Genomic DNA, 56630 nt, shown 5'->3' on the forward strand with positions numbered 1-56630 from the left:
CGCTGCCGTGACCGTGGCAACAATTATGTTATGGCTCCTATGAACTCAGTCAGACACACCCTAGCGCGGTGGCGAAAGGCGCAGGCGGTCCCGGACGGGCAAGAACGGGTTGTCGTCGCGCGCAGTTCGACGAATATCAATCAGTCAACAGTATATTATTTGCTACAGTGCGGTGTGTTTGTTTCATAACAAGGCGCTCACGACAACGAAACACGGCGAAGGGGAATGTCATGTCTGGTTCGATGATGGTGCTGACGGCCGCCAGCGCGTTTGTGCTGACCCATTTCCTGCTGTCCCATCCCTTGCGCCGGCCATTGGTGCAGGCACTCGGAGAAAAGGGCTTCACGATCCTGTACTCCAGTGTCGCGCTGGCCACGTTTGCCGCCACCGTTCACTTCTACAAAGCCGCGCCAACGACGACGCCGCTGTGGGCGGTGGGCGACGGCCTCTGGGCTGTCGTGACGGTCGCCATGCTGTTCGCCTCCATCCTGCTGCTCGGGTCCTTCATCCGCAACCCGGCCCTGCCGGGCGCGGCGAAGAGCGCGGCGACGGCGCAGGCGACGGGCGTATATGCCGTCACGCGCCACCCGATGATGTGGTCGTTCGCGATCTGGGGCGTGAGCCACATCCTGGTGTATCCGGTCGAGAAGAACATCATCCTGGCGGGCGCCATCATCGTACTGGCCCTGGTCGGCGCGGCGCTCCAGGACCGCAAGAAAGCGATGCAAGACCCGCAGGGCTGGATTGCCTGGGAAAGCCGCACCAGCTACTGGCCGTTCGCGGCGATTGTCCAGAAGCGTGCGCGCTTCGGCGGCTTCGGCGCGCACGCCATCGGCGGCGGGATCGTACTCTGGCTGCTGGCGACCTGGGCGCACATTCCACTGGCCGGCTGGGCCGCGGGAATCTGGCGCTGGCTGGCCTGAAACCAAGGCCGGAAAGCCGGAAAGCCGGGGTCAGGTCTGACATTCAGCCGGAAAGCCGGGGTCAGGTCTGACATTCGGACAGGGAAAGCCGGAGCGGAAAGCCGGGGTCAGGTCTGACATTCGGACAGGGAAAGCCGGAGGCCGGGGTCAGGTCTCGGGAAAGCCGGGGTCGAAAGCCGGGGTCAGGTCTGACATTCGGACACGGCCTTTGCCTTAGTTCTGCAATTCGTGCGTGGCGGAACCAGTCAGGCCACCAAGGCCGCAAGGCCGGGGTCAGGTCTGGCATTCGAACACGGCCTCTGCCTCGGTCCTGCAATCCGTCCATGGCAGAACCAATCAGGCCACTGAAAAACTGAAGTATTGTTGAGGCCGTGTCCGAATGTCAGACGTGACCCCAGCTGTTTTTTTATGAGCCTTGCAGTGCTCGCCACTGCACCTTGCCGGTGGCCGATTTGGGCAAGGCGTCGCGAAATTCCACGATGCGCGGGCTTTTGTAGGCGGCCATGTTCTGGTGCGCCCAGTCGATGATCTCGGCCTCGCTGACGCGTCCGGCAAAACCGTCCTTCAGCGCGACCACCGCCTTGACGGTTTCGCCGCGGCGCGCGTCGGCGCTGGCCACCACGCACACTTCGCGGATCGCCGGATGCCGGTACATCAGCGCTTCCACTTCCGCAGGCCATACCTTGTAGCCCGAAGCGTTGATCATGCGCTTCAAACGGTCGACCATGAAGAAATAGCCATCCTCGTCGACCTTGCCGATGTCGCCGGTGCGCAAAAAACGCTTGCCGCCGATGTCGACGAAGGTGTCCGCCGTCGCCTGCGGATTGTTCCAGTAGCCCAGCATGACCTGCGGGCCGTGCACGACGATCTCGCCGACTTCGCCGATCCCCAGCGTGCGCAGCGTGTCGGCGTCGATCACGCGCGCGTCGACGTCCTGGATCGGAATGCCGAGGCATTGCTTCTTGGTGCGCTCGGGTGGATTGATGTGGGTCGGCGCGATGGTCTCGGACATGCCGTAGCCCTCGACGTAATCGATGCCGAGCAGGTCGTGCATCTTTTGCGCGATCGCGTCCGGCATCGCCGCGCCGCCGCCGGAAAGGCGGGTGATGCTCGAGAGGTCGTAGACGTCGATGCGGGGACTCGATAGCAGGTCGATCACCATGGTGGAGATGAGCTGGGTGGCGTTGATGCGGTGGCGCCGGATGCATTCGGCCGCCGTGTCGCGGTCCCAGCGCGCCATCAGGACGACCGTGCCGCCGATGAAGATCGGGCCGTTCATCCCGCCCTGCATGCCCGTCACGTGGAACAGGGGCAGCACGCTGAGCGCGACCGAATCCTGCTGCGCGCCGAACCACTGCACGCCGGCCACGGCGTTGTACATCACGCTGCGGTGGGTATGCATGCAGCCTTTCGGCAGGCCGGTGGTGCCGGAAGTGTAGGGCATGGCGCACAGGTCGTCCGGACCGGCGACGAGCGCGCCCGGATGGCAGCCGCGCGCCAGCATGTCACCCCACGGCACCAGGCCCGCGCCCTCGACGGCGCGGCGCGGCGCGGCGACAAATTCGGGGACGTCGAGGTCGGTAGGCCTGGTGAGATGGTCGGAATAGGTCGCCACCAGCACGTGGCGCAGGCCGGACCCGACCAGCGGCGCGACCTGCTTGACCAGATCCTGGGCCGCGAAGATGGTGCAGGCGCCGGTGTCGTCCACGTAGTGGCGCAGCTCCTCGGTCAGATTCATCGGGTTGACCGGCACCACGACCGCATTCGCGCGCAGGATCGCGTAGTAGGCGATGATGAACTGCGGGCTGTTCTGCATGTAGAGCAGGACGCGGTCGCCGCGTTCGACGCCGCATTCTGCCTGCAAATAGCCCGCCGCCAGCTCCACTTCGTGCTTCAGGTCGGCGTAGGTGAGCGGCGTGTCGTAGAAGATGATGGCCGGCTTGTCCGGATAGCGCGCGGCCGAGACATCCAGGTTGACGACGAGATTGGTCGCGGGGACCGTCAGGTGCCGCGGCAAACTACGCGGCCAGAAATCGACAGGGCGATCTTGCATGGTGCGGGTCTCCTGGGTGGCGATGCGGATCATCGCTCGAGCGACGAGTTTATCCCATCCTACCCAGTTCTTCAGGCCGCCAGCCAGGCACCGGCACGGCGCAGCCGCCGCCATCGCCGTTCTCCCGGGCGCGATGCCGGGCTTGACGATGCCCGGCCCGGGGCGGCAGCCGCGCCTTGCCGGCGGCGTCAATCCTCGACGAAGACGACGGCCGTGCGCGCCGGGATGCTGAAGCTGCCGCTGGCGCCGTCGAAGCGCGCCCGGGCGGCCCGCTTGTCGCCGGCGCCCGGGGCGCTGTGCACCGGATGCAGGCGCAGGCGCCTGCCGCGCGCCTGTTCGTCGGTCACGGCGTGGTCCCGCTTGTCGACGTTCAGGAAATAGCGAATGCTGCTGAAACCGGCGCCCGCATGGCCGCGCCCATCGAGGTGGGCGGCGATCACGGTCGGCTCCTGGTGCGGGCCGACGTTGAAGAAGCGCAGGCGCTGCGCCACGTCGTCGGCAGTGCGCAGCCGGAACAGCGTCGAACTGCTGCGAATGGCCAGCAGGTCGCGGAAGGCGTCGCGGGTAAAGGCGATATCGCGCGGCGCCGCACGCAGCGCGGGATTGGCCAGCAACGGCTGGAACAGCGGCCAGTCCCTGGCATTGTCCGGCCTTGGCGGCAGGCCGGTGCCGAAGTGATTGGTCCGGTAGGTCCAGTCGAGGCGGTTGAACCAGTCGCCCGAATTGAAGCTGTTGCGGTCGAGCGACTTGGAACGCAGGATTTCGGCGCCCGCATGGAAATAGGCGACGCCCTGGCTCAAGGCGGTGGTCGCCAGGCCCAGTACCTGCACGCGCGCGCGCTCGGCGCCCGGGGTGTCCAGCGGCAGCTTCAGCGCATTCGCATCGTACAGCGTCTGGTTGTCGTGGTTCTCGACATAGTTGACGGTTTCGCCCGGCGCGCTGGCGTAGCCGGCCGGCTGGCCGCCGTAGTGCATGGCTTCCAGCTTGCGCGTGACGCCGTCGTGGTTCACCAGCGGGTAGCCGCGCACGGTGCCGGCCAGGCCCACGCGGATCATGTCGGCCGCGCGCAGCAGGTCTTCGCGCGGACGCACGCCGGCTCTGGCGTTGGCGTCATACACCAGGCCATTGATATAGCCCTGCTGCTTGATCACCGCCTCGCCCGCGTCGCCGGCGCCGCCGCCGCGCGCTGCGTCGCGGGCGCGGTCGCTGAAGGTGCCGATGCCGCTGCCGCCCAGCGACAGCTGCGAGGCCTGCACGAAGCGCGCCCCATCCTGCACCTCGCCGAAATTCCAGCCTTCGCCGATCAGCTGCACGTGGCGCCCGGCCGCCTCGTTCACCGCCTGCTGCAGGCGCTCCATCGCCGCGCGCGGCTGGTGGCCCATCAGGTCGAAGCGGAAGGAATCCATGCGGTAGTGCCTGGCCCACAAGACGGTGGAATCGATCATCAGCTTGGCCATCATCGCGTTCTCGGTCGCGGTGTTGTCGCAGCAGGTCGACTGGGTCACGGCCCCGGCCGCGTCGAGCCGGTGGTAGTAGCCGGGCACGATGCGGTCGAGGACCGACTTCTCTTTCTGCCCGCTGGCGAAGGTGTGGTTGTAGACCACGTCCATGCCCACGCGCAGGCCGGCGCGGTGCAGGTTCATCACCATCTCGCGCAGTTCGACGATGCGGCGTGCGCCGTCTGCCGCGTCGCTGGCGTAGCTGCCCTCGGGCGCGTTGTAGTGGAAGGGGTCGTAGCCCCAGTTGTAGCAGTCGGCATGGGCGGTCTTTTCGACCAGCGCCTGCTGCGCCTCGCCGTCGGTGGCGCCGCGCGGCCGCGGCACCGCGCAGCCCTGCTCGGGCACGCTGGCGATGTCGTAGACGGGCAGCAGGTGGATGTCGGTCAGGCCGGCCCTGGCCAGCATCTTCAGGTGGCGCATGCCGTGCGAACCGGCTTGGCCGAAGGCGCTGTACTTGCCGCGTTTTTCCAGGGGCACGCTCGGATCGTCGCGCGAGAAGTCGCGCACGTGCAGTTCGTAGACAACCATGTCGGCCTGCGCCTTGACGGTATCGGGCGCGCGGTGCGCGTCCCAGCCCTTCGGCTTCAAGGCGGCGGCGTCGAGGTCGGCGATGTAGCTGCGCTTCGAGTCGGTGGTCAGGCTGACCGAATACGGGTCGGTGACGAAATTGCGCACCAGGCCGGCGCCGTCGGCGACCACGTCGACGGCGTACCGGTAATACCGCCCGGCGAGGTCCTGCGGCACCCGCGCGCTCCAGGCGCCGGTGCGGGTGTCGAAGGCGAGCGGGTGGACGGCGCTCGCCTTCGTCGTACCGCTGTCGTAGACGCAGACGGCGGCCTGCTGCGCGGTCGGCGCCCACAGTTTGAAGGCGGTCGCGCCGGCGCGCGGGGTGGCGCCGAGGTCCGGGATGTCCTGCGCGGCGGCGTACAGGTCGTCGAGGGCGCCGGCGCCTTGCAGGCGCGTGGCGGCCAGCACGGTGCCGGCGGCGTCCTCGCGCACCAGCACCAGCTGCTCGCGGTGCAGCCGGGCGAGGCGCGCGAGGTCGGCCTCGTCCACGGCCAGCACCGGGCCGGCGCCGACGTACTTGAAACGCTGCGCGGCGTGGGCCGGGATGTCGCCGGCATGCAGCCCCAGGTCGAGCCAGCCGGCCGCGCCTTGCACCTTCGCACCGGCCGTGGCGACGATCGCGCCGCCAGGAGAATGGTAGAGGCGGAAGCGGCCGTCGGCGGCCATGCCCGGCCACTTGGCGAGGCGGCGGTCGAGCCAGACCGCGCGTGCTTCCAGCGTGCTCGGCGCGGCCTGCATGACCGTGGCGAAGGAAGGGGTGTCGCAGTCTTGCAGGGCAATGGCGGCATGGGCCGGACCGGCGAGGACGGCCGCGGCGGCGAGCGCGAGCGGGAACATGGAGTGGCGCATGACAGTGACCCGAATAAGTGAAGTGGACGTGGTAGTTCAGCTACGGCAGCAATGGGATGCAGAGCAATCGCAGTGGGAGTCGGCGCCGTTGCCGATGTAATTCTACTAGCTGCCACTGCTTCTGGCCATGCCGCCGGCGGGTGGCGCGGGGCCGGCGGGGGCCGGCCTTCGGGCCCGGAGCGCGTCCGGGCCGCTCGCAGCAGCCGGGCATGAAAAAGCCCGCGCGGCGGCGGGCTTCTTTCACGCGGTCGGGCCGTGCGGCATCACGCCTTGGCCGCCACCGGCGCCTTCGCGCTGTCCGTGCTGCGGTAATGGTCGACCATCTTGTAGCGCTTCGCATACAGCCCGAACGCGAGCGCCGCAAGGAGCGCGAAGGCGGCGAAGAAGTACATCTGGAAGGCGATCACGCCGATCCCGGATTCCCTGATCGTGCCGAGCACCGCGTCGTTCTTGACGGCCGCGTTCACGACCAGCACCCACAGGTTGCCGACCGTGACGGCGAGACTCCACAAGGCCATGATCGCACCCTTCATCGAGGCAGGCGCCTGGCTGTAGGCGAATTCGAGGCCGGTGGCCGAGACCAGCACCTCGCCCATCGTCAGCAGCGCATACGGCAGGATCTGCCAGGCCATCGAGGTCGGGGTGCCGGCGTCCATCGACACCTGGATGGTGCCGATCACGATCCAGGACAGGGCCGAGAAGGCGATACCGGCCGTCATGCGGCGCAGCGGCGTCGGCATGAAGCCCATCTTCTCGAGCATCGGGAATAGCACCAGGTTGTTGAACGGGATGAGGATCATCACCAGCAGCGGGTTCAGGGCCTGCATCTGCGCCGGCAGCAGCGTGAATTCGTTGCCGAAGACGGAGAAGGTCGTGATCATCGAGTTGGCCTGCACTACCCAGGTCGATGCCTTCTGGTCGAACAGCGACCAGAAGGGCGTGACCAGCGAGAACACGACCAGGATGCGCAGCACGGCGCGCACGCCGTCGACCGCTTCATCGGGATGCAGGCCGCGCGCGCGTTCCAGCTGCATCGAGGTACCGAGGCCGCCAAAGGCCAGCAGCAGCACCAGCGCGGTGCAGGCCGCGATCACGAAGCCCCATTGCGGCGACATCGCCAGCGCCACCACGGCGCCCGCCACGCCGGCCATGGCAACGACGAGGCCCGGACGGCCTTGTCCCGGCGCGTGCGCCAGCAGCGCGCTTTTCGCGACGCGGGTAAACGAATGCGGCGTGGCGCCGGCCGGCGGCACGTGCACGTATTTTTTACGGCCGCTCCAGAACACGATCGTTGCGATGAACATCATGACGCCGGGGATCCCGAAGGCGACGGCCGGGCCGTAGTTCTTCAGGAACAGCGGCATCAGGAGCGAGGCGAAGAAGGAGCCGAAGTTGATGATCCAGTAGAAGGCGTCGAAGACGATCTTGGCTTTGCCCTTGTTGGTCTGGTCGAACTGGTCGCCGACGAAACTCGACACCAGCGGCTTGATGCCGCCCGAACCGAGCGCGATCAGGCCCAGGCCAAGATAAAAGCCCTTGACGCTGTCCTCGAAGATCGCCAGGCAGGCGTGGCCCGCGCAGTACACGAGGCTGAGCCAGAAGACGGTATTGTATTTGCCGAAGAAGCGGTCGGCCAGCCAGCCGCCGAGCAGCGGGAAGAAGTAGACGCCGATGACGAAGGTGTGGAACACGTGCTTGGCTTCGCCCGTGCGCTCGGACTCCGGCAGGAACAGCAGCAGGGTCGAGATCAGGAAGGGCGTGAGGATGTTGCGCATGCCATAGAAGCTGAAACGTTCGCAGCCTTCGTTGGCGATGATGTAGGGGATCTGGCGGGGCATGCGGCCGCTGGCGGCGGTCGGCGTCGGCTGGCTCATGGCGCATCCTGAAATAAATAAACACGCGATCCTATGATGCCGCCCGGGTCTTGGCAAGCCTCAGCTGTGACGCGCTGCAGCACATTCGTAGTTTTGCTACTTCGGTGATAATCAATGCAAATTTTATTTGCATATAAGCCCTTGAATGCAAAGGAAATATGCATGGTTAGCGCTTGGATTGGCGGATTGTAAAATCGAAAAAGCTGCTGTATATTGCGTAAAAATCACTAACCGGACTTTCGCCATGATCCAGACCGCCACGCCCGCCCCCCTGCACGAGAACGACTGGTGGCGCGAAGCCATCATCTATCAGGTTTACCCGCGCAGCTACCTCGACACGAATGGCGACGGCGTGGGCGACATCCCGGGCATCACCGCCAAGCTCGATTACATCGCCAGCCTGGGCGTGAACATCGTCTGGCTGTCGCCGTATTTCAAGTCGCCGATGAAGGACTTCGGCTACGACATTTCCGACTATTGCGACGTCGATCCGCTGTTCGGCACCCTGGCCGACTTCGACGCGATGGTCGCCAAGGCGCACAGCCTGGGCCTGAAGATCATGATCGACCAGGTCATGTCGCACACGGCCGAAGCGCATCCGTGGTTCGCCGAGAGCCGCAAGAGCCGCGACAATCCGAAGGCGGACTGGTATGTCTGGGCCGATCCGCTCCCCGACGGAAATCCGCCGAACAACTGGCTGTCCGTCTTCGGCGGCTCGTCCTGGCAATGGGACAGCCGCCGCAAGCAGTACTACCTGCATAACTTCCTGGCCAGCCAGCCGGACATGAACTTCCATAACCCGGAGGTGCAGCAGGCCCACCTGGACGCGCTGCGCTTCTGGCTCGAACGCGGCGTCGACGGCGTGCGCATGGATGCCTGCAACTTCCACTTCCACGACCGCTCCCTGAAGAGCAATCCGGCCGCGACCAAGCGCGACGTCGCCACCGTCACGGACGTGAACCCGTACGGCATGCAGGCCCACGTCCACGACAAGACGCAGCCGGAAAACATCGCCTTCCTGGTGCGCCTGCGCGCGCTCCTGGACGAATACGGCGCGATCTCGATCGGCGAAGTCGGCGCCGACGACGCGCTGGCCGTGATGGCCGAATATACCGCCGGCGGCGACAAGCTGCACATGGCCTACAGCTTCAATTTGCTGACCCCGCAGTTCTCGGCCGCCCACATCCGCACCCAGGTCGAGGAGTTCGAGGCGCGCGTCAAGGGCGGCTGGGCGTCCTGGTCGGTCGGTAACCACGACGCCATCCGCGTGATGACGCGCTGGGGCGGAGAAAGTGCCCCGAGCGGTTTCGCCGCGATGATCCTGGCGATGCAGCTGTCCCTGAAAGGCACGCCCTGCCTGTACCAGGGCGACGAGCTGGCGCTGATCGAGGCGGACGTGCCCTTCGAACTGCTGCAAGACCCGTACGGCATCACCTTCTGGCCCGAGTTCAAGGGCCGCGACGGCTGCCGCACGCCGATGCCGTGGACCAATGCGGCGCCGAACGCCGGCTTCACGGAAGGCAAGCCCTGGCTGCCGGTCGCCGTGCCGCACCTGGCCGCCTCCGTGTCGCAGCAGGAGCTCGACCCGGCCTCGGCACTGAACGCCGCGCGCCGCATCATCCACTGGCGCCAGGGCCTGCCGCAGCTCACGCGCGGCGACATCTCCTTCTTCGACGCGCCGGAACCGGTGCTGGCGCTGCGCCGCACGCTCGACGGTGAAGCGACCGTGCTGGCCGCCTTCAACCTGTCGAACGCGCCGGTCACGATCGACTGGCCGGAGACGGCGCAAGCCCGGGACCTGGCCGGCCACGGCCTGCCGGGCGAGGCTGCGAACGGGCGCGTCACGCTGCCGGCCTACGGCGCCTGGTTCGGCACCGTCGCCTGATGGGTAACGCGCCCGAGCTGGAAAAAATCGGCCGCACCGCGTTCGCCGACGGTCCGCGCCTGCTGGCCGACATCGGCGCGACGCATGCCCGCTTCGCATTGCAGACGGCGCCCGGCGTGTTCCGCCACATCGCCGTCCTGAAGTGCGAGGACTTCGAGGGCGTGGTGCCGCTGCTGCGCTTCTACCTCGCGCAGCACCCCGACCTGAACCTGCAGCATGCCGCCTTTGCGGTGGCCAATCCGGTCAACGGCGACCAGGTGCGCATGACCAACCGCGCCTGGGCCTTCTCGACCGAGGCGGTGCGGCGCGAGCTGGGCCTGTCGACGCTGCTGGTGGTGAACGACTTCACGGCGCTGGCGATGGCGATCCCGGTGCTCACCCCGGACGACCTGATGCAGGTCGGCGGCGGCAAGGCGGCGGCCAATGCCGTCATCGGCGTGCTGGGGCCGGGGACGGGACTGGGCGTGTCGGGCGTGATTCCGACCGCCGACGGTTTCGTCACGCTGGGAAGCGAGGGCGGGCACGTGAACTTCGCGCCCGGCGACGAGCGCGAGTTCGCGATCCTGCAGCACGCCTGGCGCGCCTGGCGGCACGTGTCGAACGAGCGCCTGATTTCGGGGCCCGGCATGGAACTGATCCACGAAGCGCTGGCGCTACGCAATGGCGTGGCCGCGCCGCCACGGTCGGCGGCCGAGATCCTGGCCTGCGCGCTCGACCAGGACGACGCCTTGTGCGGCGAGGTGCTGGAGGTCTTCTGCGGCATGCTGGGCGGCGCCGCCGCCAACCTGGCCGTGACGCTGGGCGCCTTCGGCGGCATCTTCATCGGCGGCGGCATCGTGCCGCGCATGGGCGAGTGGTTCGCGCGTTCCCCTTTTCGTGCGCGCTTCGAGGCCAAGGGGCGCTTCTCGCACTACCTGGCCGATATCCCGACCTACGTCATCACGACGCCCAATCCCGCCTTCCACGGCGTGGCGAGCATTCTCTCCGAACACCTGCGCGGGCGCAGCGGGGCCAACACGCTGATGGACCGCATCAAGCAGCTGCGCCACGAACTCACGCCGGCCGAGCAGCGCGTCGCCACCCTCGTGCTCGAGCAGCCGCGTCTGGTGCTGAACGAACCGATCGCCGACATCGCGCGCGGGGCGGAAGTATCGCAGCCGACCGTGATCCGCTTCTGCCGTTCGCTGGGTTTCCTGGGACTGGCCGATTTCAAGCTGAAGTTCGCCAGCAGCCTGACCGGCGCGATTCCGGTGCGCCACAGCCAGGTGAGGAACAGCGACAGCACCCACGACCTGTCGGCCAAGGTGATCGACAACACCGTCTCGGCCATCCTGAAATTCCGCGACGGGCTCGACGTGCACACGCTCGACCGCGCGATCGACCTGGTGAGCCGCGCGCGCCGCGTCGAGTTCTACGCGATGGGCAACGCCCGCGTGGTGGCGCTCGACGGCCAGCACAAGTTCTTCCGCTTCCGCATTCCGACCGCCCTGTATGGCGACTCGCACCTGTTCATGCTGGCGGCCGACCTGCTCGGGCCGGGCGACGTGGTGATCGCGATCTCGAATTCGGGGCGCCTGCCGGAGCTGCTGCAGGCAGTCGACATCGCCCGCTCGCGCGGGGCGGACGTGATCGTCATCGGCAACGGCCAGTCGCCGCTGGCGCGCAAGGCCAGCGTGTGCCTGGCGGTCGACCATGCCGAGGACAGCACCGTGTTCCTGTCGATGATTTCACGGATCTTGCAGCTGCTGCTCATCGACGTCATGGTGGTGGGGCTGTCGGTCGAGGCGCACAATGGGCGCGCGGGGACGCAATCCGAGGTCGAACAGCGCAGGCTGCTGATCTCGCATGTGGACAGTTGAAAACAAGCCGCCCCCGGCGTTTCAATCGGCCGCCTTCAAGTGCACGCGCCGGATCGTGCGCCGCCAGTCGTCGAGCGACAGCACGGTATCGTTCGCCGTGTCTTCGACCAGGATCTGGTCCCCGCTGCGCGCCACGAGAAAACTCTCGCGCCGCTGGATCTTGTCGGCGCGGTTCTCGACGAAACTGAGCTGCCAGTATTAACGGCCGTTGATCACGCGCGGCGCCGGATCGTCTTCGACGATGGCGCCGCGCGCCTTGCCGCGCGAGCGCTTCTCGATCTCTTGCGACCAGCTCTTCACTTCCGGCAGCGCCAGCAGCGCGGCCATCGCCTGCGCGCGCGTGACCGCCGGATCGACCTTGGGCTGCACGATCGGCTCGGCCGGCCGCGGCGGCGCGGCGGGAGGCTGCCGGTCCTTGCAGCCGGCCAGCAGGGCCGCCAGCAGGAACAGGGTCGGGGAGGCGCCGCGTGACATCATGATCAAACCTCGTAGGAAGGTGGAGCCAGAAACCTGGGCCCATACTAGCCGATGCGTGCGATGTAAAAAAGCCCGCAAGGCGCAAACCTTGCAGGCTTTTTCGTGTGCAGTACAGCGCCGGCGAACCGGCGCTGCGGCAATTACATCATGCCGTCCATGCCGCCCATGCCGCCCATGCCGCCCATGCCACCCATGCCGCCGGCTGGCTTGTCTTCCGCCAGTTCCGAGACCATGCAGTCGGTGGTCAGCATCAGGCCGGCGATCGACGCTGCGTTCTGCAGGGCCGAGCGGGTGACCTTGGCCGGGTCCAGCACGCCCATTTCGACCATGTCGCCGTAGGTGCCGTTGGCGGCGTTGTAGCCGTAGTTGCCGCTGCCGGCCAGGACCGCCGCGACGACGACCGACGGCTCTTCGCCGGCGTTCTGGACGATCATGCGCAGCGGCTCTTCCATTGCGCGCAGGACGATCTTGATGCCGGCTTCCTGGTCGGGATTGTCACCCTTGATGTCGATCGAAGCGCGGGCGCGCAGCAGGGCGACGCCGCCGCCTGGCACGATGCCTTCTTCAACCGCGGCGCGGGTGGCGTGCAGCGCGTCTTCGACGCGTGCCTTCTTTTCCTTCATCTCGACTTCGGTGGCGGCGCCGACCTTGATCACGGCAACGCCGCCGGCCAGCTTGGCCACGCGCTCTTGCAGCTTTTCGCGGTCGTAGTCCGAGGTCGCTTCCTCGATCTGGACGCGCACCATCTTGACGCGCGCTTCGATGTTTTCGGCAGCGCCGGCACCGTCGATGATGATGGTGTTTTCCTTGCCGACTTCGATGCGCTTGGCCTGGCCGAGTTCGGCCAGCGTGACTTTTTCCAGGGTCAGGCCGACTTCTTCAGCGATGACCTGGCCGCCGGTCAGGACGGCGATGTCTTCCAGCATGGCCTTGCGGCGGTCGCCGAAGCCTGGCGCCTTGACGGCGACGGTCTTGAGGATGCCGCGGATGTTGTTGACGACCAGGGTCGCCAGCGCTTCGCCTTCGATGTCTTCGGCGATGATCACCAGCGGACGGCCGGCTTTCGCGACTTGTTCCAGTACCGGCAGCAGATCGCGGATGTTCGAGATCTTCTTGTCGCACAGCAGCACGAACGGGCTGTCGTGAATCGCGACTTGCTTGTCCGGATTGTTGATGAAGTACGGCGACAGGTAGCCGCGGTCGAACTGCATGCCTTCGACGATGTCGAGTTCGTCATTGAGCGACTTGCCGTCTTCGACGGTGATGACGCCTTCCTTGCCGACTTTTTCCATCGCCTCGGCGATGCGTTCGCCGATCGAGTAGTCCGAGTTGGCCGAAATGGCGCCGACCTGGGCGATTTCCTTGGTGGTGGTGCATGGACGGGCGATCTTCGCCAGTTCGTCGACGGTGGCGGCGACTGCCTTGTCGATGCCGCGCTTGAGGTCCATCGGGTTCATGCCGGCGGCAACGAACTTCATGCCTTCACGCACGATGGCCTGAGCCAGCACGGTCGCGGTGGTGGTGCCGTCGCCGGCGTTGTCGCTGGTCTTCGAGGCCACTTCCTTGACCATCTGCGCGCCCATGTTCATGAGCTTGTCCTTGAGTTCGATCTCTTTCGCGACCGACACGCCGTCCTTGGTGACGGTAGGCGAACCGAAGGCGCGGTCGAGCACGACGTTGCGGCCCTTCGGACCCAGGGTGACTTTCACCGCGTTGGCGAGGATGTTGACGCCTTCAACCATCTTGGCGCGCGCTGCGTCGCCGAAAATTACTTCTTTAGCTGCCATGTTTATTTCTCCGATTTATTCGAAATGTTCTAGCGCATGTGGAAAATTCTTCCATGGCGGCGTTGCATCGTCCCGCCGTACTGGCGGACTGTGTTCGACGCTGCGCCTTGCCCTGGCCTTTTTTTCACACGCTATGGGGAGGATTACTTGACCAGCACGGCCATGATGTCTTCTTCGCGCATCACCAGCAATTCCTGGCCGTCGACCTTGACGGTCTGGCCCGAATACTTGCCGAACAGGACGCGGTCACCGACCTGGACTTCCAGGGCGCGCAGCTGGCCGTTGTCCTGGACCTTGCCGTTGCCGACAGCCAGGATCTCGCCCTGGTCCGGCTTTTCAGCGGCTGCATCAGGGATAATCAGGCCGGAGGCGGTTTTGGTTTCCTGGTCGAGACGCTTCACGATGACGCGATCGTGCAGTGGGCGAAGGTTCATGCAGAACTCCTTATTCAGTGGTGTGGACTAGCTGTTGTTTGCTACGCTTGCCGCCGTGCTTGCGCATGGCGGCTTGAAAGGGTTGTTAGCACTCTCAACTAACGAGTGCTAATTATAGGGACGACATCGGGGTATTTCAAGCGGCCATGTTGCAAAATAAATTGCGTGACCTTGTTTTCGGTCAAGCGCCGAGACGGTCCGACCGCTTGCAAGGGCTTCTCCAGCCAGGCACGCAGCCGGCTGACGGGCCTGTTGAACCGGAAGCAGGGGCATGCCGCACGACCGCCGGCAAGGGCAGCGCCACAGGCGTGGGCACCCGGAGGCCATGCGCGTTACCATCCCCGTTTCGGGCAGCGCCGGCCAGGCTGGACGATAGGCGGGCCCGGTATCCGGCGCGCTATCTTGTTGACTGTCAAACCTTATCAGACCTATAGTTACGAATGATTTCCGAATTCCAAGACCTATCCGACAAAATCGAGCGGCTCGCCGAGCTGGTCGTGTCGCTGCGCGCCGAGAATGCGCAACTGCGCCAGACGAACCTGGTGCTCAATGAAGTGAACATGGCGCTCGTCGAGCGTATTGTCGAGGTCCAGCACAAGGTCGAAGCCGTCATCGAGCAGTTGCCCGCGCCCGAAGCCGACGCAGACCATGATGCCGAGGCCGACGCCGACGCCGAACCCATCGAACCCGAGGCTGCCCGATGATTTATCTGGACGTAACGATCATGGGCCAGCCTTACCGCCTGGCCTGCAAGGAAGGCGAGCAGGCCACGCTGCGCGACGCGGTGCGCTACCTCGATGGCAAGATGACCGTGCTGCGCGACTCCGGCAAGGTCAAGGGCAACGACCGCATCGCCGTCATGGCCGCGCTCAGCGTGGCTGCCGAATTCCTCTCGGTGAAGTCGCCGCAAGGGCCGCTGTCGGACATGTCCATGCTCGAAGTCAAGCAAAAACTCGAGGTGATGCACAGCGTCCTGGACAAGGCCCTGGCGCCGCAAGAAAATTTATCCTGAGGGGCAAATTCGTTTGACATGCAAGTTCAAGGGAGTAAACTGCGTAGCACCCTGCGGTGTTCGAGATTGCCATATATTCCTTGAACCATTTACATGCATAGGTTGCGGGATAGTGTTTGATGGGCGTGAGCGTCGCTAGTTCGACGAACCCGAAATTGAACTGACTGTGACCACCTTGAGCCATCAGGTTCGGGATGCCGGCAAAAAACGGCACAGGCGGGGCTTAATTCCAGAAAGCGGTTGCGGGCATATGCACGCAGCCGTTTTTTTACGTCTTTTCTTTGATCGCCCATTTCAAGGAGATGCGGTACATGCGGTATTGGTTGATGAAATCCGAACCCGATGAAGTCAGTTTCGACGACGTTCTCGCCGCTTCCGGCCAGACTGTCGCCTGGTTCGGCGTGCGTAATTACCAGGCGCGCAATTTCATGCGCGATGCCATGCAAATCGGCGACGGCATCCTGTTTTATCACTCCAGTTGCGCCGTTCCCGGCGTCGCCGGGATCGCGGAAGTGGCCAGCGGCGCTTATCCCGACGCCACCCAATTCGACAGCGCCGGCAAATACTTCGATCCGAAAGCCACGCGCGCGCAACCGCGCTGGATTTCGGTCGACGTCCGTGCAAAGGAAAAGGGACGCTATTTGCCGCTGGCCGAAATGCGCACCATCGCCGCATTGGAAGACATGGTCTTGCTGCAGAAAGGCAGCCGCCTTTCCATTTCTCCGGTGACGGCGGGGCAGTGGAAGACGATCCTCGAGCGCATCCGCCGCGGCGATTGAGCGCCCGGCGCGGCGCCCGCCATGGAACGCGGCTTCGACATTCGGCGGTCCATGGTCTAGTATGCCTGTCTCATCCGTTTGATAAGCAAGGCGTACCGATGGCTCACCCGTTCCTGTATTTTCCCGCATGCCAGGCCTGCCAGGCCCGCGGCGGCGCCGGCCGCGCGCCGCATGCCCACCCGGACATGGGGGCCGCATGGACCCGCTGCTGATCCTGATGCTGCTGGCAATGGGCGCCTTCGGCGGCTTCGCGGCCGGCCTGCTCGGCATCGGCGGCGGCATGATCCTGGTCCCCTTCATTACCATGGTGCTTACCGCGCGCGGCGTACCCGAGACGCTGGTGGTGCACATGGCGATCGCCACGTCGCTTGCCACCATCATGTTTACCTCGCTGTCCTCGGTGCGCGCGCACCACCGGCATGGCGCGGTGCTCTGGCGCGTCGTGCAATTGCTGGCGCCGGGCATCGTGGCCGGCTCGATGATCGGGCCGTGGATCGGCAAGCAGATGGATGCGTCGACCCTGGCCTGGTTCTTCGGCGCCTTCGTCGCCTTCTCGGCCACGCAAATGCTGGTCAACAAGAAGCCGGCCGCGGCGCGCGACTTGCCCGGCACGGGCGGCATGTTCGCCGCGGGCGGCCTGATCGGCACCCTGGCGGGCCTGGTGGGGGCGGGCGGCGGTTTCGTCTCGGTGCCCTTCATGACCTGGTGCGGCGTGCGCATCCACCACGCGGTCGCCACCAGCGCCGCGCTCGGCTTTCCGATCGCGCTGGCCGGGACGGTGGCGAACGTGTTCTATGGCTGGGGCGAGCCGGGCTTGCCGGACTATTCGCTCGGCTTCGTCTACATGCCGGCCCTGCTGATCATCGTCGCCGCCAGCGTGGCGACGGCGCCGCTGGGGGCGCGCACCGCGCACAAGATGCCGGTGCGGCGCTTGCAGAAGGTGTTCGCGGTGATTCTCTATGCGCTGGCCGCCTACATGTTCTGGAGGGCCGCCTGAGCACACCCGAACGCGGCCCGGCCCGGGGGGCGCGCCGCAGCCCGGTCACGCGGCAGGGGGGGCGCCGGCCACCCGGCGGCCATCGCGCGAATACGCCCAGCCCAGCATGGCCAGCGCGGCGACGATCATCGGCAGCGACAGCACCTGCCCCGAGGTGATCGGCAAGCCGGCCACCGTCGTCTCCCAGTCCGGCACGCGGAAGTATTCGGTGAAGAAGCGCGCGCAACCGTACAGCAGGGTGAACATCGCGCCCACCGCCAGGCGTGGACGCGCCTTGCGCGCGAACGGCCACAGGATCAGGAACACGAGGATGCCGTCGACCAGCATCTGGTACAGCGGCGACGGATGGCGCAGGCCTTCGATAAAGATCGGCGGCGTGTGCCAGCCGTCGGCAGGCCAGAGCATGGCCCACGGCAGGTCCGGGTCGGCGATGCGGCCCGGCAGTTCGTGGTTGATGAAGTTGCCCAGGCGCCCGGCGGCGTAGCCGAGCGGTACCATCGGCGCGATGAAGTCGTACACGTCGAGCACGTTGCGCCCGGCCTTGCGCGCCCACAGCGCCATCGCCACCAGCACGCCGATGAAGCCGCCGTGGAAGGACATGCCGCCCTGCCAGACCTTGAAGATCTCCAGGGGGTTGGCGAAGAAATGGGCCGGCTGGTAGAACAGCACTTCGCCCAGGCGCCCGCCGACGACCACCCCGAGCATGCCGTAGAACAGCATGTCGTCCAGGTCCTGGTTCTTCCAGCCCTGCGCGGCGATGTGCGGCTGCCTGATGCGCACGCGTCCCAGCAGCAGGAACAGGCCGAACGCGACCACATACATCAAGCCATACCAGTGGATGTCCACCGGACCGAGCGAGAAGGCGACCGGGTTCGGATTCGGGTGTACCAGCATTATGTTTTCCTCAGTAATTCCAAAAAGCCGCGCAGCACGGGCGAGGCATTGTCGCGGCGCCAGGCCAGCCCCAGTTCGACGGGGGGCGTGGGGCCGGCCAGGGCACGGTATTCTACGCCGGGGCGCCTCAGGTTCGACACGGATTGTGGCACAAGTGCCAAGCCCATGCCGGCCGAGACGAGGCTGACGATGGTCTGCATCTGGATCGCTTCCTGGCCGATCTCGGGAGACAGGCCCGCTTCGTGGAAGCAGCTGAGGATGGCGTCGTACAGGCTGGGCGCGCTCTTGCGCGGGAAAATGATCAGCGGCAGCCGGCGCAAGGTGTTCAGATCGACCGGCTTGCCTGCGTCGGGCAGCACGCCGGCCGGCGCGCACAGCACCAGCGGCTCTTCCAGCAGCTTGGCGTAGTCGAGATGGACTTGGGCTTTTTCCGACAGCGGCGGAATGACGAGGCCGCAATCGATGCGTTCGTGCAGCAAATCGTCGACCTGGACGTCGGTCGTCGCTTCCTGCAGCACCAGCTGGACGTTCGGATAGGCCGCGCTGTAATCGCGCAGCAAGGACGGCAGCACGCTGTAGTCGGCCGGCGTGACGAACGAGAGCGCCAGGCGGCCCGCTTCGCCGGCGGCGGCGCGCCGTACCAGCGCGCCCAGGCCGGCGGCGCCTTCCAGCAGGCGCCGCGCTTCCGGCAGCAGGGCGCTGCCGGCGCCCGTCAGTTCGACCTGTCTCCGGTTGCGCAGGAAGAGCGGCGCGCCCAGCGTTTCCTCGAGCGCGGCGATGGTCTGCGACAGCGGCGGCTGGGTCATGTGCAGGCGCGCGGCGGCGCGGCCGAAGTGGAGCTCTTCGGCGACGGCGACGAAATAGCGCAGCTGGCGCAATTCAAGATTCATCGATATGTGTTTCCATTGGTTATCGGGCGTCTGATATGTTTTACGAATCACAGGCACGCACATCTTATATTTGACGTCGCCTGGCGGGCAAGGCATTCTTTCGAGACTGTTTCCAAGGAGTCCATCATGGCCGACCAGCCGCGCTACAACCGCCGATCCCGCAACGTCACCGAAGGCGTCGCCCGCAGCCCGAACCGCTCGATGTATTACGCGATGGGCTATGAAAAAGAAGATTTCACCAAGCCGATGATCGGTATCGCCAACGGCCATTCCACGATCACGCCCTGTAACTCCGGCCTGCAAAAGCTGGCCGACATCGCGATCTCGACGGTCAAGGCGAGCGGCGGCAATCCGCAGGTGTTCGGCACCCCGACCATCTCCGACGGCATGTCGATGGGCACCGAAGGCATGAAGTTCTCGCTGATCTCGCGCGAGGTCATTGCCGATTGCATCGAAACCTGCGTCAACGGCCAGTGGATGGATGGCGTCGTCGTCATCGGCGGCTGCGACAAGAACATGCCGGGCGGGATGATCGCCCTGGCCCGCGCCAACGTGCCGGGCATCTATGTCTACGGCGGCACGATCAAGCCGGGCAACTGGAAGGGCAAGGACCTGACCATCGTCTCCGCTTTCGAAGCGGTGGGCGAATTCACGGCCGGGCGCATGAGCCAGGAAGATTTCGACGGCATCGAGCGCAATGCCTGCCCGTCGTCCGGTTCCTGCGGCGGCATGTACACGGCCAACACCATGTCGTCTTCCTTCGAGGCGCTCGGCATGTCGCTGATGTATTCGTCGACGATGGCCAATCCGGACGACGAAAAGGTCGGTTCCTGCGCCGAATCGGCGCGCGTGCTGGTCGAAGCGGTCAAGCGCGATCTCAAGCCGCGCGACATCATCACCCGCAAGGCGATCGAAAACGCGGTCGCCCTGATCATGGCCACCGGCGGCTCGACCAACGCCGTGCTGCATTACCTCGCCATCGCCCACGCGGCCGAAGTCGAGTGGACGCTGGACGACTTCGAGCGCATTCGCCTGAAGGTGCCGGTGATCTGCAACCTGAAGCCTTCCGGCCAGTATGTCGCGACCGACCTGCACAAGGCCGGCGGCGTGCCGCAAGTGATGAAGCTGCTGCTCGACGCCGGCCTGATGCATGGCGACTGCATCACCATCACCGGGCGCACGCTGGCCGAAGAACTGGCCGAGGTGCCGAGCGCGCCGCCGGCCGGGCAGGACGTGATCCGGCCGCTGGACCAGGCTTTGTATGCGCAGGGCCACCTGGCGGTCCTGAAGGGCAACCTCTCGCCCGAAGGCTGCGTCGCCAAGATCACGGGCTTGAAGAACCCGGCCATCACGGGTCCGGCGCGCGTGTTCGACGACGAGTATTCGGCGATGGACGCGATCATGGCCAAGCGGATCAACCCCGGCGACGTGCTGGTGCTGCGTTACCTGGGCCCGAAGGGCGGACCGGGCATGCCGGAAATGCTGGCGCCGACCGGCGCGCTGATCGGCCAGGGCCTGGGCGAGTCGGTCGGCTTGATCACCGACGGGCGCTTCTCGGGCGGCACCTGGGGCATGGTGGTCGGGCACGTGTCGCCGGAAGCCTTCGAAGGCGGCACCATCGCGCTGGTCAACGAGGGCGATTCGGTGACGATCGATGCGAACGCGCTCTTGATCCAGCTGAACGTGCCGGATGAGGAAATCGCGCGCCGCCGCGCGGCCTGGACGCGTCCGAAGCCGCGCTATACGCGTGGGGTGCTGGCGAAGTTCGCGGCCTTGACCTCGAGTGCGAGCAAGGGCGCCGTGACGGGCTGAACGGTTTTCCGGCCCGGCCGATGCGTCGGTGGAGCTCCTGGCTCGCCGGCCGCGCCTGGCCGGCCGCACCTATTTGCGCTTCTCGAACGAACCTTTTACCCGCGCCTGGCGCCGCTTTGCGTCCTCGTCATGCGCCTTTTTCTTGTCCCAGCCGAGCAACTTTTCCACATACTCGAACCAGACGAAGGCAAACACCATCAGCCCGACGATCCACCACCAGGACAGGGCGGCAAACTTCCAGACTTCGAAAAAGCGCAGCACCAGCAGCGCGGCAATCAACAGGATCAGGGGCATGGGGGTCTCCAGAATGGAGGCCATCTTACAAAGATTTTAGTGCTCTGTGGCAAAATATGGCGTCAGCGTGGAAACCATGCAACCTCAAAACGTAAGCGAGGTTACAGAGTGTGACCTTGAGCATTCACTGTACGGAAACGAGGTAGAATGAACGCATTACTTTTGGAGAGTCAGATGAAACGGTCTTTGATCTTGTGCGGTGTGTTGTCGGCCCTGGCATCCTCGAGCGCGTTCGCGCAGGCCGACCTGGCGAAAGCCAAGAATTGCATGGCTTGCCATGCGGTGAGTACCAAGCTGGTCGGTCCTGCGTACAAGGACGTGGCGGCGAAGTACGCCGGTCAAAAGGGCGCGGAAGACAAGCTGGTCGCGAAAATCCTCAAGGGCGGCTCGGGCGCCTGGGGGCCGGTGCCGATGCCGGCCAACCCGCAGGTGAGCGAAGAGGAAGCGCGCAGCCTTGCCAAGTGGGTGCTGGCGACCAAGTAGCCGCCGCTCGGCAGCCTGCCTTGGCCGCAGGCCCATGAATGAAGCGCGCCGGCCTCAGCCAGGCGCGCTTTTTTTTGCCGCTCCGTTTCCAGGGAACGCAGGGAACGGCGCCGCGCCACTGCCGGGCGCGCGGCCCGGCCGGCGCGATCAGCGGATCACGTCGATCTTGCTGCGCTTGCCGCCCTTGAAAGTGTACAGGGTCAGTGCGCCGTTGTTGATGTCGCCCGAGGCGTCGAAGGCGATCTGACCGGTCACGCCGCGGTAATTGATCTTCTTGAGTTCAGGCAGGTATTTTGCCGGCTCGGCCGACTTGGCCGCCTGCATCGCCGCCGCCATCACCATCACCGCGTCGTAGACATAGGGCGAATACAGCTGCACCTCGGTGCCGGTCTTTTGCTTGAAGCGGGCGCGGAAGTCGGCGAGCGCCTTTTCCTGCTCGGCGCCGGTCACGCCGCCCGCTTCGGCGCAGATGACCTTGCCTTCGCCGACCGCATCGCCCGCCAGGCGGCCGAGCGCCTCGGTGCAGATGCCGTCGCCGCCCATGAAGCGCGCCTCGATGCCGAGCGCCTTCATTTGCTTGAGCATCGGGCCGCCCACCGAATCCATGCCGCCGAAGAAGACCAGGTCCGGCTTCTTGGCGCGGATCGAGGTCAGGATCGCCGTGTAGTCGGTGGCGGTGGCGCTGGTGAATTCCTTGCCGACGATTTTCACGCCGGGCCCCTTGGCACCCTTCGCGAATTCGGTGGCCACGCCCTGGCCGTAGGTGGTGCGGTCGTCGATGATGGCGATGTTCTTGGCCTTGAGCGTGTCCACCGCATACTTGCCGAGCGTGCCGCCGAGCTTGGCGTCATTCGCGACGACGCGAAACGCCCCCGGGAAGCGCTGCTTGGTGTACTGGGTGGCGGTGGTGGCCGGCGAGATTTGCGGGATGCCCGCGTCGTTGTAGATCTTCGAGGCCGGCACGCTGGTGCCCGAATTGAGGTGGCCGATGACGCCCTTGACCTTGGCGTCGACCAGTTTTTGCGCCACGGCCGTGCCTTGCTTCGGATCGGAACCGTCGTCCTCGGCCACCAGCTGCAGCGTGACCTTCTTGCCGTCGATGGTGAAGCCTTTCGCGTTGAGCTCGTCGATCGCCATGCGGGCGCCGTTTTCGTTGTCCTTGCCAAGGTGCGAGTTCGGGCCGGAGACCGGGCCGACGTGGCCGATCTTGACGACCTGCTGGGCGCTGGCGCCGCCGGCAACGAGCATCGCGAGGGCAAGGGGAATGAGCTTGATGGTCATACGTTCTCCAGGTAGTGGGATGACGAGCGCTCCGATTCTCGGCCGGCTAGCGCCTCATGCAATTTATGCAGAGCAAAGGTACAACAATTCAGAAGGTTCGCAAAGCGGTATTGCGCGGGGCCGTCACGGCAGGCGCGTGCACGGAGGGCGTGCACGATGCGGGGGGCAGGGAAGGGGATGGGCACCCGATCCGGGTAGCATGTCAGGTGGATGGTTCATGCCCACCAGGCAGTGTCGTCGAAGGCTGTGCGCAGCCGCCCGGCACGGCATGGGTAACGTCGGCCGCTGCAAGACCGGTGCGTCGACAGCGCGCGGGCGCCGGACCTACGGTTTTTGACCGAATTCGATGGCGGCCACCTGCTGGGCGACGATCTGTTCCACGGCCTGGCGCAGGCCGATGTGGATCTGGTCGCCGGCCGAGGCCAGCGCATTGCGCACGACGGCATCGAGCTGGGGTTGCAGCTGGGCGACGACGCGCTCGGCGATGCGGCGTTCGAGCGCGTTCCAGTCCGGTTCGGCAGGGGCGGCCTGGGCCGGCGCGTCATCCGGTGTTTCGGCCGGCGCCAGCGCCTCGCCCGGCGCCAGCGCGACCGGCGAGTCCGCCTGGGGCGGCGGCGCCGGCTCCAGCACGACTTCCGTCAATACGGGGATGCTGCTATCGAAGACTGGATTCTGGCTCATGATTGTCCTGCGACGAAGTGGGTCAGCGGATAGGATTGCTTCTTGTAGGCGACGTAGCGCTGGCGCCCGGCAGCGGCGTCCGCCTCGTCCGTCGAGATGATCTCGAACACGCGCGCGAACTGGGCAAAGGTGCTCGGCGTGCGGCGCGTGAGGTTGACCAGCATCTCGTGGTGCGGCAGCCCGGCTTCTTCGCTGGCGGTGATGATGATCGGCGTTTGCGGCGCCAGTGGATCGTCGGCCATCACGTGCGGCAGGAAGTCGATGTTCGAGAGCGTCCAGAGCGCCTCGTCCAGGGCCGCGGCCTGCGCGGCGTCCTCGGCCAGCAGGACGAGCTTGGCCTTCGACGCGTAGGCCTTGCGTGCCAGGCGGCAGGCATAGGCGAGCTTGTCGGGGATATTGGTATGGAAGTCGATCCGGGTCATGGATCAGATTGTAAACCGGTCCGATGGCGGGCGCTTGGTTTGCATCGCTGCGCCCGGGCGAACTTTCCGCCAGGGCGCAGGTCATCCACATTACTTAAATTACGCGTTCATCCCGTTATGACGCAGCAAGGCGTCGATCGACGGCTCCCGCCCGCGGAAGGCCTTGAACGATTCCAGCGCCGGACGCGAGCCGCCCACGGCCAGGATCTCGCGCTGGAAGCGCCTTCCGGTCTCGGCCGACAGTTCGCCGCCGCCGGCCTCGATCGCTTCCTCGAAGGCCGCGTACGCGTCCGCCGACAGCACCTCGGCCCATTTGTAGCTGTAGTAGCCGGCCGCGTAGCCGCCGGCAAAGATGTGGCCGAAGGAATGCTGGAAGCGGTTGAAGGACGGCGGAATCATGACCGAGAACTTCGAACGCACTTCATCGATCAACTGCTGGACCGATTGCTGGCTGCCCGGATCGAAGTCGTAGTGCAGGTGCATGTCGATCAAGGAAAACTCGACCTGGCGCAGCGTCTGCAGGCCGGACTGGAAATTCTTCGCCGCCAGCATCTTGTCGTAGAGCGCGCGCGGCAGCGCTTCGCCCGTCTTCACGTGAGCGGTCATGCCTTGCAGGACGTCCCACTCCCAGCAGAAGTTTTCCATGAACTGGGACGGCAGCTCGACCGCATCCCATTCGACGCCGGAAATGCCCGAGACCGACAGTTCCTCGACTTCGGTCAGCATGTGGTGCAGGCCGTGGCCGAATTCGTGGAACAGGGTCGTCACTTCGTCGTGCGTGAACAGCGAGGGCTGCGTCTTGCCGTCGACCAGCGCCGGCGGCGTGAAGTTGCAGGTGAGGTAGGCCACCGGCGTCTGCACGATGCCGCCGGTCGTCATGCGGCGTCCGCGCGCATCGTCCATCCACGCGCCCTGGCCCTTGCCGGCGCGCGCGTACAGGTCGAAATAGAACTGGCCGATGAGCTGGCCGTCGCGCTCGATGCGGTAGAAGCGCACGTCCGGATGCCAGACCGGGGCCGTGTCCGGACGAATCCGGACCGAGAACAGCGATTCCACGACCTTGAACAGGCCGTCGATGACCTTCGGTTCCGGGAAGTATTCCTTTACTTCCTGGGCCGAGAAGGCGTAGCGCCGCTCGCGCAGTTTTTCCGAAGCGTAGGACACGTCCCAGGCCTGCAGGTCGTCGATGCCGAGTTCGTCCCTGGCAAAGGCGCGCAGCTCGGCCAGGTCCTTCTCGGCGAACGGGCGGGCACGGCGCGCCAGGTCTTCCAGGAAGCCGATCACGTGTTCCGGGCTCTCGGCCATCTTCGGCACCAGCGACACTTCGGCGAAGTTGCGGTAGTCGAGCAGCTTGGCTTCCTCGTCGCGCAGCTTCAGGAGCTGGGCGATGTTGGTCGTGTTGTCCCATTTCTCCAGTTCGCTGAAGACGGCGCCCATGTCCGACGCTTTCGTCGCGCTGGCGCGGTAGATCGTCTCGCGCAGCGCGCGGTTGTCGGCAAATTGCAGGACCGGGAAATAGGATGGGAAATGCAGCGTGAACTGGAAGCCGGTCTTGCCCGCGGCCTCGGCGGCGGCGCGCGCGGCGGCCTTGGCGTCGTCCGGAATGCCGGCGAGTTCGGCTTCGTCCTCGACCAGCAGCTTGTAGTCGTTGGTCGCGTCGAGCACGTTTTCCGAAAAGCGCGTCGATATGGCCGCGTGCTGCTCCTGGATGGCGGCGAAACGTTCCTTCTTCGCGGCCGGGAGTTCGGCGCCGCCGAGCCGGAAGTCGCGCAGGGCGTTCTCGACGATGCGCTTGCGCGCCGGGCTCAGGTTGACGTAGTCCGGGTTGGCGCGCATCGCCTTGTACTTGTCGAACAATACTTCGTTCTGGCCGAGGATGGTCCAGAACTCGGTCACCTTCGGCTGGTTCTCGTTGTAGGTGGCGCGCAATGCCGGGGTGTCGGCCACGTGGTTCAGGTGGTTGACGATGCCCCAGGCACGGCCGAGGCGTTCGGTCGCTTCTTCGAGCGGCACGACGAAATTGTCCCAGGTCACCGAGTTGGTCGGTGCCTCGAGCGCGGCGACGACCCGCGTCGCCTCTGCAATCAATTGCTCGATGGCCGGGGTGACATGTTCCGGCCGGATCAGGTCGAAGCGCGGCAGTCCTGAAAAGTCGAGGAGGGGATTGCTGGTGTCAATGCTCATCATATTCCTTCCTGAGTTCATGCGATGCCGCCGGCCGGGACCATCCCGGCCGGCGGGGCGAGCCGTTCCTGGTGCTTGCCGAGCGCGCGTTCCGCGGACTCGACGGTGTTCATCAACAGCATCGTGATCGTCATCGGACCGACGCCGCCCGGCACCGGGGTGATGTGCGAGGCGACCTCGCGCACGCCGGCGAAGTCGACGTCGCCGCACAGTTTGCCGGCGTCGTCGCGGTTCATGCCGACGTCGATCACGATCGCGCCGGGTTTGACCATGTCGGCGGTCAGCGTGTTGCGGCGGCCGACGGCGGCCACGACCACGTCGGCCTGGCGCGTATGGACGCCCAGATCCGGCGTCGCGCTATGGCATATGGTCACGGTGGCATTGGCTTGCAAGAGCAGCAGCGCCATCGGTTTGCCGACCGTGTTCGAGCGGCCGATCACGACCGCATGCTTGCCGCGCAGGTCGGTGCCGGTCGATTCGATCAGCTTCATGCAGCCGTAGGGCGTGCAGGGACGGAAACCTGGCAGGTTGGCGACCAGTTCCCCGGCCGACAGCACCGAATAGCCGTCCACGTCCTTGGCCGTCGCGATGGCCTCGATCACCTTGCTCGGGCTGATGTGGCGCGGCAAGGGCATCTGCACCAGGATGCCGTGGATGGCCGGGTCCTCGTTCAGGGCGGCGATGCGCGCGAGCAGCGCCGCCTCGCTCAGGTCGGACTCGTATTTTTCCAGCACCGAATGGAAGCCCACGTCGCCGCAGGCCTTGACCTTGTTGCGCACATAGACCTGGCTGGCCGGGTCTTCGCCGACCAGGATCACGGCCAGGCCGGGCTGCTGGCCGGCCGCGGCCAGGGTCGCGGCGCGCGTGCCGATCTCGGCGCGCAGTTGTTGGGAAAGTCGGACTCCGTCGATCAGTTGGGCAGGCATGGTGTGGGCTCATCACTGGACAAAGATGAAATTATACGGCGCGCGGGTATCGCGCGCCGCGCTCCGTGGTTCGTTGTCATATTTACAGAGTTGGTAGTGATGAGAGCGCTACAGGGTGCGTAGCCCCGGCGCGGCCCGGTTTTGACCCGTTATTCCGCAATATGAAATGATATATCGTAATTTGAAAAAGAGTAAATGCACTGGTAAAATCGTGCTGCTCGAACCAGATTGGATTTTCATTACCATCCGCCGCCGGCGATCGGGAAGATCGACGTGGGCCACCAAAACCAAGGAGACGCACCAATGTCAGCTCAACTCGATCAGTTGACGGCCCAGGCCGCCAGCGACCCCGATTCGCTCGAAACCAAGGAATGGCTCGACGCGCTCGAAGCGGTCATCGAAAACGAAGGTACCGAACGCGCGCATTACCTGATGGAGCGCCTGGTCGACCTGGCGCGCCGGCGCGGTGCCCACATCCCGTTCTCCAGCAACACCGCCTATGTCAACACGATTCCGGCCCACCTGAACGTGAACTGCCCGGGCAACCTCGAATATGAAGAGCGCCTGCGTTCCTGGATGCGCTGGAACGCGATGGCGATGGTGGTCAAGGCCAACCGCGCCGACGGCGACCTGGGCGGCCACATCTCGTCCTTCGCCTCGCTGGCGAACATGCTCGGCATCGGCTTCAACCACTTCTGGCACGCCCCGAACGAGACCCACGGCGGCGACCTGCTCTACATCCAGGGCCACAGCTCGCCGGGCATCTACGCGCGCGCCTACCTGGAAGGGCGCATCAGCGAAGAGCAGATGCTCAACTTCCGCCGCGAAGTCGACGGCAAGGGCCTGTCGTCGTATCCGCACCCGAAACTGATGCCGGACTTCTGGCAGTTCCCGACCGTCTCGATGGGCCTGGGCCCGCTGATGGCGATCTACCAGGCGCGCTTCCTGAAGTACCTGCACGCGCGCGGCATCGCCGACACCGCCAACCGCAAGGTCTGGGTCTTCTGCGGCGACGGCGAGATGGACGAACCGGAATCGATGGGCGCGATCGGCATGGCCGCGCGCGAGCAGCTCGACAACCTGGTCATGGTCGTCAACTGCAACCTGCAGCGCCTGGACGGCCCGGTGCGCGGCAACGGCAAGATCATCCAGGAACTGGAAGCGGACTTCCGCGGCGCCGGCTGGAACGTCGTCAAGGTCATCTGGGGCTCGCAGTGGGACGCCCTGCTGTCGAAGGACAAGGACGGCATCCTGCAGCGCGTGATGATGGAAACCGTCGACGGCGAATACCAGAACTACAAGGCGAAAGACGGCGCCTACGTGCGCAAGCATTTCTTCGGCAAGCATCCCGAACTGCTCAAGATGGTCGCCAACATGAGCGACGACGACATCTGGCGCCTGACCCGCGGCGGCCACGATCCGCACAAGATCTATGCGGCGTTCAAGAACGCGCAAGAGAACAAGGGCACGCCGACCGTGCTGCTGGTGAAGACCGTCAAGGGCTTCGGCATGGGCAAGTCGGGCGAGGCGCGCAATACCGCGCACCAGACCAAGAAGCTCGACGACGATGCGATCCGCGAAATGCGCGACCGCTTCAATATTCCCATTCCCGACGACAAGCTGGCCGAGATCCCGTTCTACAAGCCGTCCGACGATGCGCCGGAAATGAAATACCTGCACGAGCGCCGCCATGCCCTCGGCGGCTACCTGCCGCAGCGCCGCCAGAAGGCCGACGAAGCCCTGGTCGTGCCGCCGCTGTCCTCGTTCAAGGCCGTGCTGGAACCGACCGCGGCCGGCCGCGAAATCTCGTCGACGCAATCCTATGTCCGCGTGATCACGAGCCTGCTGAAAGACCAGAGCCTGGGCCAGCGCATCGTGCCGATCCTGGTCGACGAATCGCGTACCTTCGGCATGGAAGGCCTGTTCCGCCAGATCGGCATCTTCAACCAGCAGGGCCAGTTGTACGAGCCGGTCGACAAGGACCAGGTCATGTACTACCGCGAGGACAAGGCCGGCCAGATCCTGCAGGAGGGCATCAACGAAGCGGGCGGCATGAGTTCCTGGATCGCCGCGGCGACCTCGTACTCGTCGAACAACCGCACGATGATCCCGTTCTACACCTTCTACTCGATGTTCGGCATGCAGCGCGTGGGCGACCTGGTCTGGCTGGCCGGCGACATCCGTGCGCGCGGCTTCCTGATGGGCGGCACGGCGGGACGCACGACCCTGAACGGCGAAGGCTTGCAGCACGAAGACGGCCACAGCCACATCATCGCGGCCACGGTGCCGAACTGCCTGCCGTACGATCCGACTTTCGGGCACGAGGTGGCGGTGATCATTCATGACGGCCTGCGCCGCATGGTGGAACAGCAGGAAGACGTGTTCTACTACATCACCATCATGAACGAGAACTACGAGCAGCCGGGCCTGACGCCGGGCACGGAAGAGGGCATCCTGAAGGGCATGTACCTCTTGCAGCCCGGCGGCGACGCGCAGCACCGCGTGCAGCTGATCGGCTGCGGCACCATCCTGCGCGAGTCGATCTTCGCCGCCGAGCTGCTCAAGAACGACTGGGGCGTCGCCGCCGATGTCTGGTCGGCGCCGTCGCTGACGCTGCTGGCGCGCGACGGCCAGGATTGCGAGCGCTGGAACATGGTCAATCCGGATGCGCAGCAGCGCGTGCCGTACGTGACCTCGCTGCTGCAGGTGACGAGCGGCCCGATCATCGCCACGACCGACTACATGCGCCTGTTCGCCGAACAGATCCGTGCCTACATGCCGAAGGAACGCACCTATAAAGTGCTCGGCACCGACGGTTTCGGGCGCTCCGACAGCCGCGTCAAGCTGCGCGAGTTCTTCGAGGTGAACCGCTACTACATCACGGTCGCCGCCCTGCGTTCGCTGGCCGACGAAGGCAAGATCGCGATGTCGGTCGTGTCCCAGGCGATCGCCAAGTACGGCATCGATCCGAGCAAGCCGAACCCTGTGACCCAGTAAACGCTCGTGACGCGCGCCCCTTCCCGGCGGGCGCGCGTCAGTGCAGCCATACAAAAAATAACGGAGCTAACACTATGAGCATTGTGGAAGTCAAAGTCCCGGACATCGGCGACTTCAAGGAAGTCGAAGTCATCGAACTGATGGTCAAGCCGGGCGACACGATCAGGGTCGACCAGTCGCTCGTGACGGTCGAATCGGACAAGGCCAGCATGGAGATCCCGTCCAGCCATGCGGGCGTGGTCAAGGAAATCAAGATCAAGGTCGGCGACAAGGTCGCCGAAGGTTCGCTCGTGCTGCTGCTCGAGGAAGCCGCCGGCGACGCCGCCGCGCCCGCGCCTGCTACGCCTGCACCTGCGCCTGCTGCGCCTGCGCCCGCCGCCCCGGCGCCCGCCGCCCCGGCGCCTGCCGCCGCGCCGGCACCTGCGCAGGCACCGGCACCTGCGCCGGCGCCGGCCCCTGCACCGGCCCCTGCACCTGCCGCGGCCCCTGCCGCGGCGCCTGGCGGCGATGCCGCCAAGGCCCACGCATCGCCATCGATCCGCAAGTTCGCGCGCGAGCTCGGCGTCGACCTGTCGCGCGTGCCGGGCACCGGTCCGAAGAACCGCATCACGCAAATCGACGTGCAGAACTTCGTCAAGGGCGTGATGGCCGCGCCCGCGGCCGCCGCCGCGCCGGCGAAAGGCGGCTCCGGCGTCGGCCTCGACCTGCTGCCATGGCCGTCGCTCGACTTCTCGAAGTTCGGTCCGACCGAATTGCTGCCGCTGTCGCGCATCAAGAAGATCAGCGGTCCGAACCTGCACCGCAACTGGGTCATGATCCCGCACGTGACGACCTTCGACGAAGCCGACGTCACCGACCTGGAGCAGTTCCGCGTCGATTCGAACGCCGCCCTGGCCAAGCAGAAGTCGGCGGTGAAGCTGACCATGCTCGCCTTCGTCATCAAGGCCAGCGTCGCCGCGCTCAAGAAATTCCCGCAATTTAACGCCTCGCTCAGCGAAGACGGCGCCAGCCTGATCCTCAAGCAGTACTACAACATCGGTTTCGCGGCCGACACTCCGAACGGCCTGGTGGTGCCGGTGGTCAAGGATGCGGACAAGAAGGCGGTGTCGCAGATCGCCACCGAGATGGGCGAACTGTCGAGCCAGGCGCGCGAGGGCAAACTGAGCCCGGCGAACATGCAGGGCGCGACGTTTACCATTTCCTCGCTCGGCGGCATCGGCGGCACGGCCTTCACGCCGATCATCAATGCGCCGGAACTGGCGATCCTCGGCCTGTCGAAGTCGGCCATGAAGCCGGTCTGGGACGGCGCCGCCTTCCAGCCGCGCCTGATGCTGCCGCTGTCGCTGTCCTACGACCACCGCGTGATCGATGGCGCCGGTGCCGCCCGCTTCGCCGCCTACCTGGCCGAAGTGCTGGCCGACCTGCGCAAGACCCTTCTGTAAGGAGCGCCGAGAATGAGCACTGTCGAAGTAAAAGTCCCGAACATCGGCGATTTCAAGGACGTCGAAATCATCGAACTGATGGTCAAGCCCGGCGACACGATCAAGGTCGACCAGTCGCTGGTCACCGTGGAGTCGGACAAGGCCTCGATGGAGATTCCATCGACCCATGCCGGCGTGGTGCAGGAACTGAAGGTCAAGGTCGGCGACAAGGTGAACGAAGGTTCGCTGCTGTTGCTGGTCGAGGAGGGGGCGGGCGCCGGGGCGCCGGCCGCCGCCGCTCCCGTTGCCGCGCCGGCCGCCCCGGCTGCCGCGCCGGCAGCGGCCGCCATGCCGGCCGATTCGTACGCGCCGGCCCACAAGCTCGACGCCGCCGCGCCTGGCGCGGCGCCGGCGGCCGGCGCCGGCAGCTACGACGGCCAGGTCGACGTCGAATGCGAGATGATGGTGCTGGGCGCCGGTCCCGGCGGCTATTCGGCCGCCTTCCGTTCGGCCGACCTCGGCATGAACACGGTGCTGGTCGAGAAGTACGCGACCCTGGGCGGGGTCTGCCTGAACGTGGGCTGCATCCCGTCGAAGGCGCTGCTGCACGTGGCCGCCGTCATCGACGAGACCAGCCACATGGCCGACCATGGCGTGGCCTTCGCCGCACCGAGCATCGATATCGACAAGCTGCGCGCCTACAAGGACGGCGTCATCAAGAAGATGACCGGCGGCCTGGCCGGCATGTCGAAGGCCAGGAAAGTCACCGTGGTGCAGGGCGTGGGCCAGTTCCTCAGCCCGAACCACATCGAAGTGACCGGTCCCGACGGCGCCAGGAAGGTCGTGCAGTTCGCCAAGGCGATCATCGCCGCCGGCTCGTCCGTCGTGAAGCTGCCCTTCGTGCCGGAAGACCCGCGCATCGTCGACTCGACCGGCGCCCTCGAACTGCGCCAGGTGCCGAAGAAGATGCTGGTCATCGGCGGCGGCATCATCGGCCTCGAGATGGCGACCGTCTATTCGACCCTGGGCGCCCGCATCGACGTCGTCGAAATGATGGATGGCCTGATGCAGGGCGCGGACCGCGACGCGGTCAAGGTCTGGCAGAAGTACAACGAGAAGCGTTTCGACAAGATCATGTTGAAGACCCGGACCGTCGGCGTGGAAGCGCTCCCCGAAGGCATCAAGGTCAGCTTCGAGTCGGCCGAGGCGGGCGTGGCCGCGCCGGAACCGCAGCTGTACGACATGGTGCTGGTGGCCGTCGGCCGCAGCCCGAACGGCAGGAAAATCGCGGCCGAGAAGGCCGGCGTGACGGTGACCGAGCGCGGCTTCATCGGCGTGGACGGCCAGATGCGCACCAACGTGCCGCACATCTTCGCCATCGGCGACCTGGTCGGCCAGCCGATGCTGGCGCACAAGGCGGTGCACGAAGCGCACGTCGCGGCCGAAGCGGCGCACGGCGAGAAGGCGTTCTTCGACGCGAAGGTCATTCCATCGGTGGCCTATACCGATCCGGAAGTGGCATGGGCCGGCATCACCGAAGACGAAGCCAGGCAACAGGGTGTCAAGGTCGAGAAGGGCCACTTCCCGTGGGCCGCGTCGGGGCGCGCCGTCGCCAACGGCCGCGAGGAGGGCTTCACCAAGCTGCTGTTCGACGCCGAGACCGGGCGCATCATCGGCGGCGCGATCGTCGGCACGCATGCCGGCGACATGATCGGCGAGATCGCGCTGGCGATCGAGATGGGCGCCGACGGCGTCGACATCGGCAAGACGATCCACCCGCACCCGACGCTGGGCGAGTCGATCGGCATGGCGGCCGAAGTGTACAAGGGCGTCTGTACCGACCTGCCGCCGGCGCGCAAGCGCTGAGCCGCCGCGGGCGCGGCGAATCCGGGCCGGGACCGCGCGTCCCGGCTTTTTTTCGTGTCCAGCGAACGTGAATTTCTGCGCGGAACACCCGTCACGATTTCATGCGTGCCGCCCTCCAGTCGCGCTATCATGGCCATGCGGACGGGCGAGCCGAGGCTGCGCCCAACGCAGCGGATGCGTGTCACAGGAGAATGACATGGAAGAGCACGGCAACGAATTTGTCGGGACGCTGTTCGTCCTGCCCGCATCGCGGGCCTTCGAGCTCAATACGACGCTCCACGGCCTGCCGGTTACGCTGACCGGCACCGTGGCCCAGCATCTGGCGGCGCAGTTCGCCGGCGGCGACGCGGCGGGCGACCACATCGATCCGCGCCAGCTGAGCCTGCAGCCGCGCCGCGTCGAGATCCTCACGCGCGATATCCACGAGCGGCACCGCGCGCCACGCAAGGTGCATTTCCTGGTGCGGGTGATCGATGGCGGCGTGCATCCGGCGCCGCAGGAAACTTCGGTAACGGCCTGAGCCGGCCGGCTCCTCAGCGCAGGCGGACGGTGGCCGTTGCCGGCGGCGCGCCGATCTCGATCGCCGCATCGTCGAAGCCCGGCGGCCCGAACCTGCCGCGCGCGTCGCGGCTGAAGCCGTAGGGTTCCTTCGGAATGCCGAGGATGTTGGTGTCGAGTTCGCCGTTGCCGTTCTCGTCCTGGTAGGCGACCACGGCCCAGGTGCCCGCGGGCACGTCCTTGAGGCTGACCAGCGTTTCGCCGGCCTGGGCGGGAACCGAGGCGTTGTGGGCGCACTGTTTCAGGAAACGTGCCTTGTCGCACACGGCAACGCTGATCTTGCCCTTGGCGGTGCTGCCTGCAACGCGCACCTCGACCGTGGCGGCGCTGGCGGCGCAGGTGGCACTCAAGGCCAGCAGCAGGGCGGCGCCGGAAGGCAGGGTGGAGCGGAACGGCTGGTGCATCGAAATTCTCCTCGTGGGATTGTCGGGGCAAGGACGGGACAGGCGCCCGCCGCCATCGGCGCGCGCAGGTACGGTATGGTAGGCTGTGACTCCGATTTCTCCCTGTCCTCTTGCTGCATTTCATGTTGCTCAATACGCTCATCGTCGTCGCCACCATCGTCTTCACCGAAGCGTTTTCCATCGTGGCGCACAAGTACATCATGCATGGCTTCGGCTGGGGCTGGCACCGCTCGCACCATGAGCCCCGCCGCGGCTGGTTCGAGAAGAACGATTTGTACGCCGTCGTCTTCGCCGGCCTGGCCATCGCCCTGATCTGGTCCGGCACCCACGGCGCCTGGCCGCTGCAATGGATCGGCGTCGGCATGACGGCCTACGGCATGCTCTATTTCATCGCCCATGACGGGCTGGTGCACCGGCGCTGGCCCTTCAAGTACACGCCGCGCGGCGGCTATGCCAAGCGCCTGTACCAGGCTCACCGCATGCACCATGCGGTCGAGGGCAAGGACGGCGCGGTCTCGTTCGGGTTCCTGTATGCGCCTTCGGTCGGTACCCTCAAGCGCCAGTTGCAGGCACTGCATGGGGGTGCGCCGCAGCGTCGGCGCCGGGACGCTGCCACAGACCCGCAGGACGCGCCGTAGCAGGCCGCAGGCGCGACAGCAGCGCCTGCACGCCGCCCTTGGCCAGCAGCTTGAGCTTGGCCGCGCCCGAGGTGCCGACCCGCTCGTCCCAGGCGCGCGCGCCGCGCGCCTTCACCTCGATCCCGATCTGGCGGTACACGTTGCGCGCGGTGGCGATCGCCCAGGCCGAGCGCAGGGGCAGGGCCTGGAGGCCGGCCATCGACGAATCGTAATAGGGCTCGGCATGATCGACCAGGCGCGCGGCGACCCGCGCCAGCGCGGCGCGGTGGCGCGCCAGTGCCAGCTCGTGCGGCGGGATGCCTGCCTCGCGCAGCCATTGCGCCGGCAGGTAGCAGCGCCCGATCCCGGCGTCGTCGACGATGTCGCGCGCGATGTTGGTCAGCTGGAAGGCCAGTCCCAGGTCGCAGGCGCGGTCGAGCACGCGCGGATCCCTGGCGCCCATGATCGTGGCCATCATCAGGCCGACCACGCCGGCCACGTGGTAGCAGTAGCGCAGCGTGTCCTCGATCGTCTCGTAGCGCGTCTCCATGACGTCCATCCCGAAGCCGGCCAGGTGGTCGAATGCATGGCGCGGCGCGATCGCATGGCGCAGCGCGACTTCCTGGAAGGCGGCAAAGGCCGGGTCGATCATCGCGTCGCCCGCGTAGGCGCGCCGCGTCTGTTCGTAGAGCCGGGCCAGTTCGCCCTGCGGATCGTGGCTGGCGGCGGCCACGCCGTGGCCCAGTTCCTGGCCGTCGACGACGTCGTCGCAGTGGCGGCACCAGGCATACAGCATCAGCACGCTGCGCCGGGTGGGCGCGTCGAACAGCCTGGCGGCGGCGGCAAAGCTCTTCGAGCCGACCTTGATCGTCTCGGTCGCGTGCGCGAGCAGGGAGCCGTCCGGATGCGCGCTCATGCGCTCACCTGTCCCAGCATCAGGCCGGCCGTCGCCTTGGCCGAGCCGATCACGCCCGGCACGCCGGCGCCCGGGTGGGTGCCGGCGCCGACCAGGTACAGGTTGGCCAGGTCCTGGTCGCGGTTGTGCGGCCGGAACCAGGCGCTTTGCGTCAGCACCGGTTCGAGCGAGAAGGCAGAGCCGACGTGGGCGTTGAGCTGGTCGCGGAAATCGAAGGGCGTGAAGATGCGGCTGGTGACGAGCTGGCTGCGCAGGCCCGGCATGTAGCGCTCTTCCAGGTAGGCGAAAATCTTGTCGCGGTAGAGCGGGCCGACCACGTCCCAGTCGATGTCGGCATTGCCCAGGTGCGGCACCGGCGCCAGCACGTAATGGCTGCCGCAGCCCGGCGGCGCCAGCGACGCATCGGTGACGCAGGGGGCGTGCAGGTAGAGCGAGAAATCCTCGGCCAGCGCGTTGCCGTTGAAGATCTCGTCGATCAGGCCGCGGTAGCGCGGGCCGAAGCAGACCGTGTGGTGCTGCAGCTGGCTGTGGTGGTGGTCCAGGCCGAAGTAGATGACGAACAGCGAATTGCTGAAGCGCTTCTTTTGCAGCCTGGCTGCTTCGGCCGTGCCGCGCGGATGCCCGTTCAGCAGCGCGGCGTAGGTGTGGACCACGTCGGCGTTCGAAGCGACCGCATCGGCCGGGAAGAAACGGCCGTCCTGCAGGCGCACGCCGCTGGCGCGCGCACCCTCGGTTTCGATCCGGGCCACCGCCGCGTCCAGTTCGATGCGCCCGCCGATATCCTGGAACAGGCGCACCAGGCCATTGACCAGCGCCCCGGTGCCGCCGCGCGGGAACCAGACGCCCCAGCGCCGCTCGAGCGCGTGGATCAGCGTGTAGATCGAGGAAGTCGCGAACGGATTGCCGCCGACCAGCAGCGAGTGGAAGGAAAAGGCCTGGCGCAGGTGCTCGTCCTGCACGAACTTCGCCACCATGCTGTAGACGCTGCGCCAGGCCTGCAGCCGGGCCAGTTTCGGACCGGCCGCGATCATGTCGCGAAAGGTCAGGAAAGGCACGGTGCCGAGCTTGATATAGCCTTCCTCGAACACGGCTTTCGAGTAGGTCAGGAAGCGCCGGTAGCCGGCCACGTCGGCCGGGTTGATCGCGTGGATCTGGCGGTCGAGCGCTTCCTGGTCGTTGGCGTAATCGAAATGGGTGCCGTCTTCCCAGCACAGGCGGTAGAAGGGCGTCACCGGCAGCATGTCGATGTAATCCTCGATGCGCTTGCCCGCCACCGTGAACAGCTCTTCGATGCAGGAGGGATCGGTGATCACGGTCGGGCCGGCGTCGAAGACGAAACCCTGGTCTTCGTAGACGTAGGCGCGGCCGCCCGGCTTGTCGCGTTTTTCCAGCAGCGTGGTCCGGGTGCCGCCGGCCTGCAGGCGGATGGCCAGCGCCAGCCCGCCGAAGCCGGCGCCCACGACCACTGCGGTGTTAGCTTGTTTCATTCTGGTTTCCTGATCTGACTGGGGTGAAACATGCGTGCGGCGCACATCGCCGCGTGCACGGGTACGGGAGGTTTGCCGCTGAGGATGCGCGCCTTGTCGCCCAGGCGCAGGCGCCCGGCATAGAAGCGCTCGATCAGCGGGGCGGGCAAGCGGTAGAAGCGCGCCATGACGCGCCAGCGGTTATCCGGGCTGCCGGCCAGGAACAGCATGCGGTTGAGCAGGCGGAAGAAGCCCTGGCTCTTCCAGGCGTCCCGTGCTTCGCGCCGGATCGCGTCGAACACGGCCGGCGCCGAGAAGTCGGCCAGGTTCGCGATGCGCTCGGCCAGGCGCACCGCGTGCGGCAGCGAGTAGCCGGTCGTCGGGTGGAACAGGCCGGCGCGCAGGCCGGACGCGGGCTGGCCGTCGAGGTCGTCCCAGAAGCGTTCGAAGTCCCCGGCCAGCACGATCGGCAGCGAGCCGTGTTCTTCGCGCAGGACCTCGGCGATTTCCCAGCCGCGCGCCCCCGCATAGGCGGCCACGTTGGCGCGCAGGCGGTCCGGCTCCCAGGCGCCGCTGTCGACGTAATGGGTGTCCTCGATCAGGATGCGGTCCGGCCCGAAAGGCAGCAGGTAGACGAAGCGGTAGCCGCCTTGCTGTTCCACGCTGGCGTCCATGATGACCGGCGCACTCAGGCCATGTGGGACGGTCAGTCTCACTTCCTGGCCGAGGAAGGTCTGGTAGCCGAGCGCCAGGCGGGGGCTTGGCTGGGCGCCGCGGCCGTCGATCACGGCGCCGGCTTCCAGCAGCTCGCCGCCGGCGAGGCGCACCGTGGTCGGGGTGACGCTGTCGGCGCGGGCGCCGGCGCGCAGCGAAGTGCCGAGCGCGCCGCCGATCACGCGGGCGAAGTCGTCCGAGCCGATGCTGGCGTAGCCGCTCTCGAGCGTGCGCGCGTGGCCGGGAAAGACGACCTCGTAGCGCGGCCAGCGGGTGCCGACCAGGGGGGCGATCCAGGCATGCTGCGATTCGTCGAGGTCGCCGTCGTGGAAGGACCAGGTGTGGTTGCCGCCCATGGCGTCGCCGGCTTCGAGCAGCAGGACCTTCAGGTCGGGCCGCTGGCTGCGCAGGCGCCAGGCGATCAGGCCGTTGGCCAGGCCGGCGCCGACCAGGATCAGGTCGTAGCCATCGACGCCGGGCTTATCCACGCTGCACCCGGCCGGCGGCGACGGGGCCGAGCGCCCGCTCGACGATGTCGGCCGCGCGCGTGCTGCCGCCGGCGTTGCGGACCTGCTCGGCCAGCGGCGCGCAGCGCTGCGCGAAACCCGGCTCGTCGAGCAGGCGGCGCAGCTGGCGCGCCAGCGCGCCGGCGCCGGTGAAGCGCGGCGAGGCCGACAGGCCCACGCCCGCATGGCGGATGCGCGCGGCCACGCCCGGCTGGTCGAAGGCGATCGGCAGCGCCAGGATCGGCGTGTGCGCGGCGACGGCGTCCATGACCGTATTCAGGCCGGCGTGCGAGACGACGGCGTCGGCGCGCGCCAGTGCCGCTTCCTGGGGCGCGAAGGCGCAGACCCAGGTGGCGCCATGGCTCTCCAGCGCGCGTGCCTGGCGCGCGTCGAGGCCGCCGCAATGGGCGACCAGCAGCTGGGCGTCGAGCCGGCGGCATGCCTTGGCGATGCGCTTGAAAAGGTCGAAGCGGTGGCCCTGCAGCGTACCGAGCGAGGCGAAGACGAAGGGGCGGCCGGGCGCGATGGCGGGCAGCGCCTCGATCCGCGCCGGCGCCTTGTGCGTGGCGCAGCGCAGCGGGCCGACATGGTGGAAGCCGTCCGGCAGGCGCGCGCGCGGGAAATCGAAGGCCGCCACGGTCTGGCTGACCTGGGCCAGCGGAGACAGGCATTCGTGCAGGGCGCCGCGAACGGGAATGCCGAGGCGGCGCGTCTCGGCCTCGATGGCGCGCCGGTGCGGCGTCATCATCCAGTCGTAGACGCGGGTGCTGCCGTCGACCATGTGCAGTGCGCGTTCGCTGTCGCCCCAGTCGAAAGGCATGACCGGCAGCGGCACGCCGGCCTCGCGGTTGACCGGCAGCGCGCAGGCGACCGAGACGAAGGGCAGGCCGAGTGCCTCGGCCACCAGGGCGCCGGCCGCTTCCATCTGGTCGGCCAGCACGGCGTCGATGCCCAGCTGCGCGAAAGCGCCGGGCAATTCGCGGCACAGCATGCCGGTGCCGGCGGCCATGTCGAGGATCACGCGGCGCAGGCCGAGCGGGCTGCCGGGGTTGGCCGCGCGCCGCAGCGACTGCGCCATCGAACCCGGCGGGTGGCTGGCGGCGCCGACCGCGTGAAAGCCGAGCCGGGCGTCGCCCATGTAGGCGGCCGCGTCCGGGCGCTGCAGGAAAGTGACGCGGTGGCCGCGCTCGACCAGCGCCAGTGCCAGCGCCGACAGGGCGCTGACATGGCTGTAGAACGCGGGAGCGACCACGCCGAAATGCGCCATGCGCTGTCCTCGCCTAGCCGGGGTTGATCAATGGTGCACCTGGCGCCACTGCGGCATGCCGGCGCCGAGGCGCATGTCCGCGCCTTGCCCGAACAGGGTGCCGACGAAACGGCGCGTACGGTGCTTGCTGCCGACGGCCTCGGTCAGGTTGCGGTCGGCGGTGTCGAGATAATGCGCCAGGCGCCTGCGCGCTTCCTCGAAGCCGAGGGCGTTGATCAAGGTGGCCTTGCCGGTGTCCTTGCCGGTGTCCTTGCCGGTGACGCCGCTGTCGTTGGCCGGATCGTCCTGGAAATCGTCGCGGATCTGGAAGGCATGGCCGGCGGCCAGCGCAAAGGCGCGCAGCGATTCGGCGACGCATTCGTCGGTCTCGGCCACGATGGCGGCCATGTCGACCGAGACGCCCAGCAGCACGCCCGTTTTCAGTTCGTTGGTGGTGGCGATTTCCTGTTCCGAGCGCTCGCCGCCGGCGCGCAGGTCCTCGAACTGGCCGCGCACCAGGCCTTGCGTGCCGACCGTCTCGGCCAGCTTCGCCACCAGGCGCGCGCGCACGGCGGGCGCAATGTCGGGCGCGCCGGCGAGCACGCCGAAGGCGCGGCTGAGCAAGGCCACCGAAGACAGGATGGCGACGTCTTCGCCGTACTGCACGTGGATGGTGGGCTGGCCGCGGCGCAGCATGGCGTTGTCCATGCACGGCATGTCGTCGAGGATGAGCGAGGCGGCATGCACCATTTCGACGGCGCAGGCGATATCGACCAGGGCAGGGGAGGCGCAGCCGAGGTCGCGTGCAACGAGCATCAGCAGCAGGGGGCGCATGCGCTTGCCCGCACTCAGGGTGGCGGTGCGCATGGCGGCGGCCAGGGCGTCGGCGCCGTCGGCGCTATCGGGCAGCAACCCGGCCATGCGTTCTTCGAACTCGTCACGGATGGCGGCCAGTTCCTTCAGCCAGGGATCGCCGCGCACGTCCACGTCGTGCCCGTTGATGCGTCCAGTCATCGTAGTCATGCGCCGATCCTTGTACTGAAGAGTGTGACGAAAAATTGATCAATTCACCACGCATCATACCGGAATCGATGTGGCGTCATCGTCAGTTGTGCAATGGTGCGCCGCCAGTTCATGGCCGTCTTCGTCAATTCCAATAATTCGTAAGAACGAGCAGGAGGCGCGTCCCGATTTTGTCCCGGCGACCTGCGGATGCCTGCGCCGGCAGCACCGTGCATGCGCGGGCTTCGCCCATGAAAAATGCCGCAGGGCGCGAGCCGGGCGGCATGTTGACAGGGGCGCGCCGGCCGGCGCTCAGCCGTAGCTGGTCCAGCTTTGCGGAATCTCGATGTGGCCGGACCTGGCGGCATCGGCGTAGGCGCGCATTTCGGCGACCACCGCGTCGAGCTGCTCGGTGCCCGGGTTCAGCAGGAAGCCCTTGACGCGTTCTTGCAGGGAAGCCTGCTGGTCGCGCCATTCATAGCGGGAAGACTTGCTCATGCCGCCCCCTTGCGCCGGACCGCCGTGATGTTCTTGTTGATATCCATGACATCCTCCTTGAAATAGAGGGCCAGTTTGTCATGCGCGTCGCCTTCGAATCGGTGCGATGACGCACATTCGCCCGGCCGCACGGTCACTTCAGCACCGCGCGATAGAACAGCGCGAGACGCTGTGCCAGCAGGCGGTGTGCTTCGGCGCGCGTCGGCTGGTCGTGCGGAAAAATGAAGCGCTGCATGGCGTCGCCGGAAATTGCGTTGAGTAAGATCGCAGGCAATTGTTCGAAAGGCAGGTCGGTGCGCAATTGTTCGCGGATATCGGCGCGCGCAAAGAAGCGCTCCAGCATCTCGCGCGTCGGGCGCGGACCGGCATCGTAGAAGGTGTGGGCCAGTTCCGGATTGTCGGCCGCTTCGGCGATCACCACGCGCTGCATCGCAATCAATTGATCCTGACAGAGCAGGTCGAAGAACTGGCGCGCGAAGTCGTCGACCACGTCGCGAAACGGCCGCAAGTCCTGCGCCATGTCGCCCATGCGGAAGAATTCGTCGCGGCGCGACAGCAGCACGGCGTCGAGCAGGCCGGCCTTGCCGCCGAACTTGACGTAGATGGTGCGCACGGCAACCCGCGCGGCGCGCGCGATCGCCTCGAGACTGGTGCGGGTATAGCCGTTGGCCAGGAACAGGCGCGCGGCGGCCTCGATCAAGTCCTGCATGCGCGCCTCGACGTCGCTTGCCTTGGGGCGGCCGGCGCCGCGCAGGCACGCGGCGCCCGTTGTTTGCGGAGTTTTGCTCATGGCGCCACTGTAGTTCAGGCACAAATGAAATGCAATCGTTTCATTTCTTGACGAACTGGAGCGCTTGCCGAATAATGCAGGAAACCCTCATCCATTTTCGGAGTTGCTTCATGTCCCAAACGCAGCCTTCGCTCGAGCAGAAGCCGCTCGGCGATCCTCCATCCGCCGCCGGCAAGACCCCGCCCAACAAGCGCGTGCTGGCCGTGGTCGCGCTGATCGCGATTGCCGCCATCCTCGCCGGTGGCCGCATGTGGTACCGCAGCCATTACTTCGTCGAGACCGAGAATGCCTATGTCGCCGGCCACGTGCATCCGGTGTCGGCGCGCATCGCCGGCGTCGTCACGCGCGTGCTGGTGGAGGACAACCAGCATGTGAAGGCGGGCGACGTGATCGCCGAACTCGACCCGGCCGACCAGCACGTGCGCGTCGAGCAGATCGAGGCGCAGATCGCCAGCGCCCGCCAGCAGGTGATCCAGGCCGATGCGCAACTGGAGCAGGTACGGGCCCAGGCCCAGGCGGCGCAAGCCCAGGTCGGCCAGTCGCAGGCCCTGGCGCTGCGCGCGCGCCAGGACGCCGAGCGTTTCAGCCAGCTGTACACGAAGCAGATGAAGGCCGTCTCGAAGGCCGAAGTCGACGCCGCCAACGCCGCGCGCACCGCCGCCGCGGCCGACGTCAACGCGCGCCGCGACAACGCCAGCGCCGCCCAGGCCCAGATCAATGCCGCCGCCTCCGCGCGCGACGTCTTCAAGGCCCAGATCAAGGTGCTGCAGGCGCAGTTGAAGGACGCCAGGCAGCAGGTCACCTACAGCCGCATCCTGGCGCCGGTCGACGGCCGCATCGGCCGCCGCAGCGTGGAAGTGGGCGCGCGCGTCCAGCCGGGCCAGCAACTCGTTGCCGTGGTCGAGGACAAGGTCTGGGTCACCGCCAATTTCAAGGAAACCCAGCTGGCGGGCCTGGAGCCCGGCCAGGCGGTCGAGCTGCAGGTCGACGCGCTGCCGGACGAACGCCTGGTCGGCCGCGTCCACAGCTTCTCGCCAGCTTCCGGCAACCAGTTCGCCTTGCTGCCAGCCGATAACGCGACCGGCAACTTCACCAAGATCGTGCAGCGCGTGCCGGTCAAGATCACGCTGGCGCCAGCCGACGTGCAGCGCTTGGCGGGCCGCCTGGTGCCGGGCATGTCGGTGGTGGCCGAAGTCGACCTGCGCCAGGAGGCCGGGCCGAAAGCCGCCGCGCCGGCACGCACCGCCTCGGCGCAGCCGGTGAAATGACATGACCAGTACCACCCGGACGGCGCCCGCCGTCTTCCCCGGCGCGCCCGCGGCCGGCGCGCACGTCGACCTGCGCACCTGGATCGCGGTGGCCGCCGGCATGCTGGGCGCCTTCATGGCGGTGCTCGACATCCAGATTACCAATTCCTCGCTGCGCGACATCCTGGGCACGCTCAACGCGACCCAGGAAGAGGGGTCCTGGATCTCGACCGCCTACCTGTGCGCCGAGATCGTCGTCATTCCGATGACTGCGCTGTTCGCCCGCGCCTTCGGCGTGCGCCGCTACATGATCGGCACCACCGCCTTGTTCGTGGTCTTCTCGACCCTGTGCGGCGCGGCCTGGAACCTGGAAAGCATGATCGTCTTTCGCATGCTGCAGGGCTTCACCGGCGGCGCCCTGATCCCGATGGCGATGACGCTCGTGATGACGCGCCTGCCCAGTTCCAAGCGCGCGGTCGGCATGGCCATCTTCGGCCTGACCGCCACCCTGGCGCCGGCGATGGGCCCGACCCTGGGGGGCTACCTGTCAGAGCTCTACGGCTGGCCTTCGATCTTCTACATCAACTGGGTGCCCGGCGTGCTGCTCATCGCCGGCATGGTGTATGGCCTGGACCGCGAGCGCCCGCAGGTCGGGCAGCTGCTCCACGCCGACTGGCTCGGCATCGGCCTGATGGCGATGGGCCTGGGCTGCCTGACGATTTTCCTGGAAGAGGGCAACTCGAAGGACTGGTTCGATTCGCAGTTCATCATCACCTTCGCCGCGCTGGCGCTGGTGGGCATCCTCGGCTGGGTGGCGACGAGCTTCACGCGCCAGCAATCGTTCGTCAACCTGCGCCTGTACGGGCAGCGCAACTTCCTGGTCGCGACCGTGCTCTCGGCCGTCACCGGCATGGGCCTGTACGGCTCGTCCTACCTGCTGCCGCTGTACCTGGGCCAGATCGCCGGCTACACGCCGATGCAGATCGGCGAAGTCATCGCCTGGGTCGGCCTGCCGCAGCTCCTGGTGATGCCGTTTGCCGCGGCCCTGTCCTCGAAGATCGACAACCGCATCCTGTGCAGTTTCGGCTTGCTGCTGTTCGGCGGCTCGTGCCTGATGAACGCCTTCATGGATGCCAGCAGCGGCTACGACCAGCTGGTGCTCACCCAGGTCGTGCGCGCCATCGGCCAGCCTTTCGTGATGCTGACGCTGTCGAACTTCGCCATGCAGGGCATCGCGCCGGGAGACATGCCGTCGGCATCGAGCCTGTTCAACATGACGCGCAACCTGGGCGGCTCGGTCGGCATCGCGCTGCTGGCGACCACGCTGACCAACCGCGAGCACTTCCACTCGGCGCGCCTGGGCGAATCGGTTTCCAGCTATGCCGCGCCGACCCAGGAACGCATCGAGCAGCTGACGCAGGCCTTCGTCGCCAGGGGCATCGATCCGGCCGCGGCGGCGCACCAGGCGCTGGCGGCGCTCGACCGCATCGTGCGGCGCGAGTCGTATGTGATGGCTTACAACGACGCCTTCTGGATCGTCGGCATGGTGCTCGTGTCGTGCATCGCCGTCATCTGGTGCGCCGACAAGGTCAAGTCCCCCGGCGGCGCCGGCGGCGACGGCCACTGATCAATGGAAGATGAGTCCAAGAGATGAGAAAAACGATGTTCGATTCCCGCGCCAGGCTGGTCCCGCGCCGCGCGCGCGCTGCAAGCATGGCCGCCGCGCTGGCCGCGCTGGCCGCGATGGTGGGCGGCTGCTCCACCATCGGCCCCGACTTCGCCGCGCCCAAGGCGCTCGAGGCACCGGGCTACCGCCACGTCGAGCCGGTCGCCGCCGTGCCGGCCGATAGTGCGCGCTTGCCGGCCGACTGGTGGAGCGTCTTCGCCGACGCCACCCTGAGCGGCCTGGAAGAACGCGCGCTGCGCGACAACCCGGGCGCGAAAGCGGCCGCGCAGCGCCTGCTGCAGGCGCAGGCGCAACTGGGCGTACTGCGCGCCGGCCAGGCGCCGAACGTGTCGGTCAATGCGGGCCTATCGAATGCGCGCACCTCGGCCGAGACTTCGCAGGCGCTGGCCCTGGGCGGGCGTGCGATCGAGGGCAACAACTTCAGCGCCGGCGCCGCGCTGTCGTATGAACTCGACCTGTGGGGCCGCGTGCGCCGTGTGGTCGAAGCGGCCGACGCCCAGGCGCTGGCCGCCCAGGACGACCGCGACGGCGTGCTGCTGCTGCTCTCGAGCCAGGTGGCGCAAAGCTACTGGCAGCTGCGCGGCCTGGATGTCGAGGCCGCGACCCTGCGCGGCGCGCTGGCGGCGCGAAGCGAAGCGCAGGAGCTGGTCGAGGCGCGCTTCAATGCCGGCCTGTCGAATGAACTCGACGTCTCGCGCACGCGCATCGAACGGGCCAACGCCGAAGCCGACCTGCACGAAGTGCAGCGCCAGCGCAACCGGGCCGAGCACGCGCTGGCGGTGCTGGTCGGCGTCTCGCCGAGCACGCCCCTGATCGCCGCCGAACCGCAGCCGGTCTTGCCGCTGCCGCCGGCCATCCCCGTCGGCCTGCCGGCCAGCCTGTTGTCCCAGCGTCCGGACCTGGCGGCCAGCGTGGCAAACCTGCGCGCGGCAAACGCCCAGGTCGGCATGGCCGAAGGCATGTTCTACCCGTCGCTGACCTTGACCGGCAACCTTGGCTACGCCTCGGAATCGCTGCGCGCACTGGCCGGCGGCAGCGCGCGCCAGTTTTCGGTGGGGCCGCTGGCCCTGTCGCTGCCGGTCTTCGACGGCGGGCGCAACAAGGCGAACCTGGCGCTGTACAAGGCGCGTTACGAGGAAGCGGTGGCCGACCATGAGAACCGCTTGCTGGCCGCCCTGCGCGAGGTGGAAGATGCGCTGTCGGACGTGCAGCAGCGCCGCAAGCAGGGCGATATCCAGGCACAGGCCCAGCAAGCGGCCGCGCGCGGCCTGCAAGTGGCGCAGGCCCGCTACGAGCGCGGCATGTCGACCTATCTCGACGTCATCGATGCCCAGCGCAGCGCCCTGGCCGCCGACCGCGCCGCCGCGCAGATCCGTACCCAGCGTTTGCTGGCCTCGGTGGCCGTGGCGCGCGCGCTCGGTGGAGGATGGTCGCAAGCGCCTGCGGCGGCCACGCTGCGCTGACGGCGCGTACCCGACCGCCGTCGCCGCCGGCGGCATCCACGCGGCACGGTCAAGCCGATCGGGGCGGCGAAGAGCGCATTACGTGTTCGACCGAGGCGCGTTCGCCCGGCCTGCGCGACGGCGGCCGCCTTGACCGGCAAGGCATGCAGCAAGCATGTCTTTTCGACAAATTCGACAATTTACAACAGTGGTGTTCATCATCCAAGCAGATCTGACGAATGCCCCGGGAGTTCTGCTATAGTCCTTCTTTATTTCTATATGGCAATACTTGCCATAGGGCGCACCGGAGCGCGATTCCGGCTGACTATAGCGAGCTACCATGTTCTCTTCGAAAATGACGATCGGCGCCAGGCTGGCGCTCGGTTTCGGTGCCGTCCTGGCGCTGATGATGGTGTTGACGGCGCTGGCGGTGAGCCGCGTCGGCGACATCGACGCCACCCTGAACCGCATCAATGACGTCAACAACGTCAAGCAGCGCCATGCGATCAATTTCCGCGGCAGCGTGCATGACCGTGCAATTGCATTGCGCGATGTGGTGCTCGCCAGCGACAACGCCGCGGCGCAGCCGGCCATCGAGCAGATCCGCGTGCTGGCCGCCAACTACGAGCGTGCCGGCGTCGCCCTGGACGCCATGTTCGCTTCCCGTACCGATATCCTGGCCGATGAAAAGAGTGCACTGGCCGCGATCAAGGAAGCCGAGCGCAAGACCCAGCCCCTGATCGCGAAAGTAACCGAACTGCGCCTGGCAGGCGACGTGGACGGCGCGCGCACGCTGCTGGCGCAAAGCGCCAGCCCGGCCTTCGTCGCCTGGCTGGCCAGCGTGAACCGCCTGATCGACTTCGAAGAACAGCTCAACAAGGATTCGGCGGCCGAAGCGCGCGCGTTGACGGGCAGCTTCTTTACCTGGATGGCGATCCTGTGCGCGATCGCCGTGGCCGCCGGCAGCCTCGGCGCCTGGTTCATCGGCCGCGGCCTGATGCGCGAGCTCGGCGGCCAGCCCGGCTACGCCGCCCAGATCGTGCGCAGCATCGCCGCCGGCGACCTCGGCGTGCGCATCAGCACCGCGCCGGGCGACCAGTCCAGTTTGCTGTTCGCGATGCAGGGCATGCGCGACAGCCTGGTGGCGATCGTCGCGCAGGTGCGCAGCGGCACCCTGACGATTGCCAACGCTTCGACCGAGATCGCGGCCGGCAACCAGGACCTGTCGAACCGCACCGAAAACCAGTCCGACACCCTGAAGGACACCGCCGCCTCGATGGCGGAGCTGACCGGCACCGTGCGCCAGAACGCCGACAATGCCCGCCAGGCGAATACTCTGGCCGAGTCGGCCTCCAGCGTGGCGCGCAAGGGCGGCGCCGTCGTCGCCCAGGTGGTCGAAACCATGGCCTCGATCAACTCCTCGTCGAAGCAGATCGTCGACATCATCGCCGTCATCGACGGCATCGCGTTCCAGACCAACATCCTGGCCCTGAACGCGGCGGTGGAAGCGGCGCGCGCCGGCGAGCAGGGCCGCGGCTTTGCCGTCGTCGCCACCGAGGTGCGCAACCTGGCCCAGCGTTCGGCGGCCGCCGCGCGCGAGATCAAGACCCTGATTGGCAGCTCGGTCGAGCGTGTCGACGCCGGCGCGCGCCTGGTCGACGAGGCCGGCAGCACGATGGAAGAAATCGTCACCAGCGTCAAGCGCGTGACCGACATCATGGCCGAGATCAGTTCGGCCAGCGCCGAGCAGAGCGCCGGGATCGAGCAGGTCAACAGCGCCATCGGCCGCATGGACGAGGCGACGCGCCAGAACGCCACCCTGGTCGAGCAGGCCAGCGCGGCCGCCGCCTCGCTGCAGGACCAGGCCGCGACCCTGGCCGAAGTCGTCAGTGTCTTTAAAACGGAACAGCAGGCGGGGCGCGGTGTTGCATCCACGCCGCAGCGTCCGGCATTATCGTTGTCGGTTTGAACAGGGACAAAAATATTTCTGCTCGGGAAGATAATCTCGGTTCTAGAATTGCCTTGAGGCATTTCATCGAACCCGGATTTCTTCCATGTCCAAGTCTTTGGTTTTCCTGGCGCTGCTGGCCAGCGCATCGGCCCCGGCCGCCGACCTGACCGCGCTCGAGCAGCGCTGGCTGCAGGCGGCGGCCCCGGTCCTCTCCTATTCGCAGTCGTTGAAACTGCCGATCGACATCATCGTCCAGCCGCAGGCGCGGCCGACCGACGTGCCGCTGGCGATCGGGTATGCCGGCGGCCGCTGCAAGCTGGTGCTGTCGCTGCGCGGCAATCCGCAGGCCGAGGCGGTCCTTGCGGGCATTCCGGTCGACGCCCAGGGCGAACTGATCGAAGCGATGGCGGCGCACGAGATTGCCCATTGCTGGCGTCATGCCCAGGGCGCCTGGAACGCGCTGCCCGCCGGCTTCGTCGAAGACGGCGAGGAAACGGCTGGCGACGGCTCGCTGCTGGCCATCGCGCGCGCCCTGCGCGAGTCGCGCCGCGAGGAGGCCTATGCCGACCTGGCGGCGCTGGCCTGGACCCGCCACAGCAACCCCGGCGCCTACGCGCGCGTCCACGCCTGGCTGAGCGCGGTGCGCGGCGGGCAGACCGCGCGCGGCGGGCACGACACCCGGGTCTGGGTCGAGCTGGCGCGCGACGCCGGCAGCTTCGGCAAGGCCGAGGCGCCGTTCCAGGATGTGGAGCCGGTGTGGCGGGACGGCTTGCTGCGCGACTGATCCGGCGCCGGGCAGCCCGGCCGTATTTCGTGGTTTCTTCGGCAAGCGTACGTTGTCGCACAGATGTGAGGGTGGGGCCATCGTTTAATGGCTATATCACAACAACCGACACAAGGGACCCCCGCCATGAAATCGTTGCTCGCTACCCTGCTGGCTACCGCAGCCGGCGCTACTTTCGCCGCCGCTCCAACCGCTGACCTGAACCGCGACCCGGCAACCTACCGCAACGTGACCCAGAAGGCTGCTTCCGAGTACAAGACCGCCGTCGCCAAGTGCGATGCCCAGACCGGCAACGACAAGGACATCTGCAAGGCCGAGGCGAAAGCCGAACGCGCCCGCACCGAGGCCAACGCCGTCGCCCAGTACAACAATTCCGAAAAAGGCCGCGCCAGCGCGCGCAGCAAGCTTGCCGAGGCCGAGTACGAAGTGGCCAAGGAAAAATGCGACGCCCGCACCGGCGCCGAGAAGGATAGCTGCATGGACAACGCCAAGTCGGTGCGCACCGCCGCCCTGGCCGATGCCAAGGCCGGCCGCGAAGGCAAGACGGCTGAGCGCGGCGTCGACGCCGGCCTGATCGCCAGCACCGATACCAGGGATCCGGTCAAGGCAGCCGCGGTCGCCAAGTGCGAGCAGAGCGCCGGCGGCGCGAACACCGGATGCCTGGTCGACAGCAAGGGCAATGTGACGACCATGGCCGGCCGCACCGAGAACGCCGCCGAGCGCGCCGCCGATAATACCCGCGCCGCGGGCGCCACCGTGGTCGACAAGACCAAGGCCGTCGCTTCGACCGTGGTCGAGAAGACCAAGGACGTCGCCGCCACCGTGGTCGACAAGACCAAGGCCGTGGCCTCGAGCGTGGCCCAGAAGACCGAGAACGCGGCCGAGAACGTCGGCGACAAGACCCGCCAGGCAGCCGCGAATACCCGCGAAGAGTCGAAGGAAGCCGCTGCCAAGGCCGACAACGCGACCGACCGCGCCGCCGACAAGACGCGTGACGCCGGCCGCAGCACCGCCATCGCCGCTTCCGACACCGCGCTGACGACCAAGGTGAAAGCGAGTCTGTTCGCGCAGCCGGAACTGAAATCGCTGGGCATCCATGTCGAGACCGAGAAGGGCGTCGTCATGCTGAGCGGCTTCGTCGAAACCAAGGCCGAGGCCGACAAAGCGATCAAGGCAGCCAAGGAAGTCGAAGGCGTCACCAGCGTGAAGAGCGCGATCAAGGTCAAGTAAGCCGCAACCGGCTTCGGCGCCCCGGCGCCGAAGTGCATCATCGAGCGCGCGCAGCCGTCCCGGCGTCTGCGCGCGTTGTCGCATGCAGGCCGCATTCGGGCCGCCGCCGGCCCGCGCCGGCCGGGTAAACACGCGGCCCGGCAGATGGGCGGTTATAATTTTCGGGTGAACAAACTCGAAGCCTTCGGATACATCGTGGCGCAAGCCTCGCGCGGTGATATCACCCTCCCCACCAGCGTCAATGCGGTGCTGCGCCTGCAGCAGGCGCTCGACGACCCCGACTGTCCGCTCGACGAGGCGATCCGGCTCGTGCTGGCCGAGCCGCTCTTGGCCGCGCGCACCGTGGCGTTGGCCAATTCGGCCGCCTTCAGCGGCGGCGGCGCGCCGGTGACGAATGTGCGCGCGGCCATTACCCGCATGGGTTACCGGCGCCTGCAGGCGCTCGTCGCCAGCCTGATCGTGCGCCAGTTCGGCAGCCGCATCCGGGACCCCGGCCTGCGCGCCAAGGCCGAGCAGCTCTGGGAGCACACCACGCACGTGGCGGCGCTGGCCTGGTCGCTGGCGCGCCATGTAACGGGCGTCAATCCCGACACGGCCCTGTTCGCCGGCATCATCCATGAAGTCGGCGGCTTCTACCTGCTCTCGCGCGCCGACGAATTCCCGGGGCTCCTGGACGACGACCCGGAAAAATGGGGCGAGCTGTGCGAGGACGTGGTGGGCCTCGAGGTAGTGAAGAAACTGTCGGTGCCGGCCCCGGTGGCCGAGGCCATCGGCCAGCTGCGCCGCGCCTGGATCAACATGCCGCCCTCGACCCTGCTCGATACGTTGCTGCTGGCCAACCAGTATGCGCCGGTCGCCTCGCCGCTCGGTGCGCCGGCGCCGGCGCTGCCGGAGCATGCCGACAGCGCGCTCGACTTCGTCATCGACGAGGCGCTGCTCGACGACATCCGCCAGGAGGCGCTCGACACCTGCAGGGCGATGGGCGGGCCGCTGCTGGTGTAAAGTAGGACCATCCAGGTCAAAGGACGGTTGGGAACCAGGAACGAGGCCAGCGTTTCCAAGGGCAGGGAGCCATTCGCCGCAGGAGAAGGTGTGAACCATCATCCGACGCGCTTGCTGTTCACGATCACGCAGTTGCCGTGCTTGCTGAGCATGTTCTGCCTGCTCTTCCTCCTGGGCGTGCAGGCCGCGCAGGCACAGCCGCGCCCGGGCGCGCCGTCCGTCGCGCTGCTCAGCGTCGATGGCCCGATCGGCCCGGCCTATGCCGACTATATCGAGCGCGGCATCGCCCAGGCGGCCAAGAGCGGGCGCACGCTCGTCGTCCTGCAGCTCGACACGCCCGGCGGACTCGATTCCGCCATGCGGGTCGCGGTGCGCGCCATCCTGGCCGCGCCGATTCCCGTTGCCTGCTTCGTCGCGCCGGGCGGGGCGCGCGCCGCCAGCGCCGGCACCTACATCCTGTATGCCTGCCATATCGCGGCCATGGCGCCCGGCACCAACCTCGGCGCCGCCACCCCGGTGCAAATCGGCACCGGTCCCGACCCGCCCGGCGCGGGCAAGCCAGGCGATGCCCGGCCAGGCCAGCCCTCGACGCTGGAAAACAAGGCCGTCAACGATGCCGCCGCCTACCTGCGCGGCCTGGCGCAGCTGCGCGGACGCAACGCCACCTGGGCCGAGGCGGCCGTGCGCCAATCGGTCAGCCTGTCGGCCGACGATGCGCTCGAGGCGCAGGTCATCGACATCGTCGCGCGCGATGTGCCGGCCTTGCTGGCGCAGGCGGACGGGCGCAGCGTCAGCGTGCGCGGCCAGCCCTGGCGCGTCGCGTCGTCCGGCGCCGCGCTCGTCGCCACGCCGCCCGACTGGCGCACGCGCCTGCTGGCGGCCATCACCAATCCGAGCGTCGCCCTGATCCTGCTGTCGGTCGGCGTCTACGGCTTGCTGTTCGAATTCATGAGTCCGGGCGCCGTGCTGCCGGGCGTGGTGGGCGCGATTTGCCTGCTGCTCGGCCTGTACGGCTTGCAACTGTTGCCGATCAATTACTCGGGCCTGGCGCTGATCTTCTTCGGGCTGGCCTGCATGGTGGCCGAGGCCTTCCTGCCGAGCTTTGGCGTGATCGGCTTCGGCGGCGTGATCGCCTTCGTCATCGGCGCGCTGCTGCTGCTCGACAGTGAGGCGCCCGGCTTCGGCCTGCCGCTCGGGCTGGTGGCCGGGGTCGCGGTGGCGGCGGCGCTGCTGGTGGGCGCAACGGCCCAGGTCGCCTTGCGCACGCGGCGCCGGCCGCGCCCGGAGGCGCTCGCCTCGCTCGAAGGCAGCATCGGCGAGGTGCTGGGCGACGCCGTGCGCGAGGGGTGGGCGAATGTCGGCGGCGAGACCTGGCGGGTGCGGGCAGACACGCCCCTGGCGCGCGGCCAGCGGGTGCGGGTACTGGGCCGGCGCGGGCGCGTGCTGCTGGTGGCGCCCCTGGACCAGCTCCCGCCGGGACGCGCGCCGCCATGAGCGTCCTTGCACCGGCTCGCGCCGCCCGGCTATGGCCACCAATTTACACTCAGTACTCGCCCAGAAACAAAAGTGTTGTTAGCTGCGGGAACCGGCGCGTTGCCGCGTTGGCTCACATGTATTTCCGGTCAATTAATTAGGAGAGCGTCATGCTGCTCGAACTGGGCTTTGGCTTGTCCCTGTTGGTCATGGCGGCCTTCGTGCTGCTCGCCATGTCGATCCGTGTATTGCGCGAATACGAGCGCGGCGTCGTGTTCCAGCTCGGGCGTTTCTGGTCGGTGAAGGGACCGGGCCTGATCATCCTGATTCCGGTGCTGCAGCAGATGGTGCGGGTGGACCTGCGCACGGTCGTGCTCGACGTGCCGAAGCAGGACGTCATTTCGCGCGACAACGTCTCGGTGAAGGTGAATGCGGTGCTGTATTTCCGCGTCGTCGATCCGGAGCGCGCCATCATCCAGGTGGCCAATTTTCTGGAGGCGACCAGCCAGCTGGCCCAGACCACGCTGCGCTCGGTACTCGGCAAGCACGAACTCGACGACATGCTGGCCGAGCGCGAACGCCTCAACATCGACATCCAGCAAGTGCTCGACGCCCAGACCGACGCCTGGGGCATCAAGGTCGCCAATGTCGAGATCAAGCATGTGGACCTGGACGAATCGATGGTGCGCGCGATCGCTCGCCAGGCCGAGGCCGAACGCGAGCGGCGCGCCAAGGTCATTCATGCCGAGGGCGAATTGCAGGCATCGGAAAAGCTGATGCAGGCCGCTGAAGTACTGGCCCGGCAGCAGGGAGCGATGCAATTGCGCTACCTGCAAACCCTCGCGACGCTGGCCAGCGACAAGACGACGACCATCGTCTTCCCGCTGCCGGTGGACATGCTGGCCGGCTTCGGCGGCGGCCTCGCCGAGCGCAGGGAACGTTAAGAGCCTGTCTCGGCACGAAAGAGAGAGCGGACGACGATGCCTGGCTATAAGGATGGGTTCGAAGTACCCGCCAGTCGCGGCCGGGGAGCGCGCATCGACAGCATCGCCAGCGCCAGCAGCACGCCGGTGAAGGCCAGGCCGGCCGCCACCCATTGCGGGGCCGCGTACGAATACCCGAGCGTGAGCGGAATGCCGCCGAGGAAGGCGCCGGTGGCGTTGCCGATATTGAATCCCGACTGGCCGAGCGAGGAGCCGAGCATCTCGGCTTTGCGCGAATGGTCGATCAGGAGCATCTGGATCGGCGGCCCCAGCGCCAGCGCATTGGCGCCAGTGGCAAAAGCCAGCGCCAGCATGAGCGGCTGCGAGGCGGCGAACATGCCGTTCATCAGCAGCAGGGCGGTCATCGTCGTCAACAGGATGACGATGGCGTGGATCGGCGCGCAGCGGTCGGCCAGCCTGCCGCCCGCCAATACGCCGGCCGTCATGCCGACGCCGACCACGGTCATGATGAGCGGAACCTGGCCTGGCGCGAAGCGCGCCAGGTCGGTCAGCAGCGGCGCGATATAGCTGAACCAGGCGAAGAAGCCGCCGGTGCCGATCGAGGTGATCGCCAGCGCCATCCACAGGCCGCGGCTGCGGAAGATGCCCAGGTCCTTGCGCAAGCCCGCGCTCGGGCGCGCTTCGATGACGGGTACCCATTGCTTCAGGCTGAGAGCCGTGAACAGGCCGATGGCGGCCACGACCAGGAACACCATGCGCCAGCTCAGGTTGTGGCCGAGCCAGGTGCCGAGGGGGACACCGATGACATTGGCCAGCGTCAGGCCGGTAAACATCGTCGCCATCGCGGCGGCCACTTTCCCTTCGTCGGCCAGGCGGCTGGCGACGACCGCGCCGACGCCGAAGAAGGCGCCGTGCGGCAGGCCGGCGAGAAAACGCGACACCAGCATCAGCGAGAAATCCGGTGCCAGCGCGGACAGGGCGTTAAATACCGCGAACATCAGCATGAACCAGACCAGCACGGTGCGCGGTGGACGCCTGGCGACCAGGCTGACCAGGGTCGGCGCCCCGACCACGACACCGAGCGCATAGGCGGTGATCAGGTAACCGGCCTGGGGAATGGTGATGGCCAGACCCTTGGCGATATCGGGAAGGATGCCCATCATGACGAATTCGGTCATGCCGATGCCGAAACCGCCAAGGGCCAGCGGAAGCAGGCTTTTCTTGATCAAAATAAGGTGTCTTTACAGTGGTGGCACCGGCCGGGCGCCATGCCGGGCCGAGTGGAACCGGCCACTATAGCCGGTGCCGGCCGGCGTGTCCGCTTTCGGCGCATGATGTCGGGTATTCGGCCGCCTGATGGCAAGCCGTTCAGGTTTCGGCGCCAAGCCAGCCGATGCGCCCGTGTCCGGCCTCGTTCAGGCGCGCGACGAGGGCCGGCGCATCGGCTTCGGCCAGGCTGAAGGCAAACACCACCGCATCGCCATGGACGACCTCGAGCAGGGTGGCGCCCGCGGCCTCGAGCTCGCGCCGGATCAGGCCTTCCTGCGCATACGGCGCCGTGCAGCGCAGCTGCGCGTGGCGGACGATCGCGACTTTCTCGGCGCCCAGCAGGGCTTGCGCCACGCTGTCGGTATAGGCGCGCACCAGGCCGCCGGCGCCGAGCTTGATGCCGCCGAAATAACGCACGACGGTCGCCAGCACGCCTTCCAGGTCCTGGTGGCGCAAGACGTCGAGCATGGGCCTGCCGGCCGTGCCGCTCGGCTCGCCATCGTCGACCGCGGCCGACTGGCCGCCGGCCAGCAAGGCCCAGCAGACATGGGCCGCCTGCGGATGGCGGCCGCGCAGCGCCACGACCGCCGCCTGGGCACCGGCGCGGTCCGCCATCGGCTGGACGCAAGCGATGAAGCGGCTTTTCTTGATGATCAGCTCATGGTGAGCGCAGGTCTGGAGCGTGTGTGGCATGCGGTATGAATAAAAATTGGAAACACTGGACAGGCCTGCGCCGGCCCTCGCCGCTACACGACGCTGGCCGAGCGTGCCTGGTCGAGCAATTGTCGCATTTGGACGCCAGGCAAGGGCCGGCCATAGAAATAACCCTGCGCCTTGTCACAGCCGTTTTCCCGCAAAAATCGTCCTTGTTCCTCGGTTTCGATGCCTTCGGCGACCACGTTCATGCGCAGGCTCCTGGCCATGGCGATGATGGCCTTGGTGATCGCCGCATCCTCGGCGTCGCCCGGCAAGTCGCGCACGAAGCTGCGGTCGATCTTCAAGCTGCCGATCGGGAGCGTCTTGAGATAACTCATCGACGAGTAGCCGGTGCCGAAATCGTCGAGCGCCAATTCGATGCCGGCACGCTTGAGCAAATGCAGGCATTCGATGGTGGCGGACGAGGCATCCATGAGCATGCTTTCGGTAAGCTCCAGCACGATCGCCTGCGCCTCGATGCCGGCCTCGTCCAGGATCGACAAGACCGAGGCGACCATGCCCGGCTCCTGGAGCTGGCGCCCGGACAGGTTGATCGCCATGCGTACCGGATGGCCGGCCGCATGCCAGCGCCCGAGTTCGCGGCATGCCTCGCGCAGCACCCATGCGCCGATCGGTACGATCAGGCCGCTTTCTTCCGCCAGGGGGATGAAGTCGGCGGGGCTGATCAAGCCCAGTTCGGGATGGCGCCAGCGAATCAAGGCCTCGGCGCCGATGATGGCGCCGCTGTGCAGGTCGACCTGGGGCTGGTAGTGCAGCAGGAATTCGTTGCGTTCCAGGGCGCGCCGCAGATTGTTGTCAAGAACAAAGCGCTTCTCGGCATCGTCCTGCATGTCCGGCGTAAACAGGCGGTAGGCATTCTTGCCATTGTTTTTTGCGTAGTACATGGCCGTGTCGGCATATTTGAGCAGGGTGTGCATATCCCGGGTATCGTCCGGACACATGCTGATGCCGATACTCGCACCGATGCGGATGTCGTGGCTGCCGATCAGGATCGGCCTGGCCAGCGTGGCCAGGCATTTCG

Annotated in this window: 47 protein-coding genes, 1 other RNA gene and 1 pseudogene (1 of these 49 running past the window's edge); 24 read left to right on the forward strand and 25 right to left on the reverse strand. The window is 66.9% G+C overall.

The genetic code is table 11. The features are described 5' to 3' along the window. Positions 1–230 precede the first annotated feature (230 nt). Positions 231–923, forward strand: a complete 693-nt coding sequence (locus ACFPOU_RS10445; protein ID WP_379720377.1) for an NnrU family protein — start codon at positions 231–233, stop codon at positions 921–923. A 406-nt stretch (positions 924–1329) separates the two neighbouring features. Here the strand turns inward: ACFPOU_RS10445 and ACFPOU_RS10450 are convergent, their stop codons facing one another. The 3 genes from ACFPOU_RS10450 to ACFPOU_RS10460 form a co-directional block, all read right to left on the reverse strand. Beyond that, positions 1330–2976, reverse strand: coding sequence for a long-chain fatty acid--CoA ligase (locus ACFPOU_RS10450; RefSeq protein ID WP_379720380.1), 1647 nt, complete (start codon positions 2974–2976; stop codon positions 1330–1332). A 188-nt stretch (positions 2977–3164) separates the two neighbouring features. Next, the gene (locus ACFPOU_RS10455) at positions 3165–5891 is read right to left on the reverse strand and encodes an alpha-1,6-glucosidase domain-containing protein (protein WP_379720383.1); all 2727 of its coding nucleotides are present in this window, start codon (positions 5889–5891) and stop codon (positions 3165–3167) included. Between the two features lie 263 nt (positions 5892–6154). After that, on the reverse strand, positions 6155–7765 hold the full coding sequence (locus tag ACFPOU_RS10460) for a POT-type proton-dependent oligopeptide transporter (RefSeq protein WP_379720386.1): 1611 nt from the start codon (positions 7763–7765) through the stop codon (positions 6155–6157). A 244-nt stretch (positions 7766–8009) separates the two neighbouring features. On the opposite strand from ACFPOU_RS10460, the gene ACFPOU_RS10465 reads away from it, so the two are divergent. Both ACFPOU_RS10465 and ACFPOU_RS10470 read left to right on the forward strand, forming a co-directional pair. Then, positions 8010–9650 (forward strand): alpha-glucosidase family protein, encoded by a 1641-nt coding sequence (locus ACFPOU_RS10465; RefSeq protein ID WP_379720389.1) that lies wholly within the window; start codon positions 8010–8012, stop codon positions 9648–9650. Beyond that, complete coding sequence (locus ACFPOU_RS10470) at positions 9650–11509, forward strand: glucokinase (protein WP_379720391.1); 1860 nt, start codon at positions 9650–9652, stop codon at positions 11507–11509. The genes ACFPOU_RS10465 and ACFPOU_RS10470 overlap by 1 nt, the downstream gene beginning before the upstream one ends. A gap of 198 nt (positions 11510–11707) precedes the next feature. Here the strand turns inward: ACFPOU_RS10470 and ACFPOU_RS10475 are convergent, their stop codons facing one another. The 3 genes from ACFPOU_RS10475 to groES form a co-directional block, all read right to left on the reverse strand. Further along, the gene (locus tag ACFPOU_RS10475) at positions 11708–11986 is read right to left on the reverse strand and encodes a hypothetical protein (RefSeq protein WP_379720394.1); all 279 of its coding nucleotides are present in this window, start codon (positions 11984–11986) and stop codon (positions 11708–11710) included. A gap of 140 nt (positions 11987–12126) precedes the next feature. Beyond that, a complete protein-coding gene (groL, locus tag ACFPOU_RS10480; protein ID WP_379720397.1) occupies positions 12127–13773 on the reverse strand; it encodes a chaperonin GroEL in 1647 nt (548 codons plus the stop codon). Positions 13774–13916: 143 nt separating this feature from the next. Beyond that, positions 13917–14207: a co-chaperone GroES gene (groES, locus tag ACFPOU_RS10485; RefSeq protein WP_379720400.1), complete on the reverse strand. Its 291-nt coding sequence runs from the start codon at positions 14205–14207 to the stop codon at positions 13917–13919. A gap of 440 nt (positions 14208–14647) precedes the next feature. Here groES and ACFPOU_RS10490 point away from each other — a divergent pair, with 440 nt between their 5' ends. The 5 genes from ACFPOU_RS10490 (at position 14648) to ACFPOU_RS10510 (ending at position 16995) form a co-directional block, all read left to right on the forward strand. Beyond that, positions 14648–14911: a hypothetical protein gene (locus ACFPOU_RS10490; RefSeq protein ID WP_379720403.1), complete on the forward strand. Its 264-nt coding sequence runs from the start codon at positions 14648–14650 to the stop codon at positions 14909–14911. Then, entirely contained in the window at positions 14908–15219 is a 312-nt protein-coding gene (locus ACFPOU_RS10495; protein ID WP_379720406.1) for a cell division protein ZapA, read from the forward strand. Before ACFPOU_RS10490 ends, ACFPOU_RS10495 begins: the two co-directional genes overlap by 4 nt. Positions 15220–15264: 45 nt before the next feature. Next, a non-coding RNA gene (ssrS, locus tag ACFPOU_RS10500) (6S RNA) lies at positions 15265–15446 on the forward strand. An 84-nt stretch (positions 15447–15530) separates the two neighbouring features. Then, the gene (locus tag ACFPOU_RS10505; RefSeq protein WP_379720409.1) at positions 15531–15998 is read left to right on the forward strand and encodes an EVE domain-containing protein; all 468 of its coding nucleotides are present in this window, start codon (positions 15531–15533) and stop codon (positions 15996–15998) included. A 196-nt stretch (positions 15999–16194) separates the two neighbouring features. Next, positions 16195–16995 carry a sulfite exporter TauE/SafE family protein gene (locus tag ACFPOU_RS10510; RefSeq protein ID WP_379720412.1) on the forward strand — a complete coding sequence of 267 codons (801 nt, stop codon included), beginning with the start codon at positions 16195–16197 and terminating at the stop codon, positions 16993–16995. Between the two features lie 45 nt (positions 16996–17040). Here the strand turns inward: ACFPOU_RS10510 and lgt are convergent, their stop codons facing one another. Both lgt and ACFPOU_RS10520 read right to left on the reverse strand, forming a co-directional pair. After that, positions 17041–17889 (reverse strand): prolipoprotein diacylglyceryl transferase, encoded by an 849-nt coding sequence (gene lgt / locus ACFPOU_RS10515; RefSeq protein ID WP_379720415.1) that lies wholly within the window; start codon positions 17887–17889, stop codon positions 17041–17043. Continuing rightward, the gene (locus ACFPOU_RS10520; RefSeq protein WP_379720418.1) at positions 17889–18779 is read right to left on the reverse strand and encodes a LysR family transcriptional regulator; all 891 of its coding nucleotides are present in this window, start codon (positions 18777–18779) and stop codon (positions 17889–17891) included. Before ACFPOU_RS10520 ends, lgt begins: the two co-directional genes overlap by 1 nt. 126 nt (positions 18780–18905) lie before the next feature. Here ACFPOU_RS10520 and ilvD point away from each other — a divergent pair, with 126 nt between their 5' ends. Further along, positions 18906–20591 carry a dihydroxy-acid dehydratase gene (gene ilvD / locus ACFPOU_RS10525; RefSeq protein ID WP_379720421.1) on the forward strand — a complete coding sequence of 562 codons (1686 nt, stop codon included), beginning with the start codon at positions 18906–18908 and terminating at the stop codon, positions 20589–20591. A gap of 69 nt (positions 20592–20660) precedes the next feature. Here the strand turns inward: ilvD and ACFPOU_RS10530 are convergent, their stop codons facing one another. After that, positions 20661–20885 carry a TIGR04438 family Trp-rich protein gene (locus ACFPOU_RS10530; protein ID WP_379720424.1) on the reverse strand — a complete coding sequence of 75 codons (225 nt, stop codon included), beginning with the start codon at positions 20883–20885 and terminating at the stop codon, positions 20661–20663. A gap of 174 nt (positions 20886–21059) precedes the next feature. Between ACFPOU_RS10530 and ACFPOU_RS10535 the strand changes: the two genes are divergently transcribed. Further along, the gene (locus ACFPOU_RS10535) at positions 21060–21368 is read left to right on the forward strand and encodes a c-type cytochrome (RefSeq protein WP_379720427.1); all 309 of its coding nucleotides are present in this window, start codon (positions 21060–21062) and stop codon (positions 21366–21368) included. Positions 21369–21515: 147 nt separating this feature from the next. Here ACFPOU_RS10535 and ACFPOU_RS10540 read toward each other — a convergent pair whose 3' ends face one another. From ACFPOU_RS10540 to folD, 5 genes are all read right to left on the reverse strand, one after another. Next, a complete protein-coding gene (locus ACFPOU_RS10540) occupies positions 21516–22649 on the reverse strand; it encodes a branched-chain amino acid ABC transporter substrate-binding protein (protein ID WP_379720430.1) in 1134 nt (377 codons plus the stop codon). Between the two features lie 324 nt (positions 22650–22973). Next, positions 22974–23330 (reverse strand): hypothetical protein, encoded by a 357-nt coding sequence (locus tag ACFPOU_RS10545; RefSeq protein ID WP_379720434.1) that lies wholly within the window; start codon positions 23328–23330, stop codon positions 22974–22976. Further along, on the reverse strand, positions 23327–23752 hold the full coding sequence (locus ACFPOU_RS10550) for a DNA polymerase III subunit chi (RefSeq protein ID WP_379720437.1): 426 nt from the start codon (positions 23750–23752) through the stop codon (positions 23327–23329). Before ACFPOU_RS10550 ends, ACFPOU_RS10545 begins: the two co-directional genes overlap by 4 nt. Before the next feature lie 99 nt (positions 23753–23851). Next, positions 23852–25936: a M3 family metallopeptidase gene (locus tag ACFPOU_RS10555; RefSeq protein ID WP_379720527.1), complete on the reverse strand. Its 2085-nt coding sequence runs from the start codon at positions 25934–25936 to the stop codon at positions 23852–23854. A 17-nt stretch (positions 25937–25953) separates the two neighbouring features. After that, complete coding sequence (gene folD / locus ACFPOU_RS10560) at positions 25954–26862, reverse strand: bifunctional methylenetetrahydrofolate dehydrogenase/methenyltetrahydrofolate cyclohydrolase FolD (RefSeq protein WP_379720440.1); 909 nt, start codon at positions 26860–26862, stop codon at positions 25954–25956. Between the two features lie 303 nt (positions 26863–27165). On the opposite strand from folD, the gene aceE reads away from it, so the two are divergent. The 4 genes and pseudogenes from aceE (at position 27166) to ACFPOU_RS10580 (ending at position 33666) form a co-directional block, all read left to right on the forward strand. Then, complete coding sequence (gene aceE / locus ACFPOU_RS10565) at positions 27166–29859, forward strand: pyruvate dehydrogenase (acetyl-transferring), homodimeric type (RefSeq protein WP_379720443.1); 2694 nt, start codon at positions 27166–27168, stop codon at positions 29857–29859. After that, positions 29850–31301 (forward strand): annotated as a pseudogene (gene aceF, locus ACFPOU_RS10570) (dihydrolipoyllysine-residue acetyltransferase); the annotation flags it as partial. The gene aceE and the pseudogene aceF, both read left to right, overlap by 10 nt. 12 nt (positions 31302–31313) lie before the next feature. Beyond that, positions 31314–33146 (forward strand): dihydrolipoyl dehydrogenase, encoded by a 1833-nt coding sequence (gene lpdA / locus ACFPOU_RS10575; protein WP_379720446.1) that lies wholly within the window; start codon positions 31314–31316, stop codon positions 33144–33146. A 196-nt stretch (positions 33147–33342) separates the two neighbouring features. After that, on the forward strand, positions 33343–33666 hold the full coding sequence (locus ACFPOU_RS10580; RefSeq protein ID WP_379720449.1) for a hypothetical protein: 324 nt from the start codon (positions 33343–33345) through the stop codon (positions 33664–33666). Positions 33667–33679: 13 nt separating this feature from the next. Here ACFPOU_RS10580 and ACFPOU_RS10585 read toward each other — a convergent pair whose 3' ends face one another. Further along, on the reverse strand, positions 33680–34108 hold the full coding sequence (locus ACFPOU_RS10585) for a DUF2141 domain-containing protein (RefSeq protein WP_379720452.1): 429 nt from the start codon (positions 34106–34108) through the stop codon (positions 33680–33682). Positions 34109–34230: 122 nt separating this feature from the next. Here ACFPOU_RS10585 and ACFPOU_RS10590 point away from each other — a divergent pair, with 122 nt between their 5' ends. Continuing rightward, the gene (locus ACFPOU_RS10590; RefSeq protein ID WP_379720455.1) at positions 34231–34746 is read left to right on the forward strand and encodes a sterol desaturase family protein; all 516 of its coding nucleotides are present in this window, start codon (positions 34231–34233) and stop codon (positions 34744–34746) included. Here ACFPOU_RS10590 and crtB read toward each other — a convergent pair. The 7 genes from crtB to ACFPOU_RS10625 all read right to left on the reverse strand — a co-directional run bounded on the left by crtB (position 34661) and on the right by ACFPOU_RS10625 (position 41863). Continuing rightward, the gene (gene crtB / locus ACFPOU_RS10595) at positions 34661–35641 is read right to left on the reverse strand and encodes a 15-cis-phytoene synthase CrtB (RefSeq protein WP_379720458.1); all 981 of its coding nucleotides are present in this window, start codon (positions 35639–35641) and stop codon (positions 34661–34663) included. The genes ACFPOU_RS10590 and crtB overlap by 86 nt on opposite strands. Then, positions 35638–37128: a phytoene desaturase gene (locus tag ACFPOU_RS10600; protein WP_379720461.1), complete on the reverse strand. Its 1491-nt coding sequence runs from the start codon at positions 37126–37128 to the stop codon at positions 35638–35640. The genes crtB and ACFPOU_RS10600 overlap by 4 nt, the downstream gene beginning before the upstream one ends. After that, positions 37125–38309, reverse strand: a complete 1185-nt coding sequence (crtY, locus tag ACFPOU_RS10605; RefSeq protein ID WP_379720464.1) for a lycopene beta-cyclase CrtY — start codon at positions 38307–38309, stop codon at positions 37125–37127. The genes ACFPOU_RS10600 and crtY overlap by 4 nt, the downstream gene beginning before the upstream one ends. After that, positions 38302–39594 carry a glycosyltransferase gene (locus ACFPOU_RS10610; protein WP_379720467.1) on the reverse strand — a complete coding sequence of 431 codons (1293 nt, stop codon included), beginning with the start codon at positions 39592–39594 and terminating at the stop codon, positions 38302–38304. The genes crtY and ACFPOU_RS10610 overlap by 8 nt, the downstream gene beginning before the upstream one ends. 27 nt (positions 39595–39621) lie before the next feature. Next, positions 39622–40596, reverse strand: coding sequence for a polyprenyl synthetase family protein (locus tag ACFPOU_RS10615; RefSeq protein ID WP_379720470.1), 975 nt, complete (start codon positions 40594–40596; stop codon positions 39622–39624). Between the two features lie 291 nt (positions 40597–40887). Further along, positions 40888–41073, reverse strand: coding sequence for a hypothetical protein (locus ACFPOU_RS10620; protein ID WP_379720473.1), 186 nt, complete (start codon positions 41071–41073; stop codon positions 40888–40890). A 133-nt stretch (positions 41074–41206) separates the two neighbouring features. Next, positions 41207–41863, reverse strand: a complete 657-nt coding sequence (locus tag ACFPOU_RS10625) for a TetR/AcrR family transcriptional regulator (RefSeq protein WP_379720476.1) — start codon at positions 41861–41863, stop codon at positions 41207–41209. Positions 41864–41973: 110 nt separating this feature from the next. Here ACFPOU_RS10625 and ACFPOU_RS10630 point away from each other — a divergent pair, with 110 nt between their 5' ends. The 9 genes from ACFPOU_RS10630 (at position 41974) to ACFPOU_RS10670 (ending at position 53623) form a co-directional block, all read left to right on the forward strand. After that, complete coding sequence (locus ACFPOU_RS10630) at positions 41974–43131, forward strand: HlyD family secretion protein (RefSeq protein ID WP_379720479.1); 1158 nt, start codon at positions 41974–41976, stop codon at positions 43129–43131. Between the two features lies 1 nt (position 43132). Beyond that, positions 43133–44737, forward strand: a complete 1605-nt coding sequence (locus tag ACFPOU_RS10635) for a DHA2 family efflux MFS transporter permease subunit (protein WP_379720482.1) — start codon at positions 43133–43135, stop codon at positions 44735–44737. Between the two features lie 86 nt (positions 44738–44823). Then, positions 44824–46260, forward strand: coding sequence for an efflux transporter outer membrane subunit (locus tag ACFPOU_RS10640; protein WP_379720530.1), 1437 nt, complete (start codon positions 44824–44826; stop codon positions 46258–46260). 319 nt (positions 46261–46579) lie between these two features. Further along, complete coding sequence (locus ACFPOU_RS10645) at positions 46580–48208, forward strand: methyl-accepting chemotaxis protein (protein WP_379720485.1); 1629 nt, start codon at positions 46580–46582, stop codon at positions 48206–48208. Positions 48209–48293: 85 nt separating this feature from the next. After that, on the forward strand, positions 48294–48974 hold the full coding sequence (locus tag ACFPOU_RS10650) for a hypothetical protein (RefSeq protein WP_379720488.1): 681 nt from the start codon (positions 48294–48296) through the stop codon (positions 48972–48974). 126 nt (positions 48975–49100) lie between these two features. Then, positions 49101–50204 (forward strand): BON domain-containing protein, encoded by a 1104-nt coding sequence (locus ACFPOU_RS10655; RefSeq protein WP_379720491.1) that lies wholly within the window; start codon positions 49101–49103, stop codon positions 50202–50204. A gap of 165 nt (positions 50205–50369) precedes the next feature. Further along, on the forward strand, positions 50370–51206 hold the full coding sequence (locus ACFPOU_RS10660; RefSeq protein WP_379720494.1) for an HDOD domain-containing protein: 837 nt from the start codon (positions 50370–50372) through the stop codon (positions 51204–51206). 90 nt (positions 51207–51296) lie between these two features. Next, a complete protein-coding gene (locus ACFPOU_RS10665; protein WP_379720497.1) occupies positions 51297–52700 on the forward strand; it encodes an NfeD family protein in 1404 nt (467 codons plus the stop codon). A gap of 188 nt (positions 52701–52888) precedes the next feature. Continuing rightward, positions 52889–53623, forward strand: coding sequence for a slipin family protein (locus tag ACFPOU_RS10670; RefSeq protein WP_379720533.1), 735 nt, complete (start codon positions 52889–52891; stop codon positions 53621–53623). Positions 53624–53667: 44 nt separating this feature from the next. Here ACFPOU_RS10670 and ACFPOU_RS10675 read toward each other — a convergent pair whose 3' ends face one another. The 3 genes from ACFPOU_RS10675 to ACFPOU_RS10685 all read right to left on the reverse strand — a co-directional run. After that, complete coding sequence (locus tag ACFPOU_RS10675; protein ID WP_379720500.1) at positions 53668–54852, reverse strand: MFS transporter; 1185 nt, start codon at positions 54850–54852, stop codon at positions 53668–53670. A gap of 139 nt (positions 54853–54991) precedes the next feature. Further along, positions 54992–55585 carry an IMPACT family protein gene (locus tag ACFPOU_RS10680; RefSeq protein WP_379720503.1) on the reverse strand — a complete coding sequence of 198 codons (594 nt, stop codon included), beginning with the start codon at positions 55583–55585 and terminating at the stop codon, positions 54992–54994. Between the two features lie 53 nt (positions 55586–55638). Further along, positions 55639–56630, reverse strand: partial view of a putative bifunctional diguanylate cyclase/phosphodiesterase gene (locus ACFPOU_RS10685; RefSeq protein WP_379720506.1) — the final stretch only. 1072 nt of this gene lie beyond the right edge of the window; 992 of the gene's 2064 nt are visible here — the last part of the coding sequence; its start codon lies beyond the right edge, outside the window — the gene reads right to left on this strand; it ends in the stop codon at positions 55639–55641.

This window comes from Massilia jejuensis (genome assembly GCF_042656795.1).
Lineage (GTDB): Bacteria > Pseudomonadota > Gammaproteobacteria > Burkholderiales > Burkholderiaceae_D > Telluria > Telluria jejuensis.

What these genes read in the sequence shown, in the direction of transcription:
- ACFPOU_RS10465 (WP_379720389.1), top strand. Translation starts at nt 8,010, where the DNA reads ATGATCCAGACCGCCACGCCCGCCCCCCTGCACGAGAACGACTGGTGG.
- ilvD (WP_379720421.1), top strand. Translation starts at nt 18,906, where the DNA reads ATGGCCGACCAGCCGCGCTACAACCGCCGATCCCGCAACGTCACCGAA.
- ACFPOU_RS10540 (WP_379720430.1), bottom strand. Translation starts at nt 22,649, where the DNA reads ATGACCATCAAGCTCATTCCCCTTGCCCTCGCGATGCTCGTTGCCGGC.
- ACFPOU_RS10680 (WP_379720503.1), bottom strand. Translation starts at nt 55,585, where the DNA reads ATGCCACACACGCTCCAGACCTGCGCTCACCATGAGCTGATCATCAAG.
- ACFPOU_RS10530 (WP_379720424.1), bottom strand. Translation starts at nt 20,885, where the DNA reads ATGCCCCTGATCCTGTTGATTGCCGCGCTGCTGGTGCTGCGCTTTTTC.
- ACFPOU_RS10610 (WP_379720467.1), bottom strand. Translation starts at nt 39,594, where the DNA reads ATGGCGCATTTCGGCGTGGTCGCTCCCGCGTTCTACAGCCATGTCAGC.
- ACFPOU_RS10510 (WP_379720412.1), top strand. Translation starts at nt 16,195, where the DNA reads ATGGACCCGCTGCTGATCCTGATGCTGCTGGCAATGGGCGCCTTCGGC.
- ACFPOU_RS10450 (WP_379720380.1), bottom strand. Translation starts at nt 2,976, where the DNA reads ATGCAAGATCGCCCTGTCGATTTCTGGCCGCGTAGTTTGCCGCGGCAC.
- ACFPOU_RS10535 (WP_379720427.1), top strand. Translation starts at nt 21,060, where the DNA reads ATGAAACGGTCTTTGATCTTGTGCGGTGTGTTGTCGGCCCTGGCATCC.
- ACFPOU_RS10640 (WP_379720530.1), top strand. Translation starts at nt 44,824, where the DNA reads ATGGCCGCCGCGCTGGCCGCGCTGGCCGCGATGGTGGGCGGCTGCTCC.
- ACFPOU_RS10475 (WP_379720394.1), bottom strand. Translation starts at nt 11,986, where the DNA reads ATGATGTCACGCGGCGCCTCCCCGACCCTGTTCCTGCTGGCGGCCCTG.
- folD (WP_379720440.1), bottom strand. Translation starts at nt 26,862, where the DNA reads ATGCCTGCCCAACTGATCGACGGAGTCCGACTTTCCCAACAACTGCGC.
- ACFPOU_RS10615 (WP_379720470.1), bottom strand. Translation starts at nt 40,596, where the DNA reads ATGACTACGATGACTGGACGCATCAACGGGCACGACGTGGACGTGCGC.
- ACFPOU_RS10585 (WP_379720452.1), bottom strand. Translation starts at nt 34,108, where the DNA reads ATGCACCAGCCGTTCCGCTCCACCCTGCCTTCCGGCGCCGCCCTGCTG.
- ACFPOU_RS10625 (WP_379720476.1), bottom strand. Translation starts at nt 41,863, where the DNA reads ATGAGCAAAACTCCGCAAACAACGGGCGCCGCGTGCCTGCGCGGCGCC.
- ACFPOU_RS10490 (WP_379720403.1), top strand. Translation starts at nt 14,648, where the DNA reads ATGATTTCCGAATTCCAAGACCTATCCGACAAAATCGAGCGGCTCGCC.
- ACFPOU_RS10550 (WP_379720437.1), bottom strand. Translation starts at nt 23,752, where the DNA reads ATGACCCGGATCGACTTCCATACCAATATCCCCGACAAGCTCGCCTAT.
- ACFPOU_RS10580 (WP_379720449.1), top strand. Translation starts at nt 33,343, where the DNA reads ATGGAAGAGCACGGCAACGAATTTGTCGGGACGCTGTTCGTCCTGCCC.
- ACFPOU_RS10455 (WP_379720383.1), bottom strand. Translation starts at nt 5,891, where the DNA reads ATGCGCCACTCCATGTTCCCGCTCGCGCTCGCCGCCGCGGCCGTCCTC.
- lpdA (WP_379720446.1), top strand. Translation starts at nt 31,314, where the DNA reads ATGAGCACTGTCGAAGTAAAAGTCCCGAACATCGGCGATTTCAAGGAC.
- ACFPOU_RS10445 (WP_379720377.1), top strand. Translation starts at nt 231, where the DNA reads ATGTCTGGTTCGATGATGGTGCTGACGGCCGCCAGCGCGTTTGTGCTG.
- ACFPOU_RS10645 (WP_379720485.1), top strand. Translation starts at nt 46,580, where the DNA reads ATGTTCTCTTCGAAAATGACGATCGGCGCCAGGCTGGCGCTCGGTTTC.
- ACFPOU_RS10600 (WP_379720461.1), bottom strand. Translation starts at nt 37,128, where the DNA reads ATGAAACAAGCTAACACCGCAGTGGTCGTGGGCGCCGGCTTCGGCGGG.
- ACFPOU_RS10670 (WP_379720533.1), top strand. Translation starts at nt 52,889, where the DNA reads ATGGCGGCCTTCGTGCTGCTCGCCATGTCGATCCGTGTATTGCGCGAA.
- groL (WP_379720397.1), bottom strand. Translation starts at nt 13,773, where the DNA reads ATGGCAGCTAAAGAAGTAATTTTCGGCGACGCAGCGCGCGCCAAGATG.
- ACFPOU_RS10460 (WP_379720386.1), bottom strand. Translation starts at nt 7,765, where the DNA reads ATGAGCCAGCCGACGCCGACCGCCGCCAGCGGCCGCATGCCCCGCCAG.
- ACFPOU_RS10495 (WP_379720406.1), top strand. Translation starts at nt 14,908, where the DNA reads ATGATTTATCTGGACGTAACGATCATGGGCCAGCCTTACCGCCTGGCC.
- ACFPOU_RS10630 (WP_379720479.1), top strand. Translation starts at nt 41,974, where the DNA reads ATGTCCCAAACGCAGCCTTCGCTCGAGCAGAAGCCGCTCGGCGATCCT.
- ACFPOU_RS10655 (WP_379720491.1), top strand. Translation starts at nt 49,101, where the DNA reads ATGAAATCGTTGCTCGCTACCCTGCTGGCTACCGCAGCCGGCGCTACT.
- ACFPOU_RS10620 (WP_379720473.1), bottom strand. Translation starts at nt 41,073, where the DNA reads ATGAGCAAGTCTTCCCGCTATGAATGGCGCGACCAGCAGGCTTCCCTG.
- crtB (WP_379720458.1), bottom strand. Translation starts at nt 35,641, where the DNA reads ATGAGCGCGCATCCGGACGGCTCCCTGCTCGCGCACGCGACCGAGACG.
- ACFPOU_RS10545 (WP_379720434.1), bottom strand. Translation starts at nt 23,330, where the DNA reads ATGAGCCAGAATCCAGTCTTCGATAGCAGCATCCCCGTATTGACGGAA.
- ACFPOU_RS10590 (WP_379720455.1), top strand. Translation starts at nt 34,231, where the DNA reads ATGTTGCTCAATACGCTCATCGTCGTCGCCACCATCGTCTTCACCGAA.
- aceE (WP_379720443.1), top strand. Translation starts at nt 27,166, where the DNA reads ATGTCAGCTCAACTCGATCAGTTGACGGCCCAGGCCGCCAGCGACCCC.
- ACFPOU_RS10635 (WP_379720482.1), top strand. Translation starts at nt 43,133, where the DNA reads ATGACCAGTACCACCCGGACGGCGCCCGCCGTCTTCCCCGGCGCGCCC.
- ACFPOU_RS10520 (WP_379720418.1), bottom strand. Translation starts at nt 18,779, where the DNA reads ATGAATCTTGAATTGCGCCAGCTGCGCTATTTCGTCGCCGTCGCCGAA.
- ACFPOU_RS10470 (WP_379720391.1), top strand. Translation starts at nt 9,650, where the DNA reads ATGGGTAACGCGCCCGAGCTGGAAAAAATCGGCCGCACCGCGTTCGCC.
- lgt (WP_379720415.1), bottom strand. Translation starts at nt 17,889, where the DNA reads ATGCTGGTACACCCGAATCCGAACCCGGTCGCCTTCTCGCTCGGTCCG.
- ACFPOU_RS10555 (WP_379720527.1), bottom strand. Translation starts at nt 25,936, where the DNA reads ATGAGCATTGACACCAGCAATCCCCTCCTCGACTTTTCAGGACTGCCG.
- groES (WP_379720400.1), bottom strand. Translation starts at nt 14,207, where the DNA reads ATGAACCTTCGCCCACTGCACGATCGCGTCATCGTGAAGCGTCTCGAC.
- ACFPOU_RS10650 (WP_379720488.1), top strand. Translation starts at nt 48,294, where the DNA reads ATGTCCAAGTCTTTGGTTTTCCTGGCGCTGCTGGCCAGCGCATCGGCC.
- ACFPOU_RS10505 (WP_379720409.1), top strand. Translation starts at nt 15,531, where the DNA reads ATGCGGTATTGGTTGATGAAATCCGAACCCGATGAAGTCAGTTTCGAC.